Source organism: Mycobacterium sp. KBS0706, from assembly GCF_005938675.2.
Classification (GTDB): Bacteria; Pseudomonadota; Alphaproteobacteria; order DSM-16000; family Inquilinaceae; genus Inquilinus.
In genome coordinates this window covers 1-56,185 of sequence record NZ_VCCH02000019.1, presented here as the reverse complement: position 1 = coordinate 56,185, position 56,185 = coordinate 1, and the positions used below count along the sequence as shown (strand labels likewise).

Below are 56,185 nucleotides of genomic sequence, written 5' to 3'. Positions count from 1 at the left end.
TCGGCTATCTCGGCTCTGGCACCTTCTTCGAGGAGCGGCGCGACGGCCAGATGGACCTCGCCCGCGCCGTGCGCTCGCCCGGCTCGGCGCTGAAGCCCTTCATCTACGGCATGGGGTTCGAGGACCGCATCATCCTGCCGGAGACGGTGGTGCTGGACCTGCCGATGCGCTTCGGCGACTACGCCCCGACCAATTTCGACCCCGGCTATTCCGGCGAGGTTTCGGTGCGCGAGGCGCTGCAGCGGTCGCTGAACATCCCGGCGGTGCAGATGCTGGACCATGTCGGCCCGGCCCGTTTCGCCGCCCGGCTGCGCCAGGCCGGCGCGCCGCTGCGCTTCGACGACCCGACGGTGCTGCCCAGCCTGGCCGTGGCGCTGGGCGGCGGCGGCACCACGCTGCTCGACCTCGTCCGCCTCTATGCCGGCATCGCCCGTGGCGGCGTCCTGCCCGATTTGGTCTGGCGCGCCGACGCCCCGCCCTCCGGCAATGACGGGCCGCATATCCTCGACCCCTCCGCGGCCTGGTACGTCACCGACATTCTCGCTTCGGCCCCGCCGCCGGTGGCCATGGCCGATCCAGGGCTGATGCGCGACGGCCGCCGCATCGCCTTCAAGACCGGCACCTCCTACGGCTTCCGCGACGCCTGGGCGATCGGCTTCGACGCCGAGCACACGATCGGCATCTGGGTCGGCCGGCCTGACGGGTCGCCCAGCCCCGACCGCTTCGGCCGCAACACCGCCGCGCCACTGCTGTTCCGCGCCTTCGCCCTGCTGCCGCCGCCGGCCCGCGACGTGGTCGGCCCGGCGCCGTCCGGCACCCCGGTGGTGCGGGCGGAAGACCTGCCGCCGCGGCTGAAGCGTCTGGCCGCCGGCCCGGTCACGCTGGCGCCGCTGCCGTCGCTGGCCGGAATCGAGCCGCTGTCGATCGCCTTCCCGGCCGACGGCGCGGCGGTGGAACGGCCGCGCGACGGCGACCGCTTCGCCTCGCTGTCCCTGGTCGCCATCGGCGGGCGCCGGCCGTTCCTGTGGATGGTCGACGGCAGGCCGATCCCGTCCTCGCCGCTGAAGCGCGATGCCGACTGGACCCCGCCCGGCCCGGGCGCCGCCCAGATCACCGTGATCGACGCCACCGGAGCGACGGCCACGGCGCGGGTGTGGCTGCGCTAGGCTCCGCGCCGCAGCAGCCACAGCAGGTATGGCCCGCCGATGAAGGCGGCCAGCAGCCCGGCCGGGACCTGCCAGGGGAAGATCAGGGTGCGGCCCAGCCAGTCGGCGAGCAGCAGGATCAGGGCGCCGGCCAGGGCCGAGGCCAGCAGCTGCGGCAAGGCCCGGCGGAAGCCGGCCAGCCGCGCCATGTGCGGCGCCATCAGCCCGACGAAGCTCAAGGGGCCGATCGCCAGGGTTGCCGCCGCCACTGGCACCGCCACCAGCGGCAGCAGCGCCAGCCGGGCCCGGGCCGGGTCCAGCCCCAAAGCGCGGGCTGGGGTAGCGCCCAGCGGCAGGATCTCCAGCCAGCGCGCGGTCAGCGGCGCCAGGGCCAGCATCGCCACGGCGGCCATGGCGGCGACCGCGGTCTCGGGCAGGCCGGCGTGGTAGGTCGAGCCGGACATCCAGGCCAGCAGCCGGTCGACCCGCGGGTCGTCGCCGGCCAGCACCACCGCGGCGAGGCCGGAGAACATGGTCGCCAGCGCCACCCCGGCCAGCAGCAGCCGCTCCGGCGCGGCCGACGGGCGGCGGGCGATCAGCAGCAGCACCGCCAGCGTCGCCAGCGCCCCGACCGCGGCGGCGGCCAGGGTGGCGAAGCGGTCGAAGCCGGGCACCGCCAGCAGCAGCAGGACCACGCCGGTCGAGGCGCCGGCCGAGATGCCCAGCATCTCCGGCGCCGCCATCGGATTGCCGGTCATGCGCTGCAGCAGCGTGCCGGCCATGCCCAGCACCGCCCCGGCGAAGAGCGCGGTGGCCGCGCGGGGTGCCCGCAGCGGCAGCAGGGCGGGCACGTCGGCGGCCCACCCCCATCCGTCGGCGTCGCGCCCGAACAGCAGCGCCGCCGCCGTGGCGATCACCAGCAGCGCCAGCCCGAGACCCAGCCACAAGGCAGGGCGGCCGGTCCGGTCGCGCGACGGGGCGGTCGGGGCGGTGCTCCCGGCCAGGCGCAGCCGCGGCAGCAGCGCCAGCAGCAGCGGCGCGCCGAGCAGCGCCGTGACCGTTCCGGCCGGGATCTCGTCGGCGAAAGGGGCATGCTGCGCAAGCTGGTCGGCCAGCCACAGCAGCAGCGCCCCGGCCAGCGGCGCCGCGGCCAGCCGCTGCCGCAGGGTGCGGGCACCGCACAGCCGCGCCATCGCCGGGGCGGCCAGGCCGACGAAGCCGATCACCCCGACCGCCGTGACCACCGCGGCGCTCAGCCCCACCGCGACCGCCAGCCCGGCCAGGCGGGTGCGGGCCGGCGACAGGCCCAGCCCGGCGGCGCCGGCATCCTCCAGCTCCAGCAGCGCCAGCGGCCGGGCCAGCAGTGCCGCCAGCACCGCCGCCGCCGCCAGCCGCGGCAGCAGCGCCAGCGCCGTGGCGTCGCCGGTCTGGACCAGCGACCCGCTCTGCCACATGAACAGCTCGGTCATGTACTCGCGGTGCAGCAGGACCAGCAGGGCGCCGGCCGACCCGCAGGTCAGGCTGACCACCAGCCCGGCCAGGATCAGCGTCATCGGCGCCAGGCGGCGCCCGGCCAGGCCGAACACGGCGAGGGTGGCCAGGGCGGCGCCGGCCAGGGCCACGCCCTCGCGGCCATGCGCCAGTAGCGCCGGGGCGTACAGGCCGGCGGCGGCCAGCGCCAGCCCGGCGCCGGCCGAGGTGCGAGCGTGGTCGGTTCGGCCAGCGGGTTGCGCAGCACCTGCTGGAAGATCGTGCCGGCCAGGCCCAGCGCCGCCCCGGCCAGCCAGGAGACGGCGAGCCGCGGCAGGAAGGCATGGCGGAACAGCAGCTGGCCGGGATCGGTCAGGTCGGGCGACCACGACGCCGCCAGCCACAGCCCGGGCGGCAGCAGCGCCGTCGCGCTCCACACCGTCAGGGCCACGGCGGCGATCACCAGCAGGGCCACCGGCCAGCCGCGCCGCGCCGGTGCCGGGAGCGCCACGGCGGTCATGCCAGCCGCTCGGCCAGCAGCCCGGCGAAGCGGGAGGCCGCGGCCAGGCCGCCGAACGGCCAGACGGTCGGGATCACCGCCATCGGGCCGCGCCGGACCGCCGGCAGATGGGCCCACAGCGTGCTTTCGGCCATCAGCCGGCGGGCATGCGGGGGGATCGGCTCCAGGCACACCAGCCGGGCCTCGCCGATCGTCGCCAGCTGCTCCAGCCCGACGGTGGCGATGCCCCAGTCGTTGACCGGGCCGGCCCAGGCGTTGCGTAGGCCCAGCCGGACCAGCACGTCCTGCAGCAGCCCGCCGCCATAGATCCGCAGATGCCGGTCGTCGAAGAAGGAGAAGGGGCAGACCGGCACGTCCGGGTCATGTCGCAGCCTGGCGCGGGCGGCGGCGATCTCGGCCTCGGTCCGCGCGATCAGCGCGTCGGCCTCGCCGGCGCGGCCGATGCGCTCGCCCAGCCGCCGCGTCTCCTCCTGCGCGCCCTGATAGGGGGCGCCGCTGTGGAACGGCACGTCGAACAGCGGCGCATAGGGGGCGAAGTCGGCCCGCTCGAAGCCGCTGTCGAACACCGCCAGGATCAGCTCCGGCTTCAGCGCCTGCAGCAGCTCCAGATTCGGCTCGCCGCGGGAGCCGAGGTCGATGGTGCCGGCCGGCGGCTCCGGCGCCAGCACCCAGTCGCGATAGCCCTTGGTGTCGCAGACCGCCATCGGCGCGACGCCGAGCGACAGCAGCATCTCGGCCGAGGTCCATTCCAGGCAGGCCAGCCGCATCGGCGCCGCCGCGCGGGCCGGGCGCAGCGCCAGGCCCGCGGCCGTGGCCAGCAGGGCGCGCCGGGTCGGCATCGCTACCAGCGGTAGCGGACCGTGCCGACCACCTTGCGGCCTTCGCCGTAGAAGCAGCCGAAGCCGGCATCGTAGCAGGAGGCGACATAGGTGCGGTCGAACAGGTTGCTGGCATTGACCTGGAAGCGCAGCTCGCGCCAGTCGTAATGGATCGCGGCGTCGAACAGGGTGGCGTCCGGCACGTCGAAGGTGTTGGCGTCGTCGCCCTCGCTGCCGCCGATATAGCGGATGCCGCCGCCGAAGCCGATGCCGTTCCAGCTGCCGCCATGGATGGTGTAGTCGGCCCAGACCGAGGCGCGGTGCTGCGGCACGCCGAACGGCGTGTTGCCCTTGTTGCCCTCGCCGTCGTCGGTGATCTCGGCGTCGGTGTAGGTGTAGGCGGCGGTGACGTCGAGGCCGAAATCGAAGCTGGCCACCGCCTCCAGCTCGACCCCGCGCACCCGCACCTCGCCGGTCTGGATGGTGTCGAGGCCGACATAGCGGACCAGGTTCTGCTTGGTCAGCTCATAGGCCGACACGGTGATGAAGGCGTTGGCGCCGGGCGGCTGGTATTTCAGGCCGATCTCGTATTGCCGGCCGGTCTCCGGCTTGAACACCTGGCCGTCGCTGCCGATGCCGATGCTGGGCTGGAAGGATTCGGAATAGCTGAAATAGGGCGCCAGGCCGATATCGGAGAGATAGACCAGCCCGGCGCGCCAGGTGAAGGCGCTGTCCTCCTGGTAGTTCCGCTCATCGGTCAGGCGCTCGACCGAATCCGTATAGGTCCAATCGTGCCGGCCGCCCAGGATCAGCCGCCAGTTCTGCCAGGCGATCTGGTCCTGCAGGTAGACACCGGTTTGCCCGACGCTGACATCCTTGTCGGTGTAGGGCGTCAGCGGCCCGATCGGCGCCCCGTATTTCGGATCGAAGATGTCGATCGGGTCGACCTCGCCGCTGGAGGCGTAGTCGTTGTAGCTGGCGCTCTGATAATCGAGGCCGGCCAGCACGGTGTGGCCGACCGCGCCGGTGTCGAATTTGGCCTGGACCTGGTTGTCGACGGCGAAGCCGTCGAACCGGGCGCCGCCGGCATCGGCGTAGCGGTCATAGGTGCGGCCGTCCTCCTGCAGCCCGCCGCCGAACACGCCCTTCTCGTCGTGGTCGAGGTAGCTGTAGCGGGCGTTCTGGCGGACGGTCCAGGTGTCGTCGAAGCGGTGCTCGAACAGCCATCCGGCCGAGGCTGTCGTGGTGTTGTAGTCGTCGAAGCCCGGCTCGCCGACGAAGCGGCTGGCCGGCATCCGGCCGAAGGGACTGCGGAACACGGTGCCGGAGGCCGGCAGGTACTGCATGCCCCATTCGGTGCGGTCGCGCTGGTAATGCCCCAGCAGGGTCAGGCTGGTGTCGTCGTTCGGCCGGAAGGTCAGGGCAGGGGCGATGAAGATGCGGTCGTCGTCGACGAAGTCGGTCTGGGTGCCGCCCTCCCGCACCAGCCCGGTGGCGCGGCCCAGCCAGGTGCCGTCCTCGGTCAGCGCCCCGTTCAGGTCGAACTGGCCCTGGTAACGACCGAAGCTGCCGGCGCCGAACTCGATCTCGCGGAACGGGTCCTCGCCCGGCCGCTTGCTGACATAGTTGATCAGGCCGCCCGGACTGTTCTGCCCGTACAGGACGGAGGTCGGGCCGCGCAGCACCTCGATCCGCTCGGCGCCATAGGGGTCGAGCGCGTTGAACAGGCCGTAGTCGCTGCCGCGCATGCGCAACCCGTTCAGGTAGAAGGCGTCGTTGCCGACGGTGAAGCCGCGCATCTGCAGGCCGAAGCTGCGGACGTCGTTGCCGTACAGCTCGCCGGCCACGCCGGGGGTGTAGCGCAGCGCCTGGGCCAGGCTCTCCACCCCCTGCGCCGTCATCTCATCGCGGGTGATGACCGAGATCGATTGCGGCGTCTCGATCAGCGGCGTGTCGGTCTTGCTGCCGGCGGTGCTGTCCTCGGCGACGTAGCCCTGCACCGGCCCCCAGGGCCCGGCGCCAGCGCCCTGCACGATGATCGGATCGAGGGCGAGGCCGCCGTCGCCGGACTGGCCGGCTGGCGCCAGCGGCACGATGGTGGCGCTGCGGTCGCCCGTGACCCGCAGGGCGAAGCCGGTGCCGTTGAGAAGCCGACGCAGCGCCTGCTCGGTGGTGAAGCGACCGGACAAGGGGGCGGTGGTGATGTCGTAGGACCGGTCGTCGGCGAACACGATGCTCCAGCCGCCGACGGCGCCGACATCGGTGATCGCCTGGCCCAGCGGCTTGGCCGGGACGCTGAACTGATGCACCTCGTCGGCCGCCTGCGCCAGCTGCACGGCCGGTCGATCGGCCGCTGCCCAGGCCACTCCCTGCGCCGCCGCCAGCATCGTCGACCCCAGCAGCCACCGCATCGCGCGGCCGCGCTTTCCCCCGGTCCCCATCGCCGAATCCACCCCTCCGCAAATGAGAGTGCGGCGCACTCTCATCCGGCAAAACGAATGGCGCCGGTGAACCCGCACATGTCGGACGAGAAAATCACGATCCGGTGTCGTCGCGGCGCAGGATCCGCACCCAGGGGGTGACCTCGGTCAGGCCGAGGCCGAGTGAGCTGGACAGCGCCGCCAGAGCACCATCGGGGTCGCCGGCCGGGAAGGTGCCGGAAACGCGCATCCCAGCCAGCCGGTCGCCGGACAGCAAGATGTGGCCGGGGGCCTGGCGCTGCAGCGCTGCGACCACGCGGTCCAGCGGCCGCAGGTGGAACACCAGCCGGCCCTGCATCCAGGCCGCTGCGTCGGCCGGGTCGACCGTGCCGATGGCGGAGAGGGTGCCGTTCTCGGCCGAGACCTGCTGCCCCGCCGTCAGCCGCACCGAGGCCGGCCCCGCCGTCACCTCGACCACGCCCTCCGTCACCGTCACCTCGGCGTCGTCGCCGAAGCGGCCGACATTGAAGCGGGTGCCGACCACCCGGATCCGGGCATCGCCGGCCGAAACGGTGAAGGGTGCCGGCAGGCCGGGCCGGACCTCGAAGAAGGCCTCGCCGCGGCGCAGCTCGACCTGCCGCAGGCCTTCGCCGAACTCCAGCCCCACCGCGCTGTCCGCCGCCAGGTGCAGCACCGACCCGTCCGGCAGCGCCAGGTCGCGGATCTCGCCGCGTGCCGTCACCGCATCGGCACCGAGATCGGCGACGGCGGAGGGTGCGAACACCCAGAGGGCGAGGGCGGCGCAGGCGGCCGCGCCCAGGGCGGGCAGGGCCACGAGTGGGCGCAGCAGGGTGGCCAGCCAGCTCCGTTGCTTCTGCCGCCGGACGTCGGCCGCGAAGCGGTCCGCTAGCCGGCGGCCCGGCTCCTCCAGCTGCTGCCACAGCACCTCGGCCTCGCCGAGGGCTTCGGCATGGCGTGGATCGGCCGCGATCCAGGACCGGAACGCCGCCTCGTCGGCGGGCGGCAGTGGGCCGTCCTGGCGGCGCACCAGCCAGGTCGCCGCCGCGTCGCGCTGCGCCTCGGTCATCGGTTCGCTCATCGCCGTTGCCCGGCCCTCGGCTCGCTCCGCCGGTTGATCCCGCCCTCACCCAGATAGACGTTCCGGACGGCGAAACCCGCACCCCGGATCATCGCGGATCCTCCGCCCGATGCGCGGCCAGCCGGGACTGGCAGTGCCGCAGCGCCCGGACCAGGTGCTTCTCCACGGCGCTGAGCGAGATGCCCAGCCGCCGCGCCGCCTCGGCCTGCGGCACGCCCTGGACCCGGCAGAGGATGAAGATCTCCTTGCTGCGGTCGCTCAACTCCTCCAGCGCCGCGTCCAGGGCCCGCAGCGCGTCGCGGCCGGCCAGATCCTGCTCGGCCCCCGGCGCCGGGGCCGACAGCTGCTCCGGCAACACCGACTCGAGTGCCCGGGCGCGTCGGGTCTGGGTCAGCCGGTGGTCGATCGCCGCGTTGCGGGCGACGGCGTAGAGGATGCGGGTGTCGGCCTCGGCCGAGCCGGCGCTGTCCGACCTCAGCATCCGGGCGAAGGCCTCCTGCACCAGGTCCGGCGCCGCGCCGCGGTCGCCCGACCGGCGGGTGACGACGGCTTCCAGCCGCGCCCGATGCGCGGTGAAGAGGGCGGCGAGCGTGTCCGTCCAGGAGGCCAAGAGGCGTCTGAATAGGCGCAATTGATAATAATTCGCAACGAATATCGCCGACTCCGCACGCGGCAGGATTACGGTCCTGTCCCGCGATTCCCGCCGGCCTGCCCTGCGCCCAGCCCATGGTTTCCGGCTTTGCCGGAATCGGTCAGCTTCCATATAGTAAGTCACCTTACAGTCAGGTCGCTTAGCCCCATGAGCGAGATCAAGCCTCTCGTCAGCCTCTACACCCTGATCAAGGATCTCGATCAGCTGCTGCGCCGCCGCTTCGACGAGCGGGTGCGCGCCGCAGGGATCGACCTGACCCGGCCGCAGTATCGGGTGCTGATCATGCTCGACCGCAATCCCGGCATCGCCCAGGCGCGCTTGGCGGAACTGCTCGATGTCGAGAAGATGACCGTCACCGGCCTGATCGACCGGATGGAGACCCGGGGCTGGGTCGAGCGCCGGCGGGACCCGACCGACCGGCGCGCCCATTCGCTGCATCTGTTGCCGCCCGCCCGGCCGATCGTCGACCAGCTCGAGGCCCTGATCGCGCAGTGGCAGGACGACTACAGCGCCCGGCTTCCGGCCGAGGTCATGGCCCGGCTGATCGGCGACCTGCAGATCCTCAAGACCAAGCTGACCTGTGATCCCGATGAACCGGCGGCCGATGCCGCCAGGCGGTGCTGAGATGCCGGACGGAAGCAACGACACGGTCTTGAAGCCTTCGCCGCAGCAGGCCAGCGGCACCCCGGCGCCGATCGCGCCGCCCGCCAGGCCCCGCCGGCGCGGCCTGCGCCTGGTGCTGCTGGCCGGGGTACCGCTGGTGGTCGCGGCGGTCGGGCTGGTGCTCTACGCCATGGGCGGCCGCTACGCCGGCACCGACAACGCCTATGTCCATGCCGACACCGTGTCGGTCGCGCCCGAGATCTCGGGCCGGCTGGTCAGCATCGACGTGGCGACCAACCAGCCGGTCAAGGCCGGGCAGGTGCTGTTCCACATCGACGACCGGGCGCCGCGCTATGCGCTGGAGCGCGCGGAGGCTGCGATGCGCAGCGCCACCTACGACTACCAGGGCATCAAGGCCAGCCTGGGCCAGGCGCGGTCGCTGATGCAGGTCTCCGCCGCCGGCGCGGCCTATGAGAAGCGGGAGCTCGACCGCACCTCCGCCCTGGCCAAGAGCGACAACGCCTCGCAATCGGCGCTCGACCAGGCCAGCATCCTGTTCACCGCGGCGTCGATCTTCGTCCAGGTGGCGCAGAGCCAGATCGACGTCACCCTGGCCAAGCTGGGCGGCGACGAGACGCTGCCGCTGGAGAAGTACCCGCCCTACGCCCAGGCCGTGGCGGACCGGGACCAGGCCCAGCTGGACCTCGACCACACCCAGGTCAAGGCGCCTTTCGACGGCATCGCCGCCAAGGCCGATGCGGTGCTGCCCGGGGCCATGGTCGCGGCCGGGACGCCGGTGCTGGCCGTGGTGCGCTCCGACAAGCTGTGGATCGACGCCAACCTGAACGAGACCGACCTGACCAACGTCAAGGTCGGCCAGCCGGTGGCGGTGACGGTCGACACCTATCCGGGTGTCACCTGGGCTGGCCGCGTCGCCAGCCTCAGCCCGGCCAGCGGCGCCGAGTTCTCGCTGCTGCCGCCGCAGAACTCCAGCGGCAACTGGGTCAAGGTCACCCAGCGCATCCCGGTCCGCGTCCTCGTCGACACCGCCGGCAAGCCGCAGCTGCGCGCGGGCATGAGCGCCGAGGTCGCGATCGACACCGGCCATGCCCGCGGCCTGCCTTTCCTCGGAGGCACGGCGTTCGGAGCGCAATGAGATGGCGGCCCCGGGCGAAACCATCCCCCATCGCGGGATGATCACAGTCTGCGTGATGCTGGCCACCATCATGCAGGCGCTGGACACTACCATCGCCAACATCGCCCTGCCCTACATGCAGGGCAATCTCGGCGCCAACCAGGACCAGATCAACTGGGTCCTGACCTCCTACATCGTCGCCGCGGCGATCATGACGCCGCTCACCGGCGCCCTGGTCAGCCGCATCGGCCGCAAGAACCTCTTCATCGTCTCGGTGATCGGCTTCGTCGTGGCCTCGGTGCTGTGCGGCCTGGCCCAGAACGTCACCGAGATCGTCGGCTTCCGGCTGCTGCAGGGCGTGTTCGGCGCGCCCCTTGTGCCGCTGTCCCAGGCCACGGTGATTGACATCAACCCGCCGGAGCGGCGCGGCCAGGCCATGGCGATCTGGGGCGTCGGCGTCATGGTCGGGCCGATCCTGGGCCCTGTGCTCGGCGGCTGGCTGACCGACCATTATTCCTGGCGCTGGGTGTTCTACATCAACGTGCCGATCGGCGCCCTGGCGCTGGCCGGGGTGATGATCTTCATGTCGGACACCGGCAAGCAGGCGGCCAAGCGCTTCGACTGGCTCGGCTTCGCCTTCCTCAGCCTCGGCATCGGCGCGCTGCAGATGATGCTCGACCGCGGCCAGGACCAGGACTGGTTCAATTCGCTCGAGATCATCATCGAGCTGGTGCTGGCGGCGCTCGGCTTCTACCTCTTCGTCGTCCATCTGCTGACGGCGGAGGCGCCCTTCGTCCGGCCGGCGCTGTTCACCGACCGCAACTTCGTGGTGGCCATGGTGGTGATGGCGATCGTCGGGTCGATCTACTATTCGATCATGGCCCTGGCGACGCCGTTCCTGCAGACCATGCTGGGCTATCCGGTGGTCACGGCCGGGCTGGTGATGGGCCCGCGCGGCATCGGCACCATGGCTGCGATGCTGGTGGTCGGCCGGCTGATCGGGAAGGTCGACACCCGCCTCCTGCTGCTGCTGGGCCTGGGCATGATCATCGGCTCGCTGTGGCGGATGAGCGGCTACAACCTCGACATCTCCTCGACCGAGTTCATGATCGACGGGCTGGTGCAGGGCGCCGGGCTGGGCCTGGTCTTCGTGCCACTGTCGACGATGGCCTTCTCGACCTTGCCGCGGCTGTTTCTGGACGAAGGCGCCGGCATCTACAGCGTGTCGCGCAACCTCGGTAGCTCGATCGGCATCTCGGTCGTCACCGCGCTGCTGACCCGCAACATCCAGACCAACCACCAGCTGCTGGGCGAGCATGTCAACGCCTTCAGCCCGGCGGTGCAGCAGCTGCCGGACATGATGGCGCCTGGCACGGCGACCGGCCGGGCCATGATCGACCAGCTGGTCAACCAACAGTCCTCGCTGATCGCCTATATCGACGACTTCAAGCTGCTGATGGTGCTGGCGATCGCCGCCATCCCGCTCCTGTTCCTGCTGCGCAAGCCCAAGGGCGGCGGCGCCGCGCCGGCGGTGCAGGTGCACGCGGACTGACGGCGGGTCGTCTCGGCAGGACTGGCCTCCCATCGCCGCGCCGGACCGTGTACGGTCGATCGGCATATCGACAGGAGCGACCGATGGGACCTGGAACGCCGAACCCCTACTGGATCCGCACGACCACACGGAAAGAGGAAGAAGCGGTCGTCATCAGCGTCGAGGATCTCGCCCGGACGCTGCTCGATACCGACAAGTTCCTGGAGGCCGGTACGTGGGGGGCGCTCGACGTGCCGGGGATCATTCCCCTGCTGCGAGACACCAGGTCGGGTGCTGAGCTGTTGCGGGAACTGGGGCTGAAAGGGGGGTACTTCACGAAGGAGATCAACGGCCGGACCTACGTGATCCTGCGGGGTTATGCGGGGCTGCGCAAGGTACTCAGCGCCAGCCGATACCTGCCGACGAATCCGAAGGTGATCGCGTATGGCCTGACCCCGGCAGCACAGGCAACAGGGGCGGCGGTGAGCGTCATCATCACCATCGTCGCCCTGGTGCCGCTGGAGATCATGCGTTACGTGATGGATGAGCAGACGCTCAGCCAGACCTTCGGCGAGATCCTATCCGGCATCATGGTCTCGGCCCTGGCGAGTGCAGTCACCTTCGGCATTGTGTCCCTCACGGCTTTGACAACTGCTCCCGCTTGGATGGCTGTCGGCGGCGTTATTGTTGTCGGAATGGCTGTCAATGTCGTGCTGCACTTGTTGGGCGTCAAACCCGCCATTTCGGCATTTGTTTCCATGGCGCTCGACCGAGCCGCTCAACACTTGGCTGAAGAGGAGGCGCGGAAAGCTCGCAGTCAGCGCATTTTGGGACAATTTGACCACTCCAATCCGGGGTTGAGATACGGTCCGTGGCGCGGCCTGATTGGGCCACGATAGTGACGGATAGTGGTCTCCTGGCACGCTTCGCAGCTCTGCACGTCCGGCCAGGCATAAGGCCCCGTTGGTGGGTGGTCCCTGCATGGCTGTTCTATGATGCATTGGGTCTTTTCGTATTCACCTGGATTATCATCGAACCCCAAAAAGTCGCCGCTCAACTGGCGGCGCATACCGACGTGGTGAAGATTGCGTTGCCAGCAGCCTTCTTCTCATTGTCCGGCATATTCCTGCCGATGATGCATATCGTCACTCTGCTTGCCCACTGGACGAAACGCCGCCGAAAGCCGGCTCTTGGGTTGAGAGAGAAGCAATGGTGGTCGGTTTTGGGAGTCATTTTCGTTGCTTTGATCTTGCTCTCGTTGATTGCCAACTGGACGATCGGTGTTCCCCTCCGCGAACGAGCGGCGGCTGCCGGCTACATCGAATGCGGGAGCCTGTTCGACCGGGAGGATCGCCAACGGGTTAGGGCGACCTATGCACTGTCCGCTGATCTCTGCCGCCAGGCCGGATTCAAGCGCAGCCGGATCGAGCCGGATTTCGACACCCCGCGGTCGCCGGGTTGAGGGCGTTATGACGAACGGCGACGGCATTCTTGCGCGCCTTGTGTCCTGGCACACGTATCCTGGAACCAAGGCGCCATGGTGGGGTATCCCCGCACTGGTGCTGTACGACGCTTTCGGCTTCCTCAGCCTCGGCTGGGTCGTCTTCGACCTGCAGAAAGCCGATGCCGGATTGGCGGTGCACGCCGACATCGTGAAGATCATGCCGGCTGCCGGCATCGTCATTCTGTCGCTGCCCGCCTTGTTTCCTGTGACCCATGTCATCGCCGTGATCGTCAATATTGGACGACGGCGCCCACGGCGGCGGCCGGTGTTCGGACTGAAGGAAAACCAATGGTGGCGGATCATGGCGATCCTGGCCGCGGCCTGGTTTCTCATCGCCGTAGCCGCCGCCTGGATGATCGGCGGCCCCCTGCACGGAAGGGCCCTGGCGTCCGGCTATATCGATTGCGAGAGTATTTTCGAGCCGGCGAATCCGGGCGGCCGGGGCGGACCTCCCCCCACCTACGTCCTTTCGGCAGATCTATGCCTCAAGGCCGGATTCCGGCGTAGTCGGAACCGGACCGGATCCTGACACGCCGCGGCCGCAATCCGGTTCGTGATCGACCTGTGGTCTGAGGGACTCCTGTCCGGCGGTCAGTACTGCAGCCGGGTCGGGCGGTCGGTGTACAGAAGCTGATGGCGCTCGCTGGCCTCCGCCCAGCTCTTCGGCATCCGAAAGCCGTCGAGGAGGACCTCGTCGACCGCCGCCCGCATCTGCCGGGCGCAGATCTCGGCCGGGACGCGGCCGACGCCGGTTCCCATGCCGGGGAAGGCGATGGCGCGCAGGCGGTCCGACAGGCGTTCCCCGATGGGCAAGGTGCCGTGCCTCGCCAGCAGCAGCACGGCGCGGGTCGCGAGATAGGGATTGATCGTCTCCGGCCCCAGCACCATCGGCACCCGCATGGTCGGCGCGGCGATCAGGTACGGCTGCGCCGGGTCGCCGGTCTCGACCGCCTCGGCGCCGTCGACCAGCAGTTCGCCATGATGCCGGTCCAGGATCAGGCGGCGGAGCCGGGTCTGGACCTCGACCCCGAACCGGTCGAGATACAGCGCGTCGATGCCGCCATCCATGAAACCGTAGCTGTTCGCCGGGCTGACCACGGCGTCGCAGGCGACATCGAAGATCGAGCCGCGATGGACGCTGACGTCGCCGAGACCGGCGAAGGCCTTCTCCCAGGCGTCGGCGAGCCGGTTCTCGGTCGCGGCCAGGACTATCTTCATCTTGGGCCCTTTCCAGAACGCCAACGGCTGACAGCAAGTCGTCTGGTGGCACTGCTTGGACCTCGACGAGGGCGAGGCGGCGATCCGAGCGCTTCTGACTTTGAAGCGCACCCAACCACTTTGAGCAATAACCGAACCAAAATCTGTCATGCCCGGGCTTGACCCGGGCATCCAGAGAGCGTCGACATCTTCTGGATTGCCGGGTCAAGCCCGGCAATGACAGTAAAAATGGAACTCCCTGTTGGGAAACTTCTTGAAGCCCCTACCCGTTAAACACCAGCCGGTACTTCGCAAATCCGTCGCCGGCGTCGCCGGCGGGCTCGATGGTCAGGCCGGGCGGCACCGCCTGGGCGGCGGCCGGGGCGCCGGGGAAGGTGACGACCACGGTCTTCGGCAGCGGCGCGAAGCTCCAGTTGCCGTCGGCGGTCGGGTTGATCCGGCCCTGCTCGTGGATGAAACGCACCAGCACGTCGCGGTTGGTGTCCGGCGCCTCGAGCACGATGTTCTCGCCGTCGAGCCCGGGAAAGCTGCCGCCACCCCCGGCGCGGTAGTTGTTGGTGACGACCACGAAGTCCTGCTTCTCGTCGATCGGCTTGCCCTGGAACTGAAGATCGACGATGCGGTGCGCGTCCGGCGCCACCAGCTTGCCGTCGCCGTCGTAGCGCGAGGGCTTCGTCAGGTCGATGCGGTAGGTGACGCCGTCGATCACGTCGAAATTGTAGGATGGGAAGCCGGGGTCGATCAGCGGCTGCTCCCCGGTTGTCGCCGGGTCGATCCGGTTGAAGATGCCGGCCGACCGCTCCAGCCATTCCCGCACGACGGCGCCGGAGACGCGCACTGCCCGCACCGTGTTCGGATAGAGATACAGATCGGCGACGTTCTTGATCGCGATCGGCCCGGCCGGGACGCTGGTGTAGTAGTCCGGCCCGCCGCGCCCGCCGGCCTTGAACGGCGCGGCGGCGGAGAGCAGCGGCAGACCCGCCGCCGGGGTGCCGGCCAGGAGCGGCGCGACATACCAGAGCTGGGCCTGGCTGACGATCTGGACCGACGGGTCGTCCGCCACCAGGGCGAAGTAGCTGGTGATCGGGGCCGAGATCTCGCCCACCGGCTGGCGCACATAGGCCAGGGTGGCGTCGTGCTCCGGCTGCGCCGCGGCGAGGATCTCCGGCCGCGATTCGACCAGCGGCGTCACCTTGCGGTCCTTGCGCTGGTAGATCGGCCGGGCCTCGGATTTGAAGGCGGCGACCTTCCAGGCGGCACCGTCGCGCTCCAGCTCCAGGTCGATGATGCCGAGATGGCTGCCCCAGAACCCGGCCATCACCGCCGGGATGCCGTGCAGCGTGCCGCGCTCGGCGTCGACGCCGTCGATATCGGCGAAGTCCGGGCCGGGGAAGACCAGGTGCTGATGGCCGGTCAGGATCACGTCGATGCCCGGCACCTCGGCCAGGAACAGGGCCGCATTCTCCTCGCCGCCCTCGCGCGGGCCGCCGGCGATGCCGGAATGGCACAGCGCCACCACCAGCTCGGCGCCCGCCTGGCGCAGCTCCGGCACGTACTGCTTCGCCGCGTCGACGATGTCGGTGGTGGTGACATGGCCGGCGAGATGGCTCTGGTCCCACTGCATGATCTGCGGCGGCACGAAGCCGATGACGCCGATCTTCACCGGCACGGCGGCGCCGGTGTCGTCCTTCAGGCTGCGTTCCAGGATCTTGTAGGGCGGCAGATAGGGGCTGCCGTCGGTCTTCAGCAGGTTGGCGCAGACCAGCGGGAAGTTCGCCCCCTGCATCATCGCCTTGCCGAGATAGTCGAGGCCGTAATTGAACTCATGGTTGCCCATGGTGCCGCAGTCATAGGCCAGCAGGTTCATGGCCTTGACGATCGGGTGCACCGCGCCGCCGTCCAGGCCGCGCTGATAGGCCATGTAGTCGCCCATCGGGTTGCCCTGGATCACGTCGCCATTGTCGAACAGCAGGACATTGCCGGCCTCGGCCCGGGCGGCGGCCAGCACCGCGGCGGTGCGGGCCAGGCCCATCGTGTCGTCGCCCTTGTCGCGGTAGTAGTCATAGGGGAAGACGGCGACATGCAGGTCCGTCGTCTCCAGGATCCGCAACGTCAGCTTTGACGTCGCGGCCCGCAGCGCGGCGGGGGCCAGGCCGATCGCGGCGGCGGCGACGCCCGCCTTCAGGGTGGTGCGGCGGGTGAGGTCGGGCATGCGGCGCTCCTGCGGCTGGGACGCCGCAGTCTAGAGCGAAGCAGGTCGCGGTTCCTAGAGCACCGCGAGGTCCAGCCGAAGCAGCCGCTCCGGGTCGGCGATCGCCTCGATCGCGGTGATTCGGTCTTCCTCGATGGTGAAGCGGAGCGCCAGGAACAGCCGACCCTGCGGGGCCACGACCGCGCCCACCGCACCTTCGATCAGCGCCGGCCTGGCACCGGTGGCGCGGCCCAGGAAGAAGCGGGCGACGGCATCGGCGCCGCGGATCTCGCCTGGCCCGCCCGCCCGCACCGCGGCGGCGTCGGGGCGGACCACGATGCCGGGGTCGAGCACCGCCAGGAGATCCTCGAACCGGCCGCCACGCGAGGCCGCCAGGAAGGCATCGACGACCTGGCGCCGGCGCGCGAGGTCCGCGTCGGGTGTCCGTGGCGCGCCCTGCACCCTGCGCCGCGCCCGGCTGGCCAGCTGCCGGGTCGTGGCCGGGGTGCGGCCGAGGACCGGCGCGATCTCGTCGAAAGGCAGGTCGAACATGTCGTGCAGCACGAAGGCGACGCGTTCGGCCGGGGCCAGGGTCTGCAGCACCACCAGCAGGGCCAGGCCGACCGAATCGGCCATCGCCGCCTCGTGCTCGGGATCAGCCTCCGGCCCGGAAAGCGGCTCGGGCCCGTCCGTCTCCAGCGGCTCCTCGCGCCGGGATCGGCGGCGGCGCAGATGGTCCAGGCACACCCGCGCCACCACCGTGGTCAGCCAGCCGCCGAGATTGGCTACATCTTCGAGCTCGGCGTGGCTCAGCTTCAACCAGCTCTCCTGCACCGCGTCCTCGGCCTCGCTGAGCGACCCCAGCATGCGGTAGGCGACCGCGCGCAGATGGGCCCGGTTGGCCTCGAACTGCCGCGCCAGAAATTTCGTCTCGTCCATCGGTCACACTCTCCGCTGCCGGATCCGTCAGGACCATGACGACCGCAGCCCGCGCCGATGTGACAGGCCGGGCCGGCGCGGTCGAGACATGCAACCAAGGAGACGGATGATGCAGGCCCGAATGAAGAACCCGGCGCTGGTCCTGCCCGAAGCCCTGCAGGCGCTGACAGCCTTGTGGAAGGCGGTGGAGCAGGCCGGCCTGCCGCCGGCGACGATCGACCTGGTCAATCTGCGCACCAGCCAGATCAACGGCTGCAGCGTCTGCGTCGAGGCCGCCTTCACCATGAAGAAGGACAAGGCCGATCCGCGGCTCTACGCCGTCACCGCCTGGCGCGACATGCCGCATTTCAGCGACGCCGAGCGAGCCGCCCTGGCGTTGGCCGAGGCGGTGACGCGGGTCAGCGAGCGGGGCAACGGCGTTCCCGACGATGTCTGGGCCGAGGCTGCCCGGCACTATGACGAAAAAGCGCTGTCCGCACTGATCCTGCAGATCGCGCTGGAGAATGTCTGGAACCGGCTGAACACCGCGGTGCGGCAGCCGGCGGGGACGCCCTGGAGCTGACGTCGGGGCCGCACCGGGCGGGGCGTGGACCGCCCCGCCCGGTCGCCGCGGTCAGCCGGTGGTGGTATCCTCGGTCGGCGCCTCCGGGCCGTTCTTCTTGATCGACTCGATCGCGTTCTTGGCCGAGGCCTTGCTGGAATAGCCCTCGGTCGAGAAGATCGTCTCGGAGTTGTACTTGAACCGCACCCGGAACTCGCCGGCCTTGTCCTTGTAGATTTCGAACTTGTGCGCCATGGGTCGTCCCCTCCGGGATTGAGACATTCGCCCGGCAGTTTGATCGCGATATCCCAATATTCGCAAGCCGCTTTCTTGACGGCCGGCAAGGTTTCAGGCGGCCGGGGTGAACTGATAGGGCGTGGCGCCGCGCAGATTCTCGTCCACCGACAGCACATGGTTCAGCGGCGGGAAGGCGCGCTGGTCGCAATCCGGCCGCTCGCACAGCCGGCAATGCAGTCCGATCGGCGCCGCCGCCTCGTCGGAGGCGAGGTCGATGCCGTCGGCATAGACCAGCTGCGCCGCATGGGCGATCTCACAGCCCAGCGCCAGGGCGAAGCTCTGCCCCTGGGCGCGGAAGCCCGCGCCGGGCTTGGACACGGTGCGGGCGATGGTGAACCAGCGGCTGCCGTCCGGCAGCTCCGCCACCTGGATCTGGACCCGACCGGGCGAGCGGAAGGCGTCGGGCAGGATCCATAACGGGCAGGCGCCGCCCATGCGGGCGAAGGCGGAGTTGGTGGCGCCCAGGCGCTTCGACACGTTGCCGGCCTTGTCGCTGCGGATCAGGAAGAAGGGCACGCCCTTGGCGCCCTGGCGCTGCAGCGTGGTCAGGCGGACCGAGACCTGCTCGAACGACGCCTCGAAGCGGCTTTGCAGCACCTCGATGTCGTAGCGCAGCGCCGTCGCCGCCCGCCAGAACCGGTCATAGGGCATCATCACCGCCCCGGCCAGGTAGTTGGCCAGGACGATGCGGCCGAGGCGCGACGCCTCGGGGCCGGAGAAGCCGACCGGCGCCACCATCTCGTCCAGCAGCGCCCGGTACTTGATCAGCGCGATCTGCACCGCCAGGTGGAAGCTGCGGCTGGGCAAAGGCAGCATCTCGGACAGCAGGATGCGGCGGCCGTGCCGGTCGTAGCGCCGGCGCACCGGCCCCATCACCTCGACCGGCATCACCTTGACCCGCAGCGTCAGCTCTTCGTCCAGGTAGCGGATCAGCCCCGGGAACAGGGCGCCGGGCTCGATCGCGCCGGCCTGCCAGACCTCCTCCGCCGCCGTCTCCAGCTCCGGGAAATGGTGGCCATGCGCCTGCACCCAGTCGCGCACCTCGTCCAGCGGCGAAGCGCCCTCGGCGATGTCCGGCGCGGACTGCTTCTCGGCCAGCAGGCGCAGCGTCTCGCGCCCCTCGCGAAAGGCCTGGTACAGGGCCAGCACCGCCTCGGCCGCCGCCGGGGCCTGGGCCGCCAGGTCGATGATGTCCTGCCGCTTCAGCCCGGCGGTGCCTGGCCGCGGCGTGGCGAACAGCGGGTCGCCGAACACTTCGGACAGGCCGCCGACCAGCCGCTCGCCCTCATCCTCGGCGAAGCTGGCGAGGTCGAGGTCGAAGATCTGGCCCAGCTTCAGCAGGATCTCGACCGTCACCGGCCGCTGGTTGCTCTCGATCAGGTTGAGATAGGAGGCAGAGATGCCGAGCCGCTCGGCCAGCTGCGCCTGGTTGACCTCGCGGTCGCGCCGCAGCCGCCGGATCTTGTGCCCCAGCATCGCCTTGCGCGCCGCCATCCATCTTCTCCGATTTACAAAACTGTTATCAACAAACTTTACAACCTTTCCTTTTCACGCTCAACGCCACGTTGACGCTGCGTCGGGCCGCACCCAACATCACTCCCATCACCGCAGCGCAGCATCGCGCGCCGTCCGGACCGGAATGAAAAGGATTTACAGATATGGCTCCCCTCGACTCTCCGACCCCGATCCGAACCCAGGCCGGCCGGTTCGACGGCATCGTCCGGGACTACGCCCCGGCGGATGTCGACCGGCTGCGCGGGTCGGTGCGGATCGAGCACACGCTGGCCCGGCTCGGCGCCGAGCGGCTGTGGGAGCTGATGCACAAGCGCGACTTCGTCAATTCGCTGGGCGCCACCAACGGCACCCAGGCGATGCAGCAGGTCCGCGCCGGGCTGGAGGCGATCTACCTGTCCGGCTGGCAGGTCGCGGCCGACGCCAACACCGCCGGCCAGATGTATCCGGACCAGAGCCTCTACCCGGCGGATTCGGTGCCGGAGGCGGTGAAGAAGATCAACCGCACGCTGCAGCGCGCCGACCAGATCGAGCATGCCGAGGGCGGCGTCAAGCGCCACTGGTTCGCACCGATCGTGGCCGATGCCGAGGCCGGCTTCGGCGGCCCGCTGAACGCCTTCGAGCTGATGAAGGCGATGATCGAGGCCGGCGCCGCCGGCGTGCATTTCGAGGACCAGCTGGCGTCGGAGAAGAAGTGCGGCCATCTCGGCGGCAAGGTGTTGGTGCCGATGCGCAGCTTCATCCGCACCCTCAACGCCGCCCGCCTCGCCGCCGATGTGATGGACGTGCCGACCGTGCTGCTGGCCCGCACCGACGCCGAGAGCGCCAAGCTGATCACCAGCGACATCGACGAGCGCGACCATCCCTTCATCGACCGGACGACCCGCACCGAGGAAGGCTTCCATCCGATCAAGCCGGAGAACCGGATGGAGTACTGCATCGCCCGCGGCCTGGCCTTCGCGCCCTATGCCGATCTCTTGTGGATGGAGACGTCGAAGCCGGATCTCGGCCAGGCCAAGCGCTTCGCCGAGGGCATCCACCGGCAGTTCCCGGGCAAGCTTTTGTCCTACAACTGCTCGCCCAGCTTCAACTGGAAGGCCAATCTCGACGACGCCACCATCGCCAAGTTCCAGCGCGAGCTCGGGGCCATGGGCTACAAGTTCCAGTTCATCACCCTGGCCGGCTTCCACAGCCTGAACTTCGCCACCTTCGAGCTGGCGCGCGGCTACAAGGACCGGCAGATGGCGGCCTATTCCGAGCTGCAGCAGGCGGAGTTCGCGGCCGAGGCGAATGGCTACACCGCGACCAAGCACCAGCGCGAGGTCGGCACCGGCTATTTCGACGCCGTCAGCCTCGCCATCTCCGGCGGCAAGGCCTCGACCACCGCGCTCCGCGAATCGACCGAAGCCGCCCAGTTCCACTGACCATCCGCGCCCTTAGGAGGACACGACCATGACGCACCGCTTCTGGATCATCGGCGGCGAATATGCCGACACCCGCTTCGACCGGCTGATCGACGGCACCGAGAGCCTGCAGGGCCCGTTCGAGAATTACGACGAGGCGCTGCACGCCTGGCGGCAGCTGGCCTCGGCCACCACCAGCAACGCGCATCAGCGCTATACCATCGCGCATGAGGGCGCCCGCTAGGGTTCTCTGATCCGCGAGCGGGCCGGACGGCGCGGGCGCACCGTCCGGCCCATCCCCACGAAGCCGACCCTTCAGAAGACCCCGCTGGGGCCCGGCCGATCCGTTCGGCCGGGCCCGTTTCTCTATAGTCCTGGCCTCACTTGATATAGGTCCGGACATCCATCGGCACGGACTCGTTGATGGGAAGCTGGTCGCGCGGGATCTTGAGGTGCTTCGCCACTGCCCAGATGTCGTAATCGATGTCCCCATCGATGTTCTTTTTGCTGCTGTCCGTCCAGGTCTTCTCGGCCAGGATCTTGAGGGCGTTCGTCTGCTGGTCCTTGTTGCCGCCGGCGACCCTGTTGACATAGGCGTTGATGATCTGCTGCCGGCAGGGACCGTTGTCCTTCGTGTCGAAATTCTGTGGCAGCAGGTTCGACACGGCAGCGAGCGGATCCTTGGCGCCGTTGACGTAGTCGTTGATCCACCGGTTGCGCGTCTCCTGATCCGGCGCGGCCTGCAGGCTGGCTGCGAACTTCTCGGGCGACGAGGTGTCGGGCTTGGCAGCGGCGGCCGGGTCGCCCGGCTTGGCGTCCGTGCCTTCCGGCGGAACCGGCAGCATGACGAAGTCGGGCTTCAGATCCCCGTCATGATAGGTCTGGATCAGATCCGGATTGCCGATGTGCTCGTTCAGCGCGACGACGCTCGAATTGATGTCCTTGGGCGCGATGCCGGCCTCCGTGCCCATGCGCCACTGCGAATCGCCGGCTTCGGGCACCTGGACGGTGCCGTTCTTGAGCAGATCCTGGGCGTCCTTCAAGCCATGCTGCGTGGCCAGGCCGTTCAGCGTCTGCTGCCATTGCTGCTGCTGGGCCGGGGACACCTCATGGGTCTTCCCGTCCTTTCCCACCAGCGAGAACTTGTTGTCCTTATAGGTGACCGTCAGCGACATCGACACCTCCCCACACTGGGCGCCACGATAGGCAGGCTCTGGCCTGTTCGGCGTCGGCCGGGCGAGGGCCGCGCGCGATTCTCCGGCCAGGGCCAGGATTGAATTCCGGATTCTCCCCCAGAATACTCACAGCAACCCCGGCCGAAGGCAAATGTTCCGTAACGTTTATGGCGGTTCGGTGGCAGCAGGGTGCAATTTTCGTCCAGCAAGTCGTGGGTGTGTAGAGATTTCAGCTTGGTTCGATTTCGGTCCCAGATCCGCCGAACCTTGTTGCAGTCAGATCGCATAGTTTCTTAGGCGCGTTCTGGTCAACAACTGAATTCGACCGATTCCTGATGAAATTGAGAAGCCGAGATGACATGGAGACGTCGATGCAGATTGCCGACTGCATTCTGCCAATCAAGCCTCAGAACTGGCGAGACTGCGACCGATTGGCCGACAAACACTCTGTCTCTGGGATTGTCTGGTTGGACACGCTCATATCCGTTTGCCGGCAATTTCAATCAACCTTGAGAGAGAAAGCTCAATATCGGCTCAAAGTCATTTTATTGCGCATGATTACATAATATTATATATTGACGTTTTGAATCTCCTCGCCACCAGCGGCGGTGGGAGATCGAACGGAGGGAATCTCTATGCTCAAGCGAGTCCTTGCCGAGGCGTTGGGGACGTTCTGGCTCGTTCTCGGCGGCTGCGGCACTGCGGTCCTGGCCGGATCGCATGTCGGATTCGGCGGTGTCGCCGCGGCCTTCGGCCTCACCGTCCTGACCGGCGCCTATGCCCTCGGCCGGATTTCCGGTGGTCACTTCAATCCTGCGGTCACGGTCGGATTGTGGGCCGCGGGCAAGACCAGTTCGGGCAACGTCGTGCCCTATCTCGTGGCCCAGGTGGCCGGCGCGATCGTCGCGGCCTGGGTGATCTTCGTCATCGCCTCCGGCAATCCCGCCTTCGACATCACCAAGGGCTTCGCCCTGAACGGCTACGGCGCCGGATCGCCTGATGGCTACGGCCTGACGGCGGCCCTGGTCTGCGAGATCGTGCTGACCGCGGTCTTCCTCGTCGTCATCGTCGGTGTCGTCAGCAGCCCGGCGACCGCGCCCTTCGCGCCGATCGCGATCGGCCTGGCGCTGACGCTGATCCACCTGATCTCGATCCCGGTCACCAACACCTCGGTCAACCCGGCGCGCAGCACCGGCGTGGCGGTGATCGCCCAAGGCTTGGCGCTGCACCAGCTCTGGTTGTTCTGGGTCGCACCGATCATCGGCGGCTTCATCGGCGGTCTTGTGGGCCGTTTCCTGGCCGAGCCGGAAGCCTCGATCAGCGCGGTCTCGACCCCTCCGGCAGCCCCGGCGGAGTGAGCTGAGGCTGGGCTGGCGCCCGGTCCCGCCGGGCGTCAGTCCAGCGTCTTCTCCATGAACAGGCTCAGCGGGTCGGGCCCGTAGCTGCCGAACGGGCCGCAGTCGCGATAGCCGAAGCGGCGATACAGGCCGATCGCCTCCGGCTGGTGGATGCCGGTCTCCAGCTGGATCAGCCGGACGCCGAGGCCGCGGGCCTCGTCCTCGATCCGGGCCAGCAGGTCGCGGCCGACCTTCAGGCCCCGGGTCGCCGGGTCGACGAACATCCGCTTCAGCTCGGCCTGGCCGGCGCTGCCGATCCGCAGCGCGCCGCAGCCGACCACCCGGCCATCGCGCCGGGCCACGAAGAAGCGCATCTCCGGTTGCTCCAGCGAGGCGATGTCGAGCATGTGGTTGCTCTCGGCGGGGTACAGGCTCGCCATCAGGGCATCCGATTGGCGGATCAGGTCCAGCACCGCGTCCTGGCGCGGCGGTTCCGGGGCGATGAGGGTGGCTGTCACGATACGGAACCTCGGTCGTTTCCATCCGACTATAGCCGCGGATGGCGGTGGGCGAAGGGCTTTCCTCTTGCCCAGTCGCGGGCAGCTATGTTCTCGTATCGTTCATGGTCGACTCCGCCCCCTTCACCATCGCCAACGCCGACGCCCGGCGCCTGTTCCTGGATCTGCACGCCCTGTCCGACCCGCCGCTCGGCCGGCTGACGGCGGAAGGCTGCCAGGCGCTGGTGGACCGCATCGGCTTCGTCCAGGTCGACAGCATCAACACGGTCGAGCGGGCGCATCACATGATCCTGTTCGCCCGCCGCCACGGCTACGCCCAGACCCAGCTGCCGCGGCTGGTGGAGAAGACCCGCGGCCTGTTCGAGGGCTGGACCCACGACGCCTCGCTGATCCCGACCCGCTTCTTCCCCTACTGGTCGCGCCGCTTCGCCGATGTCCAAGCGCGCGCCGCCACCAGCCGCTGGTGGACCGAGGCCGGGCCGGACTTCCCGAAGGTGCTGCAGCAGGTGCGCGACCGGGTGGCGGCGGAAGGTCCGCTCCTGACCCGCAGCTTCGAGGAGGAGCGGCAGCGACCTTCCGGCGGCTGGTGGGACTGGACGCCGTCGAAGATGGCGCTGGAGTTCCTGTGGCGCACCGGGGTGCTGGCGGTGGCGCGGCGCGAGAATTTCCAGAAGGTCTACGACCTGACCGAGCGGGTGATCCCGAAGCCGCATCGCGGACCGGCGCCCGATCCCGAGGCGGTGGTCGACTGGGCCTGCCGCTCGGCGCTGGAGCGGCTGGGCGCCGCCCGGCCCGCCGAGATCGCCGGCTTCTGGGACCTGATCAGCCTCCGCGAGGCCGAGCAGTGGTGCGACCGGTCGACCCGGCGCGGCGAATTGTGCGTCGCGCATGTCCAGGGCGCGGACGGCAAGACCACCGCGGCCTTCGCCTTCGCCGACATCGAGGACCGGCTGGCCTCTGCGGCGCCGGCGCCGGACGTGCTGCGGGTGCTGTCGCCCTTCGACCCGGTGATCCGCAACCGCCAGCGGCTGGAGCGGCTGTTCGGCTTCGACTACCGCTTCGAGGCCTTCGTGCCCGAGGCGAAGCGTCGGTGGGGCTATTATGTCTTCCCGATCCTGGAAGGCGACCGCCTGGTCGGCCGGATCGACATGCGGGCCCGGCGCGACAGCGGCGACCTCGCCGTCGCCGGACTGTGGTGGGAGCCGAAGGTGCGGTCCAGCAAGGCGCGGCTGCGCCGGCTGGAGACCCAGCTCGACCGCATCCGCCGCTTCGCCGGGGTCGAGCGTGTGACCTGGCCGGACGCCAAATCGCCGCTGTCATCGGCGAGTCATCAAAGGGTCGCAAAGCTCGGGGCATAAGGGCGCCGCGCGAGGGCCGGCGTTGCGATGCGGGTTCTCGCGCCCATATAAGCCGCGGGGGATCACCCGCCGGGCCGATCGTGCGGAATTGGATGGAGAAGGATTGGGTATGGCGGGGGATCTGATCGTCGCCCATGCGCGGATCGTGACCGCGGAGGCCGTGCTGACCGGCAGCGTCGCCGTCGGCGGCGGGCAGATCACCGATCTGGACCGGGATGCGGCCTGCCCGTCCGGCGCGATCGATTTCGAGGGCGATTACCTGCTGCCCGGCCTGGTCGAGCTGCACACCGACCATCTCGAGCGCCACTACACGCCGCGGCCCGGCGTGCGCTGGCCGGCGGTGACCGCGGTGATGGCGCATGACGCCCAGGTCGCGGCGGCCGGCATCACCACGGTGTTCGATGCCCTGGCCCTGGTCGGCGGCCGCAACGGCGAGGACCGGTTGGAGACGCTGCGGCCGATGGTCGACGGCATCCGCAAGGCCCAGGCCGGCGGCATGCTGCGGGCGGAGCATTTCCTGCATCTGCGCTGCGAGGTCACCGAAGCGCATGTGCTCGAGCTGTTCGAGCCGTTCCGCGACGACCCGCTGGTACAGTTCATGTCGGTGATGGACCACGCGCCCGGCCATCGCCAGTTCTCCGACCTCGCCAAGTACCGCGAGATCTACAAGGGCATGCTCGGCATGACCGACGAGCAGATCGACGCCCAGACGGCGGAGCGGATCGCCGCCTCGCGCACCCATGGCGTGACCAACCGCGACGCCCTGGCCGCGATCGGCCGCGGCCGCGGCCTGCCGATTGCGAGCCATGACGACGAGACCGTCGCCCATGTCGAGGAGGCGGCGGCGCTGGGCATGGTGGTGTCGGAGTTCCCGACCACCCTGACCGCTGCCCGCGCCGCGCGCGAGCACGGGCTGCAGATCCTGATGGGCGCACCCAACCTGGTCCGCGGCGGCTCCCATTCCGGCAATGTCTCGGCCGGCGAGCTGGCGCGCGAGGGCCTGGTCGACATCCTGTCCTCCGACTACGTCCCGGTCAGCCTGCTGCACGGCGCCTTCACCCTGGCCGAAGGCGAGGCCGGCATCGGCCTGCCGCAGGCGCTGGCGACAGTGACGATCAACCCGGCCCGCGCCGCTGGCCTGGAGGATCGCGGCCGGATCGAGCCGGGACTGCGCGCCGACCTGCTGCGGGTCCGGCTGGTCGACGGGGTGCCGGTGATCCGCGCCGTCTGGCGTGCGGGCGAAAGGGTCGCATGATCCCGGAATGACAGGCTGGAGCGAAGGATCGGGTTATATGGGGCTTCAGTCGCCTGTTCGCGTTCCGGAGGCCAGCATGCGTCCGTTCCCGGTTCTCACGGCCTTGGGCCTGTTGCTCGCCCTCGGATCGGCCGCAGCGGCCCAGACCGCCGATCCCCCTGCGCCCGCTGCGGCGTCTTCCGATCCGGCCTCACCCGACCCAGCTTCTCCTGACCCGGTGGTGCGCGGCGCCTATGTCTTCGCCGCGGGAGGCTGCGCCGCCTGCCATACCGCGGCCGGTGACGCGGCCAAGCCTCTGGCCGGCGGCCGGCCCCTGAAGACCGCCTTCGGCACCTTCTACACGCCGAACATCACCCCGGACCCCGAGACCGGCATCGGCAAGTGGAGCGAGGAGGATTTCCGCCGGGCCCTGCGCGAGGGCGTGTCGCCGGCGGGCGAGGATTTCTATCCGGCTTTCCCCTACACCTCCTATACCGGCATCACCGACCGCGACCTCGCCGACCTCTGGGCCTATCTGCGCAGCGTCCCGCCGGTGCAGCAGCCGAACAAGCCGCATGAGCTGTCCTGGCCCTATTCCTGGCGCTCGCTGCTGCCGGGCTGGCGCCTGCTGAACTTCAGCGAGGGGCCGTTCCTGGTGGCGGCCGGCCAGTCCGCCGACTGGTATCGCGGCGCCTATCTGGTCCGCGTGCTCGGCCATTGCGGCGAATGCCACACGCCGCGCGACATGCTCGGCGGGCTGAACTGGTACAGCCCCTTCGCGGGCAATCCCCAGGCGCCGGAAGGGCAGGGCAAGATCCCGAACATCACCCCGGACCCGCAGCACGGCATCGGGGAATGGAGCGACAGGGACATCACCTATTACCTGGAGACCGGCGCCACCCCGGACGGCGATTTCGCCGGCGGCGCCATGGTCGAGGTGATCAAGAACGACACCAGCCGGCTGACCCCGGAAGACCGCCAGGCGATCGCCACCTATCTCAAGAGCCTGAAGCCGCTATCCGGGCCGTGACGGCCCACCGGAACGATGGTTTCGGTCCGGGGAATCACATATAGTGTCCCGGCTTCGCTAATTTTAGGAACATTTGGTTTGTATTGAGCGGCGTCCGTCCATTTCGTTTCGACGGCGCCTCCGACCCTTCAACCGCGAGATGCCGCCCGGGCAGCGAGCACGGCCGAGGCCGTCCCCGCTGCGCGCAAGCGCGTCACCCAGCATTCATCGGAGAGCCATAACGTGACCACCTATACCGGCACTGCCGACCCCGACTACATCTACGGCCTCGGCGATTCCGTCGTGGTGCCGCCCGGCGCCAACGGCGTGCAGCTCGACCTGTCGGGCGACGACACGCTGAGCGGGGTGGGCGGGGACGACTTCGTCCTGGCCGGCGCCGGCCATGATGTCGTCGATGGCGGCGACGGCGCCGACCAGCTGAACGGTGGCACCGGGGACGATTTGCTGACCGGTGGCCTCGGGCCCGATGTGCTGACCGGCGGCGACGGCATCGACACGGCCGACTACAGCAACAGCGTCAAATCGGTGACCGTCGATCTCCAATTCGGCACCGGCAGCGGCGGGGACGCCGAGGGCGACACCCTGGCGGAGATCGAGAACGTCACCGGCAGCGCCGGCGACGACACCCTCTACGGCGATACCGCCGACAACCTGCTGTCCGGGCTCGCCGGGGACGACCTGATGGTCGGGTATGAAGGCGCCGACACGCTGATCGGCGGCGACGGCAACGACTTCATCGCCGGGGACTACGAGCCGGGCTCCCTCGGTTGCGGCTGCGGCGACGGGCCCGACCTGCTGCAGGGCGGCGCGGGTGACGACACGCTCTTTGGCGGCGGCGATGCCGACCGGCTGGAAGGCGGCGCCGGCAACGATGTGATCGGCTACATGGACGGGGCGGAGTACGTCATCGGCGAGGTGATCGACGGCGGCGACGGTTACGACATCATTACCTTCAGCCCGGTGCCGGGCGCGGACACGCTGCTGGTGCTGCAGGGCGATACGCTGAGCGGCATCGAGGAGATCGACCTCGGCTTCCCGGGCGGGCCGGTCGGCCTGCCGGCGCATCTGATGCTGATCGGCGTGCTGTCCGACCTGCTGATCGTCGGCAGCGACGACCGCAACGTGGTCACCGCCGGCGATGGCAACGACACAGTCCGCGGCCTGGGCGGCGCCGACGTGCTGCTCGGCGGCCTCGGCGACGACCGCCTCGACGGCGGCGCCGCGGGCGACCAGCTCGACGGCGGGGCCGGCATCGACAGCGCCACCTATCAAGGCTCGGCTGCGGCGGTCGTGATCGACCTGCTGGCCGGCACCGCCTCGGGCGGCGACGCCCAGGGCGACAAGCTGACCAACATCGAGAACCTGTACGGGTCCGGCCTCGACGATCAGCTCACCGGCAACGCCGTGCGCAACGTTCTCGCCGGCGGGCTCGGTCACGACACGCTCACCGGCAATGGCGGCGACGATTCGCTCTCGGGCGAGGCCGGCAACGACGCGCTCTCCGGCGGCGACGGCGCGGACCGGCTGGTCGGGGGCGCCGGGATCGACATCATCCATGGCGGTAACGACAATGATTCGGTCGATGCCGGCAGCGAGAACGATCAGGTCTTCGGCGAGGCCGGGACCGACAATCTCTACGGCGGCACCGGCGACGACGCGCTCTCCGGCGGCGACGGCAACGACACGCTCGAAGGCGCGGCGGGGGCCGACGCGCTGACCGGCGGAGCCGGCATCGACACCGCCAGCTATGCCGGCTCGGCCGCCGGGGTGTCGGTCAACCTGGCCGCCGGGTCGGGATCGGGCGGCGACGCCGCGGGCGATACGCTCAGCGGCATCGAGCAGGTGCTGGGCTCGGTCCAGGCCGACACGCTGACCGGCGATGCCGCTGCCAACACCCTGTGGGGCATGGGGGGCGGCGACGTGCTCGTCGGCGGCGGCAACGGCGATGTGCTGAAGGGCGGCGTCGGCGATGACCGCTTCGTCTACAATGCCCTTTCCGACAGCACGGTCTCGGGCCTCGGCAAGGACACCATCGCCGATTTCTCGACCGGCGATAAGATCGACCTGTCCGGCATCGGCATCGCCTTCAGCTTCGGCACCGGCGGCTTCACCGGCCATGCGGGAGAGCTGCGCGTCGTCACCAGCGGGTCGATCCAGGTGGTCTATGCCGACAGCAACGGCGACAAGACGCCGGACTTCGCCATCAACGTCGTCTCCGACCACGCGCTGACCGCAGCGGACTTCGTGCTGTAGGGGGCGTGCGGACCGGCGCCGACTTCGTCTAGAGTGGGCTGCCGCCCGAAGGCGGCGGCCCCTCGGGGCGAAGAAACAGGGACGGCGATGGTGATCGAGCTGCAGACCAACGAGCCGGCGCCGGAGGCGACGCTCGCCAACTGGCGCCAGGCGCCCTACAGCCGCTGGGGCTTCCGCAATGTCCGCCGGCTGGTGCCGGTGGCCGAGATCCCGCGCGGCGAATTCGCCGCCTGCCTGAGGCCCGGGCCGGCGCTGGACCTGGACCGGGTCGCGATGCCGGAGCAGGGCGGGTCGGTCGCCCGGCTGATGGCCGAAAGCGACACCGATGGCCTCCTGGTGCTGCATCGCGGTGCGGTGGTGGCCGAGCATTACGCCCATGGGCTGGACCCGAAGGCCCAGCACATCGTTTTCTCGATCAGCAAGTCGATCACCGGCCTGATCGCCGGCATCCTGGTCGGCCGCGGCCAGCTCGACCCCGAGGCGCCGGTGACCGCCTATGTGCGGGAGGCGGCGGGGTCGGCCTATGACGGCGCCACGGTGCGGCATGTGCTGGACATGACGGTCGGCATCCGCTTCGCCGAGGATTATGTCGATCCCGCCGGCGACGTCGCCCGCTACCGCGTCGCCATGGGCTGGAACCCGCCCAGCGAGGTGGCCCGGGACAACGACCTGCGCGGCTTCATTGCCGCCCTGCGGCCCGACGGCAGCCGGCACGGCGAGACCTTCCACTATGTCTCGCCCAACTCCGACATGCTGGGCTGGATCTGTGAGCGCGCCTCCGGCATGCGCTTCGGCGCGCTGATGTCCGAGCTGCTGTGGCGGCCGATGTGGACGGAGGCGGATGCGTCGATCACGCTCGACCGGCTGGGCGCGCCGCGCACCGCCGGCGGCATCAGCATGACCTTGCGCGACCTCGCCCGAATCGGCGAGCTGATGCGGCGGGACGGCCGCGTCGGCGGGATCCAGGTGGTGCCGCAGGCCTGGGTCGACGACATCCTCGACAATGGCGACGCCCGGGCCTGGGCGCAGGGCGACCTGGCGCAGCTGGCGCCGCAGGGGCGCTATCGCAGCCAATGGTACGTGCCGGGGCCCGGCCGGGACGTGGTCTGCGGCATCGGCATCCACGGCCAGTGGATCTATGTCGATCGCGCGGCGGAGCTGGTCATCGCCAAGATGTCGTCGCAACCCGCGGCGGTCGACGACGCGCTCGACCACCGGCTGCTGGCCGGCTTCCGGGCCATCGCTCAGGCTTTGGGTTAGGCAGAGAAAACCCGAGGCCGGAGGCCTCGGGTCGTGTGCGGTGTGTGACCGTCAGCTCTTCTTCACCCGATAGGTCTCATGGCACGCGCCGCAGGCTTGGCCGACAGCGGGGAAGGCGGCCTTCACCTTGGCGGCGTTGCCTTCCTGCGCGGCGGTGTCCAGCGCCGCGATGGCGTCCTGGGCGCCCTTCACTTTGGCCTGGAAATCGGCCCAGTTGGTCCAGATTTCCGGCTTGGCCGCGCTCTTGCCGACGCCGACCGCGGTGCCTTCCGGGAACAGGGTCAGCAGGTTGGCGCTGACGCCCGCCATCTTGCCGGTCGCCGCCTTGACGTCGTCGATCGTGCCCTGGTTGTCGCGCACGAAGCCGGTCAGGGTCTTGGCGCTGGCGCCGAAGGTCTTCATCGCATCCTCGCGCTGGGTCACGACCTCCTCGGGCGTGGCGGCCCAGGCGATGGCGGCGCCGCAACTGACGATGGCGGCGGTGATGACGGCGAACTTCAACGAACGCATGGTGCCTCCCCCTGGGGTGGGTGCCGGTCCGGCGATGATGGGCGCGAGTATGCTGGAGGAATTGTTGCAATCTCCAGCCCGTTCGCGCTCCGCGGCTCCGTTCGCTGCCGCGTGCCGCAGGGTTACGCCTGAAATCGATACGCGCGTGGTTGACAGGATGCGGGGCCGCCACTATGGTCCGCGCCTCTAATTCCGGCCCGCGAGCTCCTGCTCCCGGCGGCGCCGGCGCTGCCGCATGGGATATGGATTATGAAAGTCGCGAACTCGCTGAAGACCCTGAAGACCCGCCACCGCGCTTGCCGTGTCGTCCGCCGCAAGGGCCGTGTCTATGTCATCAACAAGGAGAATCCGCGCTTCAAGGCGCGCCAGGGCTGATTTCAGCCGCTCCTTGAATCGGTCGAAGGCCGCGTCCCCGGACGCGGCCTTTTGATTTTGCGGCCTTTGGACTTGGTAGCCGAGCTTGCCGGATCGGTCCGGCCTTCCTATCGTCCGCGGCGGAGGTCCCGCCGATGAAGATGCCAGCCCCCGATGCCGCCATCCTGGCGCGCCGCGAGGAGATCGCCGCGGCGCTGCGCGCCATCGTGCCGGGCGAGGGCGTGATCACGGCGGAGAGCGAGCGCCGGGCCTACGAATCGGACGGGCTGACCGCCTACCGCACCCTGCCGATGATCGTGGTGCTGCCCTCGACCACCGCGCAGGTCTCGGCGGTGCTGCGCAAATGCCACGAGCTGGGGGTGAAGGTGGTGCCGCGCGGGTCCGGCACCTCGCTGTCCGGCGGCGCCCTGCCGCTCGAGGACGGCGTGCTGCTCGGCCTCGGCAAGTTCAACAAGGTGCTCGAGATCGACTTCGACAACCGCTGCGCCCGGGTGCAGCCGGGGGTCACCAATCTCGGCATCACCAACGCCGTCGCCCATGCCGGCTTCTATTACGCGCCCGACCCGTCCAGCCAGATCGCCTGCTCGATCGGCGGCAATGTCGCCGAGAATTCCGGCGGGGTGCACTGCCTGAAATACGGGCTGACCACCAACAATGTGCTGGGGCTGGAGGTGGTGCTGATCGACGGCACCGTGCTGCGCCTCGGCGGCAAGCATCTCGATTCGCCGGGCTACGACCTGCTCGGCGTGCTCACCGGCTCGGAAGGGCTGCTGGCGGTGGTCACCGAGGTGACGGTACGGCTGCTGCGCCGCCCGGCGACCCAGCGCGCAGTGCTGATGGGCTTCCCGTCGTCGGAGGCCGGCGGCGACTGCGTCGCCCGCATCATCGGCGCCGGCATCATCCCGGGCGGGCTGGAGATGATGGACAAGCCCGCCATCCATGCCGCCGAGGCCTTCGTCAAGGCCGGCTACCCGCTGGATGTCGAGGCGCTGCTGATCTGCGAGCTGGACGGGCCGGAGGCCGAGGTCGACCACCTGATCGGCCGGGTCGAAGCGATCGGCCGCGACTGCGGCGCAAGCGTCTGCGTGGTCAGCGCCAGCGAGGAAGAGCGGCTGCGCTTCTGGGCCGGGCGCAAGGCCGCCTTCCCGGCGGTCGGCCGGATCAGCCCCGACTATTACTGCATGGACGGCACTATCCCGCGGAAGCGCCTGCCCGAGGTGCTGGCCCGGATGCAGGAGATGTCGCGCCGCCACGGGCTGCGCGTCGCCAATGTCTTCCATGCCGGCGACGGCAATTTGCACCCGCTGATCCTGTACGACGCCAATGTCCCGGGCGAGCTGGAGAAGGCCGAGGAGTTCGGGTCGGACATCCTGCGGCTGTGCGTCGAGGTCGGCGGCGTGCTGACCGGCGAGCATGGCGTCGGGGTCGAGAAGCGCGACCTGATGGAGGTGCAGTTCGGGCCGGAGGACCTGGCGCAGCAGCAGCGGCTGAAATGTGCCTTCGACCCGGACGGGCTCCTGAACCCCGGCAAGGTGTTCCCGACCCTGCACCGCTGCGCCGAGCTCGGCCGGGTGCACATCCACCACGGCGCCACGCGCTTCCCCGACCTGCCCCGCTTCTGAACCGATGACCGAGACCCTGAAACCCGATACCGACGACCAGGTGCTCGAGATCGTCCGCTGGGCGCTGGCCGGCGATGTGCCGCTGGAGCTGGTCGGCCGCGGCAGCAAGCGCGGCTTCGGCCGGCCGGTGCAGGCGGCGCATGCGCTCGACCTCTCCGGCCTCGCCGGGATCGAGGTCTACGAGCCGGAAGAGCTGGTGCTGACCGCCCGTCCCGGAACGGGAATGGCCGAGATCGAGGCGGCGCTGGCCGCCCGCGGCCAGGCCCTGGCCTTCGAGCCGCCGGATCTCGGCCCGCTCTATGGCGGCCCGGCCGATGCGGGCACGCTGGGCGGTGCCGTCGGCTGCAACCTGGCGGGGCCGCGGCGGCTGAAGGCCGGGGCCGCGCGGGACCATGTGCTGGGGATCGAGGCGGTGTCCGGCCACGGCCAGTCCTTCAAGTCGGGCGGCCGGGTGGTCAAGAACGTCACCGGCTACGACCTGCCGAAGCTGCTGACCGGCGCCTTCGGCACGCTGGCCGCCATGACCCGGATCACGGTCAAGGTACTGCCGGCGCCGGAGACGGTGCGCACCCTCGCCGTGGCCGGGCTGGACGACACGGCCGGCGTCGCCGTGCTGACCCGGGCGCTGACCAGCCCCTACGAGGTCTCGGGCGCCGCCCATCTGCCGGCCGGCATCCTCGGCGATGCCGCGCGCAGCCTGGTGCGGATCGAGGGCTTCGGCCCTTCGGTCGACAGCCGGGTCGCGGCGCTGTCACAGCTGCTCGGTGACGCCGGGCCGATCGCCGTGCTCGACCCCGGCGAATCGGTCGACCTCTGGCGCCGGATCCGCGATGTCGCCTCCTTCGCCGGAGACGCCTTGGACAGTGATGGGCGCGCCGTGTGGCGGGTGTCGGTGGCGCCGACCATGGGGCCGCGAATCGCCGCCGCCGCCGGCGGGGCGCATTACTTCGACTGGGGCGGGGGACTGGTCTGGATCGCCGTGCCGCCGGACGGCGATGCCGGGGCCGCCGCAATCCGGGCCGCGGTCGCGGCTTCTGGCGGCGGACATGCGACGCTGATTCGGGCGCCGGCCGGGCTGCGTGCGGCGCTGCCGGTGTTCGAGCCGCAGCCGTCGGCGCTGGAGGTACTCAGCCACCGGGTTCGCGAGGCCTTCGATCCGAAGGGGATTCTGTCGCCGGGGCGGATGATCATTTGAGACAGGATCGGAAACCTCGGGCACGATCACGCGTTATGAACACGCGCAGCTCTTGAACAGGGGACGTTCTATGGAATTCCTGTGGATGCTGATCATCGGCTTCGTGGTCGGCCTGGTCGCGAAGTTCCTGATGCCGGGCCGGGACCCCGGCGGCTTCATCATCACGATCCTCCTGGGTATTGCCGGCTCCTTCGTCGGCGGCTGGCTGGGCCGCCAGCTCGGGATCGTGCCCGAGACCGGCTTCGGACAATTCGTCCTCGCCGTCATCGGCGCGATCGTGCTTCTGATCATCTATCGGATCGTCGCCGGCCGCCGGGCGGCCTGACATCGGTGCGGCCCAAGGCCCGGCCACAGGCCGCACCGTTTCTCGTTATCGGATCGACTTCGCCAGATGCGCGTAGGGCTCGCCGCGGTGCGGCTGCAGCGCCTGTGCCGCATCGCTGTCGGCATGCGTGACCCGCAGCGCCGTCGGGACTCCGTCGGCCGCCAGCTCCACCGTCGCGAACACCAGTTCGCCGCAGGCCCCGGGCCAGCCGATCGGCCGCAGCCCCGCCACCGTGGCGGCGGCATAGGGCGAGCAGTCCGAGGCGACGTCGACGCTCGCCGCCGCCGGCTTGCCGCCGACGAAGCGCCACACCGCGACCTGTTTGCCCGTCTGGTCGAACACCGCCGCCGGCTCGCCGAACCGGGCCTTCAGTGGCGCCAGCGCGTCCGCGGCGCTGCGCGGTCCGCCGGCGTCGAAGCGCACGGTCTCGGCCACCGAATACAGCCGGTTGCCCTGGGCCGGCGGGGTGAACTGCAGCAGCAGCGTGCCGTCGCCCGGCCGCGCCGCGGCGACCAGGCCGGTCCAGGGCGTTTCGCCCGGCGCGGCGAAGGTCACGGCCTGCCCTGTGAAAGCGGCCGCGTCCTGCGGCGTCTGGCCCAACGCGATGTCCTGAACCACCGGCCCTCCGGCCCATGCCGTGCCGGACAGGCCCAGCAGGGCCACGAGCAGGGCGCGGCGTCTCCGAACCATCGTCATCTCGGCCTCCCCGGTGTTTGCGGCCAGCGTACTAACCCCTATGCCGGTTGACAACGCTGCCGGCCGCATCGGCCGGGTTCCCTTGGCGCCGGGCCGCGGGCTAGTGTCGGGCGCAACGACGGGAGAGTGCGGGTGCAGACTCATTTCTCGCTGGCGCAGTTGGCCGATCCCGACAATGCGGTGTCGGAGCAGATCCTGCGCAGCTGCGTGCATTGCGGCTTCTGCCTCGCCACCTGCCCGACCTACACGGTGCTGGGCGACGAGCTCGACAGCCCGCGCGGCCGCATCTACCAGATCAAGTCAATGCTGGAGGGCGGCGGCCCGGCACCGGCCAGCGTCGCCAAGCATCTCGACCGCTGCCTGTCCTGCCTGTCCTGCATGACCACCTGCCCGTCCGGCGTGCATTACATGCATCTGGTCGACCATGGCCGCGCGGTGGTGGAGAAGACCTATCGCCGGCCGCTGCAGGACCGGGCGATCCGGGCGCTGCTGGCGGCGGTGCTGCCGCGGCCGCGGCTGTTCCGCCTGGCGCTGATGGGGGCGATCGCGGCCCGGCCGGTGGCGGGCCTCCTGCCCAAGCGCCTGCGCGCCATGCTGGCCCTGGCGCCGCGCCGGCTGCCGCCGCCCAGCCCGGTCGACCGGCCGCAGGTCTTCGCCGCCGAGGGGCCGCGCAAGCGGCGGGTGGCGCTGCTCTCGGGCTGCGCCCAGACGGTGCTGGACCCGGCGATCAACGAATCGACGGTTCGCCTGCTGACCCGCCACGGGGTCGAGGTGGTGGTGGCGCCAGGCGCCGGCTGCTGCGGGTCGCTGACCCACCATATGGGGCGGGAGGAGGCGGCGCTGGCCTCGTCCCGGACGAATATCGAGGCCTGGGGCCGGGTCGTGGCGGAGGGCGGCCTCGACGCCATCGTCGTCAACACCTCGGGCTGCGGCACCACGGTGAAGGATTACGGCCACATGTTCCGCGCCGACCCGGCCTGGGCGGAGCGTGCCGCAGAGATCTCGGCGCTGGCCAAGGACATCACCGAGCTGATGGACGAGGTCGGGCTGAACCCGCCGGCGCGGCCGACCGGCCAGGCGGTGGCCTATCACTCCGCCTGCTCGATGCAGCATGGCCAGCGCATCACGGCACCGCCGCGCCGCCTGCTGGCCGCGGCGGGGTTCGAGCTGCGCGAGGTGCCGGACGGGCATCTCTGCTGCGGCTCGGCCGGCACCTACAACCTGCTGCAGCCGGAGATCGCGGACGAGCTGCGGGCGCGCAAGGTGCGGGCGGTGGAAAGCACCGGGGCGACGATCGTCGCCGCCGGCAATATCGGCTGCATCACCCAGATCGGTCTCGGCACCGCCCTGCCGGTGGTGCACACCGTCGAGTTGCTGGACTGGGCCACCGGCGGCCCGAAACCGGCCGCGCTGTCGGACGCAGCCTGACGCCTAGTACAATCCGCCGGTGCCGGTCAGCGCATCCTGGCTGGTCTCGCCGAAGGTGTCGGCGACCGGCGCCGGGCCGGGCTCGGTGCCGGGGCGGAACGCCTCCATGATCACATCCGACCCGCCCGGCTCCGCCGAATAGCCGCTGCGGCGGTCGACATAGGCGAAGCTGACCCCTGGCGGCACGGCGAAGGCGCCGGGGTCTTCCCCGGCCAGCGCGTCCTTGATGAAGTCGCTGAAGATCGGCACCGCGATCGACCCGCCGGTAGCGCCGGCGCCCAGGCTGCGCGGCTTGTCGTAGCCGACGAAGATGCCGACGGCCAGCCGCGGCGAGAAGCCGACGAACCAGACGTCGTTCGAATCATTGGTGGTGCCGGTCTTGCCGGCCAGCGGCAGGCCCAGCCCCGCGAGGCGGGCGGCGGTGCCGCGCTGGGTGACGCCCTGCAGGATCGAGATCATCTGGTAGTTGGCGATCGGGTCGTCCAGCTCCTGCCCGCGTGGCCGCTGGGGCGCCGGCTGGCCGGACCAGGCGGGGGCGGCGCAGGGGATGCAGTCGGCCCGGTCCGGTCCGACGACGCCCTGCTGCCGCAGGCTGCGGCCGTCGCGGTCCTGCACCCGCTCGATCAGATAGGGGCTGATCTGGTAGCCGCCATTGGCGATGGTGGCGTAGGCCGTGGTCAGCTTCAGCGGCGTGGTCTCGCCGGCGCCCAGGCCCATCGCCGGATACAGCGGCATGTTCTGGTAGATGCCGAAGGTCTCCGCCGTGTCCTTGACCGGCTGCAGCCCCATCTCGACCAGCAGGCGCACGGTCATGACGTTGCGCGACCGCTCGACGCCGGAGCGCAGCGTGGCCAGGCCGATGAAGCCGCCGCCGTAGTTGCGCGGGCGGTAGCGACCGCCGCCCTGGCCCTGATCGACCGAGATCGGCGTGTCGTAGATCAGGCTGGACGGGGTGTAGCCGTGCTGCAGCGCCGACAGGTAGACGAAAGGCTTGAAGGCCGAGCCCGGCTGGCGCTGCGCCTGGGTGGCGCGGTTGAACTCGCTGAGCGAGAAGTCGAAGCCGCCCGACATCGCCAGCACCTTGCCGGTGAACGGGTCGACGGCGACCAGCGCGCCCGACACCTCCGGCACCTGGCGCAGCGAATAGGCGGCGATCTGCGGCTCCGAGGTCTTGGCCGCCGGCTGCACCCAGATCACGTCGCCCTTGGCCAGCACGTCGTCGGCGCCGCCGACCTGCCTTCCGACCCGGCCGTTGACGACCCGGCGTGCCCAGGTCATGTCGGCGCGATCGATGCGGCCCTGGCTGCCGTCATCGAGACCGATGGTGGCGGCCTGGCGGTCGACCTCCAGCACCACGGCCAGGGTCCAGCCGTCGATCTGGGCCGGCCGGTCGATGCCGGTCAGGAAGCGCTGCCACACCGGCCGCTCATCCTTCGGCGCGGCGGTCGGGGCGACCGCCGGGGCGGCCTGCTGCTGCTCCGGCAGGCGCACGCCCATCGCCGACAGCGCGCCGAGCAGCCGGCCCTGCTGCGCCGGGGACTGGGCGGCCGGCTGGGCCGGCGCCTGGGCGGCCTCGGCCTGCGCCACTGCCTCAGCCGAAGCCGGCAGGTCCAGCATCGCCGAGATGTTGGTGATCGGCCCGCGCCAGCCGCGGTTGCGGTCGAAGCGCTCGAGGCCGGCGCGCAACGAGCGGTCGGCGAAGAGCTGCAACCGCGGGTCGAGCGTGGTGCGCACCGCCAGCCCGCCGCGATAGAGCTGGTCGTTGCCGAAGGATTTGCGCAGCGAGCGGCGGACCTCCTCGGCGAAATAGGGGGCGTAGACGGTCTCCAGCGGCGCCTGGGCGCGCACCGCCAGCGGCTCGGCCTTGGCGACGGCCGCCTGCTCGGGGGTGATGGCGCCGTCCTGGGCCATGCGGTCGAGCACGTAGTCGCGGCGGGTGCGCGCGGCCTCGGGCCGGGTGACCGGGTTGTAGTTGTTCGGCGCCTTCGGCAGCGCCGCCAGGAACGCCGCCTCGGACAGCGACAGCTCGGCCGGCGGCTTGCCGAAATAGCGGGCCGAGGCCGCGCCGACGCCATAGGCGCCGCGGCCGAGATAGATCTCGTTGAGGTACATCTCCAGGATCTGGTCCTTGGAGAAGTCGTGCTCGATCTCGAAGGCGAGGACCAGCTCGCGGATCTTGCGCAGGGCGCTGACCTCGTTGGTCAGCAGCAGGTTCTTCGCCACCTGCTGGGTGATGGTCGAGCCGCCTTCGAGCCGCCGGCCGTGCCGCAGATTCTTGATGTTGGCGACCATGGCGCGGGCCAGGCCGGACGGGTCGACGCCGTGATGGCGCCGGAAGTTCTGGTCCTCTGCCGAGATGAAGGCCTGCACCATGTAGGGCGGCAGGGCCGACAGCGGCACCACCACCCGATTCTCGACATAGTATTCCCGCAGCAGCGACCCGTCGGCGGCGTAGATGCGGGTGGTCTCGGGCGGCTGATAGGCGGCGAGCTGGCCGGCGTCAGGCAGATGCAGCTCGGGTCCGGCGGTGGTGACCAGGAGCTTCAGCAGGACGGCGACGACGGAAAAGCTGGCGGACATGCGGGCGGTTCATTGGTCCCAGGGCGTCTCTTACTAAACGTTCGGCCAGCGAATCGGAAACGCCTTCTTCTGGACGAAGCCATGCGGGAGCATGTGAGTATTCAGATAGCTCGAAACGGCCCGCCTGCCATGCCCCCTTTCATCCGCTGCGCCGGGCATGGGATCATGGCGGCATGAAACCGATGGTTCTGCTGTTGTCGATCGGCCTGCTGGGCTGGTGGTACGTCGTGGTGCCGCTGCAGGTGATCGTCGCGGCCGTGGCCCTTGCCCGCGGCCGCTGGCGGCTGGCCGTGTTCAGCCTGACCGCGCTGGCCGTCGCGATCGCCCTGGTCCAGGCCGCGCGGGCGGTGGTCGAACGGCATCCGGAGCGATTCGGCGACATCGGCCTGGTGCTGCCCAGCGGCCATTCGGCCCTGGTCGTGGTCACGGTGACGACGATGGCGACGCTGGTCTGGCCGCGCTGGTCGCGCCGGCGCCTCGCAGCAGCGGCCGTGCTGATCCTGGCCGTCGCCGGCGTCATGATGACCCTGGGCGGCCACACGGTCGGGGACGTGCTGGTCGGGCTGGCGCTGGGCGGCATTGCCATCCTCGTCGCCGGGGTCGCGGCGCGGTTCCGCCGGTCTCGCCGGGCGGCGCCGGCGTGACCGTCAGCGATTCGGCCACAGGCCCGGCGTGGCCAGCTCGATGACGTGGCCGTCCGGGTCTGAGAAGTACAGGCTGGCGCCGCCGCGCGGCCAGGCCATCTCGCCGGTCAGGGCCACGCCGGCCTCGGCCAGCCGGGCGCGCCAGGCCTCGAGATCCCCGGCCGGCACGGCGAAGGCCATGTGCAGCCGCCCCGTGCCCTCATGCCCCGGGATGGTTCCGGAGGAGTCGACCACATCTTCCGAGGTGGCGCCGGCCAGGAACAGCAGCAGCACGCCCTGGCGGCCGGCGTCCAGCGCCACCAGGCGCGGGCTGCGCAGCATCACGCCCAGGCCCAGCACCTGCTCGTAGAAGGCGGCGGACCGGTCCAGGTCGGCGACATAGAGCGAGGTCTCGAGCAGCCCGTCGATGCGTGGCGCGGCGGTCATGGCGCCGTCAGGCGTCGTCCGTGAGGCGGATCACCACGTCCACCCGGGCGATGCGGGTGCCGGCTGGCGCCTCGGGCAGGGCCGAGACCACCACCGCCTCGCCATGGACGTCGCGCAGCACGCCGGTCGACTCGTGGTAGAAGTGATGGTGGTCGCGGATGTTGGTGTCGAAATAGGACCGCCCGGCCTCGATCACCACCTCGCGCAGCAGCCCGGCCTCGGTGAACTGGTGCAGGGTGTTGTAGACGGTCGCCAGCGCCATAGCCTGGCCGGCCGCCGTCGCCTCGCCATGCAGCGCCTCGGCGGTGACGTGACGGTCGCCGCCGTCGAACAGCAGCCGGGCCAGCGCCACCCGCTGACGGGTGGGCCGCAGCCCGGCCTCGATCAGCCGGTCGACAGGGGCGGTGGTCTCGGCGTCCGTCATTCTGGTCCTGCAATGATCCCCTTCGCACAGTAATCTGTGCGGCTCCCGGGAACAACACCCCGGCGTCGGGGATCGATCCGCATCTCACATCATCTGGTAGTTCGGACCGCCGCCGCCCTCGGGGACGGTCCAGACGATGTTCTGCTTCGGATCCTTGATGTCGCAGGTCTTGCAGTGCACGCAGTTCTGCGCGTTGATCACGAAGCGCGGGTCGCTGCCGTCCTCGTTGCGCACCACCTCATACACCCCGGCCGGGCAATAGCGCTGCGCCGGCTCGTCGAACACCCGCAGGGTGTAGGCGATCGGGACCGACGGGTCCTTCAGCTTCAGATGCGACGGCTGATTCTCCTCGTGGTTGGTGTTCGACAGATACACCGAGGAGAGGCGGTCGAAGGTGATCACCCCGTCCGGCTTGGGATAGTCGATCTTCTTCGACTGCGCGGCCGGGCGCAGCGTTTCGTTGTCGGCATGCTTGTGGCGCAGGGTCCAGGGCAGCTTGCCGCGGGTCCACAGCTCGATGCCGGAATACAGCGTGCCCAGGATCGTGCCCCAGCGGAAGGCCGGGCGGCAGTTGCGCACCACCGTCAGCTCCTGCCAGACCCAGCTGGCCTTCAGCCGCTCCGGATAGGCCGTCACCTCGTCATGGCCCTCGCGGCCCTCTGCCAGCGCGTCGAACACCGCCTCGGCGCAGACCATGCCGCTCTTCATCGCGGTGTGGTTGCCCTTGATCCGCGGCACGTTGACGAAGCCGGCGGAGCAGCCGATCAGGCAGCCGCCCGGGAAGGTCAGCTTCGGGATCGACTGCAGACCGCCCTCGTTGATGGCGCGGCCGCCATAGGCCAGGCGCTTGCCGCCCTCCAGCACCGGGCGGACCAGCGGGTGGGTCTTGAAGCGCTGGAACTCCTCGAACGGCGACAGGTACGGGTTCTTGTAGTCGAGCGCGACGACGTAGCCGATCGAGACCAGGTTCTCGCCGAAATGGTACATCCAGCTGCCGCCATAGGTCTCGTTGTCCAGCGGCCAGCCGAAGCCGTGCTGCACCAGGCCGCGCCGGTGGTGCTCCGGCTTCACCTCCCACAGCTCCTTGACCCCCAGGCCGAAGGTCTGCGGGTCACAATCGGCGCGCAGGGTGAAGCGCTCCATCAGGATCTTGGCCAGCGACCCGCGCACGCCCTCGCCGATCAGCGTGTATTTGGCGTGCAGCTCCATGCCCGGGGTGTAGTTGCCGGTGTGCTCGCCGTCCTTGCCGATGCCCATGTCGCCGGTGGCCACGCCCTTGACCGACCCGTCCTCGTGGTACAGCACCTCGGCCGCGGCGAAACCGGGATAGATCTCGACCCCCAGCGCCTCGGCCTGCTGCGCCAGCCAGCGCGTCACCAGCCCCATGCTGACGATGTAGTTGCCGTGGTTGTGCAGCTCCTTCGGCAGGCCGAAGTTCGGCAGGCGGAAGCTGCTGACGCCCGTGAAGTAGTGGAACTCATCCTGCGTTACCGCGGTGTCCAGCGGCGCGCCCTTGTCCTTCCAGTCGGGGATCAGCTCGTTCAAGGCCCGCGGGTCCAGCACCGCGCCCGACAGGATGTGGGCGCCGACCTCCGACCCCTTCTCCAGCACGCAGACGCTGACCTCGCGCCCCGTCTCCGCCGCCTTCTGCTTCAGCCGGATCGCCGCCGCGAGGCCCGCCGGCCCCGCGCCCACGATCACGACGTCGTATTCCATCGATTCGCGTTCCATCGCGCGTTCCTGTCGTTTGGTTGGCGGCATGCTACAGAAATGCATCCCGGGAATCGAATGGCCGATCATGTCGCGCCGGCTTTGGCTCCGGTTGCGACGCGCCAGACCTCGCCGACGCTGCGGCAGGTGTTGACAGGCCGGATGGTGCGGCGGCTTCTAGCGCATGGACAGGATCAGCGAATCAGCCGTGCAGCCCGCCGAGATCATCGCCCTGCTGAGATGGTACCAGGACGCCGGCGTCGACGAGGCGATCGGCGACGATCCGGGCGCGCTAGGCCGGCCTCGCACGGCCGCGATGCCGGCGGCACCGGTCCAACTGGCGGCCCCGGCGCCGCAGCCGGTCCAGCCCGCCCCGGCCCCGGCGGTCCGCACGGCCGGCCCCGCCGCGGTGCTGCCGGGCAGCGACGCCGCCACCGGCGACGCCCGCCGCGTCGCCGCCGGGTGCAACACGCTGGAGGAGCTGGCGGCCGCGCTGACCGCCTTCGACGGCTGCGGGCTGAAGGCTACCGCCACCCAGATGGTGTTTGCCGACGGCAACCCCGAGTCCGACATCATGATCGTCGGCGAGGCGCCGGGGGCGGAGGAGGACCGGCTGGGCAAGCCCTTCGTCGGCCAGTCCGGCAAGCTGCTGGACCGCATGCTGGCGGCGATCGGGCTCGACCGCACCACGGTCTACATCTCCAACATCGTCAACTGGCGCCCGCCCGGCAACCGCCAGCCGAACGCGGCGGAGATCGCGATCTCGCTGCCCTTCATCGAGCGCCACATCGCGCTGATGCAGCCGAAGATCCTGCTCTGCGCCGGCGGCACCTCGGCCGCGGCGCTGCTGGCGACTCGGGAAGGCATCACCCGGATCCATGGCCGCTGGTACGACCGGTCCTTCCCGGACCTGGCCGCGCCGGTGCCGACCATGCCGATCTACCACCCGGCCTTCATCCTGCGGCAGCCGGGCATGAAGCGCGACGTCTGGCGCGACCTGCTGGTGCTGAAGCACCGGATGAAGGAGCTGGGCTGCGGCGTCGCGTCCGCCGGCTGATCACCGTTTCACTTTTCCCGGCGCATTCCGTCGGCTAGCTTGGCCGCTTCGTTCGACCACCGCATTGGGGGGACGCATGCCGGGCCGGATCGACGAGTCACGTCCGTTCATCGCCGTCAACATCGCGCTGCTGACCGTGTCCGACACGCGCAGTGCCGCCGACGACAAGTCCGGCGACACGCTGGCCGAGCGCATCGCCGCGGCCGGCCATGCGGTGCGCGACCGGCGCATCGTCAAGGACGACCGGGCGGCGATCGAGGCGCAGCTGAAGGCCTGGATCGCCGATCCCGAGATCGACACGGTGATCGCCACCGGCGGCACCGGCGTCACCGGCCGCGATGTCACGCCGGAGGCGTTCCACGCGGTCTATGAGAAGCACATCCCCGGCTTCGGCGAGCTGTTCCGCTGGCTGTCCTACGACAAGATCGGCACCTCGACGATCCAGAGCCGGGCGACCGCGGGCGTGGCCGGCGGCACCTATCTGTTCGCGCTGCCGGGCTCACCCTCCGCCTGCCGCGATGCCTGGGACCTGATCCTGAAGGACCAGCTCGACAACCGGTTCCGGCCCTGCAATTTCGTCGAGCTGATGCCGCGCCTCCGCGAGAAATGACCACGATGACTTCGCTTCTTCGCGCCGGCCGGCTGGCCGCCTTCGCCTGTCTTCTCGTCGTCGCCGCCTGCGTGGCGCCGGGCAACGGCTCCCGCCCCGCGACGCCGGGCGCCAACCTGGCCCAGCTGCAGCCGCTTCCGACCAGCGGCTGCAGCCTTCCCGCCGCCGAAGGAAGGCAGACGCTGAAGTTCCAGGGCGCATCCTGGCGCTACATCGTCGACCTGCCGAACGGCTACGACAAATCGGTGCCGACCCGGCTGATCCTGGCCTTCCACGGCCGCACCGGCACGGCCGAGAAGGTGCGCACCTATTTCGAGCTGGAAGGCCCGGCGGCGAGGCCGGCGATCGTGGTCTATCCGCAGGCGCAGGGCGGCTGGGGCGGCAAGGCCGACCGCGACATGGCCTATGTCGACACCCTGCTGGCGCGGCTGAAGGCGACGCTGTGCGTCGATCAGACTCAGATCTTCGCCGCCGGCCATTCGATGGGCGGCAGCTTCGTCAACGACCTGTCCTGCGGCCGCGCCGGGGTGTTCCGTGCCACCGCCGTGGTGGCCGGCGGCATCGGCAGCGTGCGGCCCTGTCAGGGCCAGGTGGCGGCGATCCTGCTGCACAATCCGAAGGACAATATGGTGCCCTACAGCCAGGGCATCGCCGAGCGCGACAAGCGCATCGCCCAGAACCGGCTGGCCGCCACCCCGGTCGATGCCAGCGCCGCCTTCCGTTGCAAGCGCTGGGGCAAGGGCGACATCGCCGACCCGGTGGTGTTCTGCGACCTGCCGTCGACCTTCGACCGCAAGCGGCCCTATTCGCATGGCTGGCCGGACGGCACCGGGCCGGCCATCACCGGCTTCTTCGACCGCGTCACCGACCAGCGGATTCAGTTGACAGAGCGGCCCGACGCCCCTTAGGTGGGAGCATGATGATCCGGCTAAGCACGCTTCGACTTATCTGATCGGCGCCCCGAGGGGCGTCGAAGCCGAAGCCGTTGCGACCCCTTTCCGGATCCTCACCATGCCCGCAGAACGATCGCCCCGACAGGTTTTCGCCCGCCCCAACCGGGACCTGCTGCGACTTATCACCGGCCGCTGAGCGGCGCATCGCGCGCCCCGCGGCCCCTTGGCGCGTCCATGTCATGCGCCCGTCGTCATTTCGCCCTATCCTTTTGGTCCGGCCGAGGCCGGCCGGTGCGAGAGAGAAATCCGATGTCCGTGATGCAACCCAAATCCGGAATGCCGATCGACAAGTACCGTCCGGTGCAGACCGTGGCGCTGACCGACCGGCACTGGCCGAACCGCGTCATCGACCGTGCCCCGATCTGGTGCTCGGTCGACCTCCGCGACGGCAACCAGGCCCTGATCGAGCCGATGGGGACCGACCGCAAGCAGCGCATGTGGGACCTGCTGGTCGGCATGGGCTTCAAGGAGATCGAAGTCGGCTTCCCTGCCGCCTCGCAGACCGATTTCGACTTCGTCCGCCAGCTGATCGACAACAACTTGATCCCCGATGGCGTCACCATCCAGGTGCTGACCCAGTCGCGCGAGGAGCTGATCCGCCGCACTTTTGATGCCATTCGCGGGGCGAAGCGGGCGATCGTCCATCTCTACAACTCGACCTCGACGCTGCAGCGCCGGGTGGTGTTCGGCCTGGACCGCGACGGCATCACCGAGATCGCGGTGCGGGGGACGAAGCTGATCAAGGAGCTGGTACCGACGGTGCCGGAGACCGAGATCGTGTTTCAGTACTCGCCGGAGAGCTTCACCGGCACCGAGCTGGACTATGCCCGCGACATCTGTGGCGCCGTGCTCGACGCCTGGCAGCCGACGCCCGATCGGAAGGCGATCCTGAACCTGCCGGCGACGGTGGAGATGGCGACGCCGAACGTCTATGCCGACCAGATCGAATGGTGCCACCGCAACTTCGCCCGGCGCGACAGCTTCGTGCTGTCGGTGCATCCGCACAACGACCGCGGCACCGGCATCGCCGCGACCGAGCTGGCGCTGATGGCCGGCGCCGACCGGGTCGAGGGCACCCTGTTCGGCAACGGCGAGCGCACCGGCAATGTCGACATCGTCACGCTGGGCCTGAACATGTTCACCCAGGGCGTCGACCCCGGGCTCGACCTGCACGATGTCGGCGAGATCGTCCGCACCGTCGAATATTGCAACCAGCTGCCGGTGCATCCGCGCCACCCCTATGGCGGCGAGCTGGTGTTCACTGCCTTCTCCGGCTCGCACCAGGACGCGATCAAGAAGGGCTTCGCGGCCATGGAGAAGAGCAACAGCGGGCTGTGGGAGGTGCCGTACCTGCCGATCGACCCGCAGGACATCGGCTGCAGCTACGAGGCGGTGATCCGGGTCAACAGCCAGTCCGGCAAGGGCGGCGTCGCCTATCTGCTGCTGACCGACCATGGCCTCGACCTGCCGCGCAAGCTGCAGGTGGAGTTCAGCCAGGTGATCCAGAAGCTGGCCGACGAGACCGGCAAGGAGATCTCGTCCAAGGTGATCTGGCACGAGTTCGAGCAGGAGTACCTGACCCCTGGCCGGGTCGAGGTGACCGGCCACACCACGCTGCCGACTGGCCGCGGCGAGCGCCACATCGAGGCGCAGGTCAAGATCGACGGGGTCGAGAAGACCATCCGCGGCGAGGGCAACGGGCCGCTCAACGCCTTCATCGACGCGCTCCGCCGCGAGACCGGGGTCGATGTCGACATCGCCGACTACCGCGAGCACGCGCTGCGCAGCGGCTCCGATTCCGCCGCCGCGACCTATGTCGAGGCGCGGATCGGCGGCAAGACGCTGTTCGGCGTCGGCATCGACAGCAACATCGTCATGGCCTCACTCAAGGCGGTGGCCAGCGCGGTCAATCGCGGCGTCCGCAAGGGAGCCGCCTGACCGCGGGGATGCATCCAGGCGCGGCGGCTTGCCGCCGCGCCGTGATCTGAGGAGGGGACCATGCCGCAGCTTCGACCCGAGGACCTTTCGGCCGATGAGCGCGATGCCCTGGGGCGCATCCATCGCCATGAGGCCGTCGCCGATCATCTGCGCCTCGGCCTGCAGGCCCGCGGCCTGATCGAAGAGCGGCAGGGCAACTGGGTGCTGACCAATGACGGCAGCGTCCTCTTGGCCACGCTGGGGCTGGCCAAGCTCGACGAATAGCAGGTCGGCTACCCCGGCCAGCCGAGATAGCCGAAGACGGCGCGGGCCACCCGCCGCTCCAGCGGTCGCGGGTCGGTCTCGCCGCGCTCGCCGGCGTCGTCGACCATGCCGCGGATGATGGCCAGCACGTCGGGCACCGCGGTGACCGCGTCCGGCCGAGATCCGAGAACCTGGGCGAGCGCGGCGCAGATCCGGTCGGCGACCCGGCCGTTGCTGGCCTGCATCGGCAGGCGCCGCTCCTCGAAATCCAACAGGCGCGCCAGTGCCGGCCGGCGCATCTGGTGCGCCACCCCCGCCGCGATCATCCGGGTCAGCGCCGCCCGACCGTCCGGTTCCTCCCGCGCCGCGGCGATGTCCGACAGCAGCACCGCGGTCTCGCGCTCGATCAGCGCCGCGGTCAGCGCGTCCTTGCCGGGGAAGTACTGGTACAGCGACCCGATGCTGACCCCTGCCCGCGCCGCCACCGCATTGGTGGTGTAGCCGCCCAGTCCCCGCTCCTCGAGAATGCGAGCCGCCGCCTCCAGGATCACCGCCACGGTCTCGGTCGAGCGCGCCTGCCCCGGGCGTTTCCTGGGCTCGATCCGGTCGGTGGAGGCCATGGCGGAACGCGAGTTTGCGATGTGAGCGATTGCTCGCATTCTTCGCCCCGTTCGATCCACAACGCAAACGGGACTTTCAACCATGTCCACCGAAACCACCGCCGCCGAGGCCCCGGCCGTGATGCCCGAGGTCGTGATGACCGTCTTCATGCTGGTCAAGACCACGCCGGAATGGCTGGGCATCGAAGTCGACGAGCGCTTCCGCCTGATGCGCGAGCATGTCGAGCCGATCCTGCGCCGGCACAGCCCGCAGGTGCGGTTCCGCTTCTACGACGTCGAGTTCTACACCGCCCGGGCGACCGATATCTGGGTGTGGGACGTCGCCGACACCCAGGCCTATGAGCTGGTGATCGAGGCGCTGCGCGAGACTCCGTTCTGGGATCGCTGGTTCCAGATCCTGGAGATCCTGCCCGGCGTCGAGAACGCCTATGCCAAGAACTACGGTCGGCCGGCGCTGGCGGCGTGAGAGTTCTCTCCGGCCGGGCCGGAAAGATTCTCAACCCGCACGCAACGAAACGCTATCCCTGCGAAAGATTTTAAGGTGAAATCAGGGCAGGGAGGAGACGCCTGAACGCAGACGACATGCGGAGGCGGCTCGTGGCCGACATCGTGCTGATCAACCCGCGCTTCGAGACCTCGTATTGGGGTCTCGAGCACGCCATTCGTTTTCTCGACGCCAAGGCCCTGCTGCCGCCGGCGAGCCTGCCGCTGCTCGCGGCGCTGACGCCGTCCGGGCACCGGATCACCATCATCGACGAGAATGTCGAGGAGATCGATTTCGACCGCTGCGCCAGGGCGGACATCGTCGGCCTGACCGGCATGAACGTGCAGCGGCTGCGCATGCGGTCGATCCTGGCGGAGCTGAAGCGGCGCGGCGTCTTCACCGTGGTCGGCGGCGCCTGGGCGACCGTGCAGGAGGATGATTTCAAAGATCTCGCCGATGTGACCTTCGTCGGCGAGGCCGAGGAAACCTGGCCGCGCTTTCTCGCCGAATGGGCAGAGGGCCGCCACCAGCGGCGCTACGAGCAGGCCGAGCGGACCGACATGGCGACGGTGCCGGCGCCGCGCCTGGACCTGCTGCCGATGAAAAAATACGCCCTGGGCAGCGTGCAGTTTTCGCGCGGCTGTCCCTTCGCCTGCGAATTCTGCGACATCATCGTCACCTTCGGCCGCCGGCCGCGGATCAAGACTTCGGCGCAGGTGATCGCCGAGCTGGAGGGCCTGCGGGCCGCCGGCAAGCTCACCGCCTTCATCGTCGATGACAACCTGATCGGCAACAAGAAGGCGGTGAAGGCGCTGCTGCGCGACCTGATCGCCTGGCAGCAGGCCAATCTCTATCCGATGACCTTCTCGACCGAGGCGTCGATCGACCTCGCCGAGGACCCGGAGCTGATGCAGCTGATGGCGGACGCCAATATTACCCAGGTGTTCGTCGGCATCGAGACCGTCAACGAGGAGGCGCTGCGCGAGACCAGGAAGATCCAGAACCTGCGGGATCGCGGGGGCACGATGCTGGAGAAGGTGCATCGCATCCAGGACGCCGGGATCGAGGTCTGGTGCGGCCTGATCGTCGGCTTCGACCACGACGACCCGGGCATCTTCGCCGCCCAGCGCCGCTTCGTGCAGGACGCCCGGATCGTCCACGCCATGGTCAACATGCTGGTCGCGATCCCCCGGACGCCGCTCTACAAGCGGCTCGAGGCGGAGGGACGGCTCGACCTGTCGGCCAATTTCGAGGGGATGGGGGAGCTCGGCACCAACATCCTGCCGCGCGGCTTCAGCCGAGACGCGCTGCGCCAGGGCTATGTCGCGCTGATGCAGGAGCTCTACGCCCCCGCGGCCTATTTCGACCGGGTCGATTCGCTCTATCTCGGCCTGGGGATGACGCCCGGGCGGGTCAAGGCCCGGGCCCGTTCCCGCCGGCCGAAGCTGTGGCTGAGGACTAACGCCCGGCTGCTGCTCGAGGCCGTCGCCATCCTCACCATGCTGATTCGGGGCGTCCCCGATCCGGAGCTGCGCCGGGAGTATCGCCGCCGCATGCTGCGCGTCCTCTGGCGCCGGCGCAGCCCGTCCGTGCTGCAGCAATATGCGATCAAATGCGCCATGCACTTCCATGTGCACACCATGGTGCAGCAGATGCTGGCGCAGCCGCGGGTCGAGATCGAGGCGGAAGCCGTGCCCGACGTGGCCGCCTGACGGCGGCTCACGCCCTCCGGACCAGCTCTCGCATCGGCGCCGCGTCGGCGCTGCCGGGGAAGATGACGCGGTCCAGCGCGTCCTGCGGCAGGCCGAGATGGTCGCGGAACACGCCCTTGACCACGGCGCGCAGATCCGTGGTCGGGGCCAGGTCGCGGCCCAGGTACAGCCTGTCGCCGGACAGTCCCGGCCAGTCGGCCAGCACCCTTCCGCCATGCACCGCGCCGCCGGCCAGGAAGGCGACCGAGCCGGTGCCGTGGTCGGTGCCGCCGGAGCCGTTGGCCGCGGCGGTGCGGCCGAACTCCGTCACCGTCAGGATCGCGGTCTGCTTCCAGGCCTCGCCCAGCCCGGCGCGCAGCGCCTGCAGCGTCGCGGCGTAGCTGGCGAGCAGCCGGTCCAGCCGCTTGACCTGCTGCACATGGGTGTCCCAGCCATACAGCTCCATCACGGCGATGCGCGAGCCGGTGGGATCGGCCAGGAACCGGCCGGCGGCCTCGGCGAGCTGCAGGTCGGCCCCGGCCGCGGGAGCCGCCATCGCGCCTTGGGCGGGCATGGCGGGGCCTGAGGCGGACGCGGTCTGCACCATGCCCTGGATCTGCCGGCCGAAGGCGGTGGTGTCGAGGCCGGAGGCATAGGCCGCGTGCAGCGCCGGGTCCTGGTCGTACAGCCGGGCGACCAGGTCGGGGAAGCCCGGCGGCAGGCCGGCCGGCTTGTCCGGCAGCCAGGAGGTCACCGGCGTGGTGCCGCGCAGCACCAGCGGGATCTCCTCGGCGAAGGCGATGCCGAAGCGGCGGTCGGTGGCGCCGATCAGGCCCAGCGTGCGGTTCAGCCAGCCGTCGCGGGTGCCGTCCAGCCGGGCGGCGCCGGTCTCCAGCAGATCCTGGCCGTCGAAATGCGACCGGTCGCGATAGGGCGAGGCCACGGCGTGCAGCGGCAGGAAGCTGCCTTCGGCATACCAGTCCTTCAGGGGCGCCAGGCCGGGATGCAGGGCGAAGCGCCCGTCCAGGTCGACCATGCCGCCGTCCTGGCCGGGGGCGGGCGGCACCAGGGCGCCGCGCAGCTCGGCTAGGTCCGGATCGGCATAGGGCGGCATCGCGGCCAGGCCGTCCAGCGCGCCGCGCAGGATGATCAGCACGAAACGCTGCTCGATCGGCGCCTTGGCCAGCAGCAGCCGGGCCGGCAGCACCGTCGCCGCGGCCGTGGCCGCGAAGCCGCCGAGAAGATGGCGTCGGGTCAGATCCATCCTCTCACCTCCTCTGGAATTCCGGGCTCAGCAGCGCCAGGGCCATGCCCTCGCGCTGGCTCGGCGCGCCGCGCAGCACGCCCTTGGTCTGCTCCGACAGGGTCGGGCCCAGCAGCGCCTCGACGAAGGGCAGGGGCGACTGGTCGGCGACGAGGCGCGGGATCACCTGATAGCTCCATTCCATCCGCTCCATCACCAGCTCCGGCGCCAGCCAGTCCGATTCGCGGTCCGGCCAGCCCTGCGGCGACGGCGCGTTGTAGATCTGCTGCCCCAGCCGGCGGGTCCAGTTCACCGCGGCCGGCCCGACGTCGCCGAGATCGAAGCCGCGCGCAGTCGAAACCACAAAGTCCAGCGGCGACTTGAACTTCCGCCGCACCGGCCACCAGGCCTCGGGGCTGTCGATCAGCGCCTCGGACACCGCGGCCAGGTCGCCGCCGGTGTCCAGGAAGGTCTTCGCCAGCCGGTCGACCGCGGGTTTCGGCGGATCGTCGGCGATGAAGTGGCGGACCAGCCGGGTGGCGATGTGCCGGGCGGTCGACGGATGCGCCGCCAGGACGTCCAGCGCCACCTCGCCCTCGGCCTGGCCGGAGTCGCGGTAGGTCCGGCCCAGGAAGGTCTTCGGCCCGGGCTCGTGACCGCCCGGTCGGAAGGCGAAGACGGTGCCGGGCGGGTCCTTGGCGCGGCCGGGCGTCCAGCCGGTCAGGATCATCGCCAGGGCCCGCACATCGGCCTGGGTGTAGCCGCCGTCGACGCCCAGCGTGTGCAGCTCCATCAGCTCCCGCCCCAGATTCTCGTTCAGGCCCAGCCCGGCCTGCTTGCCGCCCTTCGAGTTCGGCCCGACCGAGCGGGCATTGTCGAGATAGAACAGCATCGCCGGGTGCTTCACCACCGCCCCCAGCAGGTCGCGGAACCGGCCGGTGGCGTAAGGGCGGATCGCCTCGTTCTCATAGGCGCCGCCGAACGGCACGACATAGCTCTGGGCGTAGGAGACGGTGAAGTGGTTGGTCCAGAACTTGACCAGCCGCTCGCGGAACGGCGTGTCGCTGGCCACCGCCGACTGGACATGCGCCACACGGTCGCGGTCGCGCAGCGCCCGGGCCTCCTCCTGGTGCGGCTTGCGGCTCTCCTCGTCCGGCGCCTTCTGCACCGCGATCAGGATGTCCAGCCCGGCCCTGGTCAGCGGCAGGTCGCCGGCGGGCGCCGCCGGCTGGCGGATCTGCGCCCTGAGCCAGTCCCAGGGGTTGTCGGCGAGGGTGTCCAGCTGTCCCGGCCGGGCGCCGAAACCGAAGCGATTCACGGCAATCGCCGCCTCGACGAGAGACATGGTTCTCCGTCTCCGCTCTCGAACGACCCCTCCGGCCCCTGCACGGCAGGGCGGCGGGATTCCGTCGGGCGGCGTCGTTCCGGTGGGAGCGCGCCGCCGTTGCGTCCGGTTCACTGACGTGCTCCTTAAGGTAGGGTCCAATCCGCAGCAGGGCGAGGGTGTCGGGCGATGGGGACGGTTGGTCGCAGGGTGCGTGACACGCGCATCGAGGCGGACGGCGCGACGGCAGCGGATCGGCTGCGCCTGCTCAAGGCGCTGGAGAAGAAGATCCTCTGGCTCTCCGCCTGGACGATCCACAACGCCAACCACCTGCGGCCCAGCCCGGACGGGCTGAAGGTCGGCGGCCACCAGGCCTCCTCCGCCTCGCTGGTCACGGTGATGACCGCGCTGTATCTCGACGTGCTGCGGCCGCGCGACCGGGTGGCGGTGAAGCCCCATGCCAGCCCGGTGTTCCACGCCATCCAGTACCTGCTGGGCCAGCAGACCCGCGAGAACCTGGAGAATTTCCGCTCGCTCGGCGGGGCCCAGTCCTACCCGTCGCGGACCAAGGACGCCGACGACGTCGACTTCTCGACCGGCTCGGTCGGGCTCGGCGTCGCCATGACGCTGTTCGCCTCGATCGCCCAGGACTATGTCGCACTCAAGGGCTGGGGCGGCGAGGCCAGGGCCGGCGGCCGCATGGTGGCGCTGATGGGCGACGCCGAGCTGGACGAGGGCAACATCTACGAGGCCCTGCTGGAGGGCTGGAAGCACGACGTCCGCAACGTCTGGTGGGTGATCGACTACAACCGCCAGAGCCTGGATTCGATCGTCACCGAGCGGCTGTTCGCCCGCATCGACAAGCTGTTCGAGAACATGGGCTGGCGGGTGGTGACGCTGAAATATGGCGGGCTGCTGGAGGCTGCGTTCCAGCGGCCCGGCGGCGCCGCGCTGCGGCGCTGGATCGACGAATGCCCGAACCCGCTCTACTCGGCGCTGGTCTATCAGGGCGGGGCGTCCTGGCGGCGCCAGCTGCTGGCCGATATCGGTGGCGAGGCCGGGATCCCCGAGCTGCTGGCCGACCATGACGATGCGGCGCTGGCCGATCTCATGACCAACCTGGCCGGCCACGACCTGGAGACGGTGCTGGCGGCGTTCCGCGGCATCGCCGACGACGTGCCGACGGTGTTCATCGCCTACACCATCAAGGGCTTCGGCCTGCCCTTCGCCGGCCACAAGGACAACCATGCCGGGCTGATGAACCCGGAGCAGATGGCCGCCTTCCAGGCCAGCCAGGGCGTGCCCGAGGGCCGGGAGTGGGAGCCCTTCGCCGGCATCGACGACCTGGCCGACGCGCTGCGCGCCCTCCTGGCCGACGTGCCCTTCGCCGCCGAAGGGCGCCGGCGCTACACCGCCGCCCATATCCCGGTGCCCGCCGCGCTGGACGTCGCCTTGGCCGAGACCATGTCGACCCAGGAGGGCTTCGGCCGGATCATGGGCGAGCTGGCCAAGCGCGAGGACATGCTGGCCGAGCGCGTGGTCACCACCTCGCCCGACGTCACCGTCTCGACCAATCTCGGCGGCTGGGTGAACCGCCGCGGCATCTTCGACCGGCATGTCCGCGCCGACGTGTTCAAGGAGCAGAAGGTGGTCTCGGCCCAGCGCTGGGGCATGTCGCCGGACGGCCAGCATGTCGAGCTCGGCATCGCCGAGAACAACCTGTTCATCAACCTCGCCGCGCTGGGCCTGACCCACTCGCTGTTCGGCGAAAGGCTGCTGCCGGTCGGCACCCTGTACGACCCGTTCATCGCCCGCGGCCTCGATGCGCTGAACTATGCCTGCTACCAGGATGCCCGCTTCATGCTGGTGGCGACGCCGTCCGGCCTGACCCTGGCGCCGGAGGGCGGGGCGCACCAGTCGATCAGCTCGCCCCTGATCGGCATGGCCCAGGACGGCCTGGCCAGCTTCGAGCCGGCCTATGTCGACGAGCTGGCGGCGGTGATGGCCTGGGGCTTCGACTACATGCAGCGGGACGGCTCGGATCCGGCGGGCGGCGACTGGGTGCGCGACCATGACGGCGGGTCGGTCTATCTCCGCCTGTCGACCCGGCCGCTGGAGCAGCCCAAGCGGGAGATGACCGAGGACCTGCGCCAGGCGATCATCGCCGGCGGCTACTGGCTGCGCGAGCCGGCGCCGGGCGCGTCGCTGGCCATCGTCTACACCGGCGCGGTGGCGCCGGAGGCGATCGCCGCCTTCGACCAGCTGCTGGAGGACATCCCCGGCGCCGGCCTCTTGGCCGTGACCTCGGCCGACCGGCTCAATGCCGGCTGGCATGCCGAGCTGGCGGCGGTGCGTGCCGGCCATGCGGTCGAGCCCTGCCTCGCCCGCCGGCTGCTGGCGCCGCTGGCGCCGGACGCGGCGCTGGTCACGGTGCTGGACGGGCATCCGGCGACGCTGTCCTGGCTCGGCGGCGTGCACGGCCACCGGGTCAAGCCGCTCGGCGTCGAGCATTTCGGCCAGTCCGGCACCATCCCGCAGCTGTACCGGAAATACGGCCTGGACGCCGACGCCATCCTCGACGCCTGCGCCGCGGCCCTGCTGGGGCGGTGACGGCGTCCCTCTCCTGTCCGTCATTTCCGCGAGAGCGGAAATCTCTCTCTCCGGTCGAGCGTAACGAGATCCCCGCTTTCGCGGGGATGACAGGGTTTTTATAGGACAGCGGGCGCGGACGCGGGCAGGCCCCTCCCCCACTCCCCGCAGGGGGAGTGTGGAAGGTTGCGTTCGCGTGAAGGTTGAAAGTGGTGGATGGGGTGAGTGCGCCGGCGGTTCACCCCGTGTCAGGGGGCTTGGGCTTGCGCCGGCCGCGGGTGGCCGGGCGGGGCTTGGGCTTGTCCTCGGGCGAATCGTCCTCGCCATCCTCCGAC

52 protein-coding genes (1 of these 52 cut by a window edge) are annotated in these 56,185 nt (G+C 70.0%); 30 read left to right on the top strand and 22 right to left on the bottom strand.

Features of this window, described 5'->3' with window-relative positions; genetic code table 11:
• Positions 1-1,166, top strand: partial view of a penicillin-binding protein 1C gene (gene pbpC, locus FFK22_RS12870; RefSeq protein WP_138891255.1) — the 3' portion only. 958 nt of this gene lie to the left of the window's left edge; only the last 1,166 of its 2,124 coding nucleotides appear in the window; its start codon lies beyond the left edge, outside the window; its stop codon occupies positions 1,164-1,166.
• Here the strand turns inward: pbpC and fhuB are convergent.
• From fhuB to FFK22_RS12845, 6 genes are all read right to left on the bottom strand, one after another.
• The gene (gene fhuB / locus FFK22_RS12865; RefSeq protein WP_306770106.1) at positions 1,163-2,788 is read right to left on the bottom strand and encodes a Fe(3+)-hydroxamate ABC transporter permease FhuB; all 1,626 of its coding nucleotides are present in this window, start codon (positions 2,786-2,788) and stop codon (positions 1,163-1,165) included. The genes pbpC and fhuB overlap by 4 nt on opposite strands.
• Positions 2,695-3,135, bottom strand: a complete 441-nt coding sequence (locus FFK22_RS43825; protein ID WP_221938562.1) for an iron chelate uptake ABC transporter family permease subunit — start codon at positions 3,133-3,135, stop codon at positions 2,695-2,697. Before FFK22_RS43825 ends, fhuB begins: the two co-directional genes overlap by 94 nt.
• Positions 3,132-3,974 (bottom strand): ABC transporter substrate-binding protein, encoded by an 843-nt coding sequence (locus FFK22_RS12860; protein WP_138891254.1) that lies wholly within the window; start codon positions 3,972-3,974, stop codon positions 3,132-3,134. Before FFK22_RS12860 ends, FFK22_RS43825 begins: the two co-directional genes overlap by 4 nt.
• Positions 3,975-3,976: 2 nt before the next feature.
• Positions 3,977-6,394 (bottom strand): TonB-dependent siderophore receptor, encoded by a 2,418-nt coding sequence (locus tag FFK22_RS12855; protein ID WP_221938561.1) that lies wholly within the window; start codon positions 6,392-6,394, stop codon positions 3,977-3,979.
• A 94-nt stretch (positions 6,395-6,488) separates the two neighbouring features.
• Positions 6,489-7,472: a FecR domain-containing protein gene (locus tag FFK22_RS12850; protein ID WP_138891253.1), complete on the bottom strand. Its 984-nt coding sequence runs from the start codon at positions 7,470-7,472 to the stop codon at positions 6,489-6,491.
• 88 nt (positions 7,473-7,560) lie between these two features.
• Entirely contained in the window at positions 7,561-8,082 is a 522-nt protein-coding gene (locus tag FFK22_RS12845; RefSeq protein ID WP_138891252.1) for an RNA polymerase sigma factor, read from the bottom strand.
• 189 nt (positions 8,083-8,271) lie between these two features.
• Here FFK22_RS12845 and FFK22_RS12840 point away from each other — a divergent pair, with 189 nt between their 5' ends.
• The 6 genes from FFK22_RS12840 to FFK22_RS12815 all read left to right on the top strand — a co-directional run bounded on the left by FFK22_RS12840 (position 8,272) and on the right by FFK22_RS12815 (position 13,426).
• Positions 8,272-8,748 (top strand): MarR family winged helix-turn-helix transcriptional regulator, encoded by a 477-nt coding sequence (locus FFK22_RS12840; RefSeq protein ID WP_138891251.1) that lies wholly within the window; start codon positions 8,272-8,274, stop codon positions 8,746-8,748.
• 1 nt (position 8,749) lies between these two features.
• Positions 8,750-9,883, top strand: a complete 1,134-nt coding sequence (locus FFK22_RS12835; RefSeq protein WP_138891250.1) for an HlyD family secretion protein — start codon at positions 8,750-8,752, stop codon at positions 9,881-9,883.
• A gap of 1 nt (position 9,884) precedes the next feature.
• Positions 9,885-11,414: a DHA2 family efflux MFS transporter permease subunit gene (locus FFK22_RS12830; RefSeq protein WP_138891249.1), complete on the top strand. Its 1,530-nt coding sequence runs from the start codon at positions 9,885-9,887 to the stop codon at positions 11,412-11,414.
• 83 nt (positions 11,415-11,497) lie between these two features.
• On the top strand, positions 11,498-12,292 hold the full coding sequence (locus FFK22_RS12825; RefSeq protein ID WP_138891248.1) for a hypothetical protein: 795 nt from the start codon (positions 11,498-11,500) through the stop codon (positions 12,290-12,292).
• Positions 12,293-12,363: 71 nt separating this feature from the next.
• Complete coding sequence (locus FFK22_RS12820) at positions 12,364-12,855, top strand: hypothetical protein (RefSeq protein WP_143956815.1); 492 nt, start codon at positions 12,364-12,366, stop codon at positions 12,853-12,855.
• 7 nt (positions 12,856-12,862) lie between these two features.
• Entirely contained in the window at positions 12,863-13,426 is a 564-nt protein-coding gene (locus tag FFK22_RS12815; protein ID WP_138891246.1) for a hypothetical protein, read from the top strand.
• 62 nt (positions 13,427-13,488) lie between these two features.
• Here FFK22_RS12815 and FFK22_RS12810 read toward each other — a convergent pair whose 3' ends face one another.
• The 3 genes from FFK22_RS12810 to FFK22_RS12800 all read right to left on the bottom strand — a co-directional run bounded on the left by FFK22_RS12810 (position 13,489) and on the right by FFK22_RS12800 (position 17,245).
• Positions 13,489-14,115 (bottom strand): macro domain-containing protein, encoded by a 627-nt coding sequence (locus FFK22_RS12810; RefSeq protein ID WP_138891245.1) that lies wholly within the window; start codon positions 14,113-14,115, stop codon positions 13,489-13,491.
• A 262-nt stretch (positions 14,116-14,377) separates the two neighbouring features.
• Complete coding sequence (locus FFK22_RS12805) at positions 14,378-16,327, bottom strand: bifunctional 2',3'-cyclic-nucleotide 2'-phosphodiesterase/3'-nucleotidase (protein ID WP_138891244.1); 1,950 nt, start codon at positions 16,325-16,327, stop codon at positions 14,378-14,380.
• A 54-nt stretch (positions 16,328-16,381) separates the two neighbouring features.
• Positions 16,382-17,245, bottom strand: a complete 864-nt coding sequence (locus FFK22_RS12800; protein WP_138891243.1) for a sigma-70 family RNA polymerase sigma factor — start codon at positions 17,243-17,245, stop codon at positions 16,382-16,384.
• Positions 17,246-17,354: 109 nt separating this feature from the next.
• On the opposite strand from FFK22_RS12800, the gene FFK22_RS12795 reads away from it, so the two are divergent.
• Positions 17,355-17,807, top strand: coding sequence for a carboxymuconolactone decarboxylase family protein (locus FFK22_RS12795; RefSeq protein WP_138891272.1), 453 nt, complete (start codon positions 17,355-17,357; stop codon positions 17,805-17,807).
• Positions 17,808-17,858: 51 nt separating this feature from the next.
• Here the strand turns inward: FFK22_RS12795 and FFK22_RS12790 are convergent, their stop codons facing one another.
• Positions 17,859-18,041 (bottom strand): YegP family protein, encoded by a 183-nt coding sequence (locus tag FFK22_RS12790; RefSeq protein WP_138891242.1) that lies wholly within the window; start codon positions 18,039-18,041, stop codon positions 17,859-17,861.
• Positions 18,042-18,134: 93 nt separating this feature from the next.
• Positions 18,135-19,577 (bottom strand): short-chain fatty acyl-CoA regulator family protein, encoded by a 1,443-nt coding sequence (locus FFK22_RS12785; RefSeq protein WP_138891241.1) that lies wholly within the window; start codon positions 19,575-19,577, stop codon positions 18,135-18,137.
• Positions 19,578-19,741: 164 nt separating this feature from the next.
• On the opposite strand from FFK22_RS12785, the gene aceA reads away from it, so the two are divergent.
• Both aceA and FFK22_RS12775 read left to right on the top strand, forming a co-directional pair.
• The gene (aceA, locus tag FFK22_RS12780) at positions 19,742-21,019 is read left to right on the top strand and encodes an isocitrate lyase (RefSeq protein WP_138891240.1); all 1,278 of its coding nucleotides are present in this window, start codon (positions 19,742-19,744) and stop codon (positions 21,017-21,019) included.
• A 28-nt stretch (positions 21,020-21,047) separates the two neighbouring features.
• Positions 21,048-21,242 (top strand): DUF4170 domain-containing protein, encoded by a 195-nt coding sequence (locus tag FFK22_RS12775; RefSeq protein WP_138891239.1) that lies wholly within the window; start codon positions 21,048-21,050, stop codon positions 21,240-21,242.
• Positions 21,243-21,378: 136 nt separating this feature from the next.
• On the opposite strand, the gene FFK22_RS12770 is transcribed toward FFK22_RS12775, so the two are convergent.
• A complete protein-coding gene (locus tag FFK22_RS12770; protein ID WP_138891238.1) occupies positions 21,379-22,173 on the bottom strand; it encodes a hypothetical protein in 795 nt (264 codons plus the stop codon).
• Between the two features lie 635 nt (positions 22,174-22,808).
• On the opposite strand from FFK22_RS12770, the gene aqpZ reads away from it, so the two are divergent.
• Positions 22,809-23,531, top strand: coding sequence for an aquaporin Z (gene aqpZ, locus FFK22_RS12765; RefSeq protein WP_138891237.1), 723 nt, complete (start codon positions 22,809-22,811; stop codon positions 23,529-23,531).
• A 35-nt stretch (positions 23,532-23,566) separates the two neighbouring features.
• Here the strand turns inward: aqpZ and FFK22_RS12760 are convergent, their stop codons facing one another.
• Positions 23,567-24,028: a GNAT family N-acetyltransferase gene (locus FFK22_RS12760; protein ID WP_138891236.1), complete on the bottom strand. Its 462-nt coding sequence runs from the start codon at positions 24,026-24,028 to the stop codon at positions 23,567-23,569.
• Between the two features lie 104 nt (positions 24,029-24,132).
• On the opposite strand from FFK22_RS12760, the gene FFK22_RS12755 reads away from it, so the two are divergent.
• The 5 genes from FFK22_RS12755 (at position 24,133) to FFK22_RS12735 (ending at position 31,163) form a co-directional block, all read left to right on the top strand.
• Positions 24,133-25,386, top strand: a complete 1,254-nt coding sequence (locus FFK22_RS12755; protein WP_138891235.1) for a winged helix-turn-helix domain-containing protein — start codon at positions 24,133-24,135, stop codon at positions 25,384-25,386.
• A 109-nt stretch (positions 25,387-25,495) separates the two neighbouring features.
• Complete coding sequence (locus FFK22_RS12750; protein WP_138891234.1) at positions 25,496-26,641, top strand: alpha-D-ribose 1-methylphosphonate 5-triphosphate diphosphatase; 1,146 nt, start codon at positions 25,496-25,498, stop codon at positions 26,639-26,641.
• Between the two features lie 76 nt (positions 26,642-26,717).
• The gene (locus FFK22_RS12745) at positions 26,718-27,650 is read left to right on the top strand and encodes a cytochrome c (RefSeq protein WP_138891233.1); all 933 of its coding nucleotides are present in this window, start codon (positions 26,718-26,720) and stop codon (positions 27,648-27,650) included.
• A gap of 222 nt (positions 27,651-27,872) precedes the next feature.
• Positions 27,873-29,903, top strand: coding sequence for a calcium-binding protein (locus FFK22_RS12740; protein WP_138891232.1), 2,031 nt, complete (start codon positions 27,873-27,875; stop codon positions 29,901-29,903).
• 87 nt (positions 29,904-29,990) lie between these two features.
• Positions 29,991-31,163, top strand: coding sequence for a serine hydrolase (locus FFK22_RS12735; RefSeq protein ID WP_138891231.1), 1,173 nt, complete (start codon positions 29,991-29,993; stop codon positions 31,161-31,163).
• 51 nt (positions 31,164-31,214) lie between these two features.
• On the opposite strand, the gene FFK22_RS12730 is transcribed toward FFK22_RS12735, so the two are convergent.
• The gene (locus FFK22_RS12730) at positions 31,215-31,673 is read right to left on the bottom strand and encodes a cytochrome c (RefSeq protein ID WP_143956814.1); all 459 of its coding nucleotides are present in this window, start codon (positions 31,671-31,673) and stop codon (positions 31,215-31,217) included.
• 249 nt (positions 31,674-31,922) lie between these two features.
• On the opposite strand from FFK22_RS12730, the gene ykgO reads away from it, so the two are divergent.
• From ykgO to FFK22_RS12710, 4 genes are all read left to right on the top strand, one after another.
• On the top strand, positions 31,923-32,048 hold the full coding sequence (gene ykgO / locus FFK22_RS12725; protein ID WP_138893229.1) for a type B 50S ribosomal protein L36: 126 nt from the start codon (positions 31,923-31,925) through the stop codon (positions 32,046-32,048).
• Between the two features lie 134 nt (positions 32,049-32,182).
• Complete coding sequence (locus FFK22_RS12720) at positions 32,183-33,670, top strand: FAD-linked oxidase C-terminal domain-containing protein (protein WP_138893230.1); 1,488 nt, start codon at positions 32,183-32,185, stop codon at positions 33,668-33,670.
• A gap of 4 nt (positions 33,671-33,674) precedes the next feature.
• Positions 33,675-34,865 carry an FAD-binding protein gene (locus FFK22_RS12715; protein ID WP_138893231.1) on the top strand — a complete coding sequence of 397 codons (1,191 nt, stop codon included), beginning with the start codon at positions 33,675-33,677 and terminating at the stop codon, positions 34,863-34,865.
• Positions 34,866-34,935: 70 nt separating this feature from the next.
• On the top strand, positions 34,936-35,190 hold the full coding sequence (locus tag FFK22_RS12710; protein ID WP_138893232.1) for a GlsB/YeaQ/YmgE family stress response membrane protein: 255 nt from the start codon (positions 34,936-34,938) through the stop codon (positions 35,188-35,190).
• A 45-nt stretch (positions 35,191-35,235) separates the two neighbouring features.
• On the opposite strand, the gene FFK22_RS12705 is transcribed toward FFK22_RS12710, so the two are convergent.
• The gene (locus FFK22_RS12705; RefSeq protein ID WP_143956813.1) at positions 35,236-35,886 is read right to left on the bottom strand and encodes a hypothetical protein; all 651 of its coding nucleotides are present in this window, start codon (positions 35,884-35,886) and stop codon (positions 35,236-35,238) included.
• Positions 35,887-36,018: 132 nt separating this feature from the next.
• Between FFK22_RS12705 and glcF the strand changes: the two genes are divergently transcribed.
• Positions 36,019-37,314 carry a glycolate oxidase subunit GlcF gene (glcF, locus tag FFK22_RS12700; RefSeq protein ID WP_138893234.1) on the top strand — a complete coding sequence of 432 codons (1,296 nt, stop codon included), beginning with the start codon at positions 36,019-36,021 and terminating at the stop codon, positions 37,312-37,314.
• Positions 37,315-37,317: 3 nt separating this feature from the next.
• Here the strand turns inward: glcF and FFK22_RS12695 are convergent, their stop codons facing one another.
• A complete protein-coding gene (locus tag FFK22_RS12695; RefSeq protein WP_138893235.1) occupies positions 37,318-39,894 on the bottom strand; it encodes a penicillin-binding protein 1A in 2,577 nt (858 codons plus the stop codon).
• A 173-nt stretch (positions 39,895-40,067) separates the two neighbouring features.
• On the opposite strand from FFK22_RS12695, the gene FFK22_RS12690 reads away from it, so the two are divergent.
• Positions 40,068-40,538 carry a phosphatase PAP2 family protein gene (locus FFK22_RS12690; RefSeq protein ID WP_138893236.1) on the top strand — a complete coding sequence of 157 codons (471 nt, stop codon included), beginning with the start codon at positions 40,068-40,070 and terminating at the stop codon, positions 40,536-40,538.
• Between the two features lie 3 nt (positions 40,539-40,541).
• Here the strand turns inward: FFK22_RS12690 and FFK22_RS12685 are convergent, their stop codons facing one another.
• The 3 genes from FFK22_RS12685 to FFK22_RS12675 all read right to left on the bottom strand — a co-directional run bounded on the left by FFK22_RS12685 (position 40,542) and on the right by FFK22_RS12675 (position 43,119).
• The gene (locus FFK22_RS12685) at positions 40,542-40,964 is read right to left on the bottom strand and encodes a VOC family protein (protein WP_138893237.1); all 423 of its coding nucleotides are present in this window, start codon (positions 40,962-40,964) and stop codon (positions 40,542-40,544) included.
• 7 nt (positions 40,965-40,971) lie between these two features.
• Entirely contained in the window at positions 40,972-41,388 is a 417-nt protein-coding gene (gene irrA, locus FFK22_RS12680; protein ID WP_138893238.1) for an iron response transcriptional regulator IrrA, read from the bottom strand.
• Between the two features lie 84 nt (positions 41,389-41,472).
• Positions 41,473-43,119 (bottom strand): electron transfer flavoprotein-ubiquinone oxidoreductase, encoded by a 1,647-nt coding sequence (locus FFK22_RS12675; protein ID WP_138893239.1) that lies wholly within the window; start codon positions 43,117-43,119, stop codon positions 41,473-41,475.
• A gap of 163 nt (positions 43,120-43,282) precedes the next feature.
• Here FFK22_RS12675 and FFK22_RS12670 point away from each other — a divergent pair, with 163 nt between their 5' ends.
• From FFK22_RS12670 to FFK22_RS12650, 5 genes are all read left to right on the top strand, one after another.
• Positions 43,283-44,155, top strand: a complete 873-nt coding sequence (locus FFK22_RS12670; RefSeq protein ID WP_143956812.1) for a uracil-DNA glycosylase family protein — start codon at positions 43,283-43,285, stop codon at positions 44,153-44,155.
• A 76-nt stretch (positions 44,156-44,231) separates the two neighbouring features.
• On the top strand, positions 44,232-44,765 hold the full coding sequence (gene moaB, locus FFK22_RS12665; protein WP_138893200.1) for a molybdenum cofactor biosynthesis protein B: 534 nt from the start codon (positions 44,232-44,234) through the stop codon (positions 44,763-44,765).
• 5 nt (positions 44,766-44,770) lie between these two features.
• Complete coding sequence (locus tag FFK22_RS12660; RefSeq protein WP_138893199.1) at positions 44,771-45,673, top strand: PHB depolymerase family esterase; 903 nt, start codon at positions 44,771-44,773, stop codon at positions 45,671-45,673.
• Between the two features lie 219 nt (positions 45,674-45,892).
• Complete coding sequence (leuA, locus tag FFK22_RS12655) at positions 45,893-47,656, top strand: 2-isopropylmalate synthase (protein WP_221938560.1); 1,764 nt, start codon at positions 45,893-45,895, stop codon at positions 47,654-47,656.
• 60 nt (positions 47,657-47,716) lie between these two features.
• Positions 47,717-47,920 carry a hypothetical protein gene (locus FFK22_RS12650; RefSeq protein WP_138893198.1) on the top strand — a complete coding sequence of 68 codons (204 nt, stop codon included), beginning with the start codon at positions 47,717-47,719 and terminating at the stop codon, positions 47,918-47,920.
• 8 nt (positions 47,921-47,928) lie between these two features.
• Here the strand turns inward: FFK22_RS12650 and FFK22_RS12645 are convergent, their stop codons facing one another.
• Positions 47,929-48,519, bottom strand: a complete 591-nt coding sequence (locus tag FFK22_RS12645; RefSeq protein WP_138893197.1) for a TetR/AcrR family transcriptional regulator — start codon at positions 48,517-48,519, stop codon at positions 47,929-47,931.
• Positions 48,520-48,601: 82 nt separating this feature from the next.
• On the opposite strand from FFK22_RS12645, the gene FFK22_RS12640 reads away from it, so the two are divergent.
• Positions 48,602-48,985 carry a darcynin family protein gene (locus tag FFK22_RS12640; RefSeq protein ID WP_306770102.1) on the top strand — a complete coding sequence of 128 codons (384 nt, stop codon included), beginning with the start codon at positions 48,602-48,604 and terminating at the stop codon, positions 48,983-48,985.
• Between the two features lie 131 nt (positions 48,986-49,116).
• On the top strand, positions 49,117-50,715 hold the full coding sequence (locus FFK22_RS12635; protein ID WP_138893196.1) for a DUF4070 domain-containing protein: 1,599 nt from the start codon (positions 49,117-49,119) through the stop codon (positions 50,713-50,715).
• Positions 50,716-50,722: 7 nt separating this feature from the next.
• On the opposite strand, the gene FFK22_RS12630 is transcribed toward FFK22_RS12635, so the two are convergent.
• Positions 50,723-51,958, bottom strand: coding sequence for a DUF1501 domain-containing protein (locus tag FFK22_RS12630; protein WP_138893195.1), 1,236 nt, complete (start codon positions 51,956-51,958; stop codon positions 50,723-50,725).
• 4 nt (positions 51,959-51,962) lie between these two features.
• Entirely contained in the window at positions 51,963-53,282 is a 1,320-nt protein-coding gene (locus tag FFK22_RS12625; RefSeq protein ID WP_138893194.1) for a DUF1800 family protein, read from the bottom strand.
• Positions 53,283-53,471: 189 nt separating this feature from the next.
• On the opposite strand from FFK22_RS12625, the gene FFK22_RS12620 reads away from it, so the two are divergent.
• Positions 53,472-55,871: a pyruvate dehydrogenase gene (locus FFK22_RS12620; RefSeq protein ID WP_221938559.1), complete on the top strand. Its 2,400-nt coding sequence runs from the start codon at positions 53,472-53,474 to the stop codon at positions 55,869-55,871.
• The last annotated feature ends 314 nt before the right edge of the window (positions 55,872-56,185 follow it).

Bases quoted from the DNA above. Each gene is read 5' to 3' on its own strand.
- FFK22_RS12625 (WP_138893194.1), bottom strand. From the start codon at position 53,282: ATGTCTCTCGTCGAGGCGGCGATTGCCGTGAATCGCTTCGGTTTCGGC.
- FFK22_RS12825 (WP_138891248.1), top strand. From the start codon at position 11,498: ATGGGACCTGGAACGCCGAACCCCTACTGGATCCGCACGACCACACGG.
- irrA (WP_138893238.1), bottom strand. From the start codon at position 41,388: ATGACGGACGCCGAGACCACCGCCCCTGTCGACCGGCTGATCGAGGCC.
- FFK22_RS12775 (WP_138891239.1), top strand. From the start codon at position 21,048: ATGACGCACCGCTTCTGGATCATCGGCGGCGAATATGCCGACACCCGC.
- FFK22_RS12685 (WP_138893237.1), bottom strand. From the start codon at position 40,964: ATGACCGCCGCGCCACGCATCGACGGGCTGCTCGAGACCTCGCTCTAT.
- FFK22_RS12785 (WP_138891241.1), bottom strand. From the start codon at position 19,577: ATGGCGGCGCGCAAGGCGATGCTGGGGCACAAGATCCGGCGGCTGCGG.
- FFK22_RS12735 (WP_138891231.1), top strand. From the start codon at position 29,991: ATGGTGATCGAGCTGCAGACCAACGAGCCGGCGCCGGAGGCGACGCTC.
- FFK22_RS12715 (WP_138893231.1), top strand. From the start codon at position 33,675: ATGACCGAGACCCTGAAACCCGATACCGACGACCAGGTGCTCGAGATC.
- FFK22_RS12745 (WP_138891233.1), top strand. From the start codon at position 26,718: ATGCGTCCGTTCCCGGTTCTCACGGCCTTGGGCCTGTTGCTCGCCCTC.
- aceA (WP_138891240.1), top strand. From the start codon at position 19,742: ATGGCTCCCCTCGACTCTCCGACCCCGATCCGAACCCAGGCCGGCCGG.
- FFK22_RS12805 (WP_138891244.1), bottom strand. From the start codon at position 16,327: ATGCCCGACCTCACCCGCCGCACCACCCTGAAGGCGGGCGTCGCCGCC.
- FFK22_RS12660 (WP_138893199.1), top strand. From the start codon at position 44,771: ATGACTTCGCTTCTTCGCGCCGGCCGGCTGGCCGCCTTCGCCTGTCTT.
- aqpZ (WP_138891237.1), top strand. From the start codon at position 22,809: ATGCTCAAGCGAGTCCTTGCCGAGGCGTTGGGGACGTTCTGGCTCGTT.
- FFK22_RS43825 (WP_221938562.1), bottom strand. From the start codon at position 3,135: ATGACCGCCGTGGCGCTCCCGGCACCGGCGCGGCGCGGCTGGCCGGTG.
- FFK22_RS12770 (WP_138891238.1), bottom strand. From the start codon at position 22,173: ATGTCGCTGACGGTCACCTATAAGGACAACAAGTTCTCGCTGGTGGGA.
- FFK22_RS12690 (WP_138893236.1), top strand. From the start codon at position 40,068: ATGAAACCGATGGTTCTGCTGTTGTCGATCGGCCTGCTGGGCTGGTGG.
- FFK22_RS12670 (WP_143956812.1), top strand. From the start codon at position 43,283: ATGGACAGGATCAGCGAATCAGCCGTGCAGCCCGCCGAGATCATCGCC.
- FFK22_RS12840 (WP_138891251.1), top strand. From the start codon at position 8,272: ATGAGCGAGATCAAGCCTCTCGTCAGCCTCTACACCCTGATCAAGGAT.
- FFK22_RS12645 (WP_138893197.1), bottom strand. From the start codon at position 48,519: ATGGCCTCCACCGACCGGATCGAGCCCAGGAAACGCCCGGGGCAGGCG.
- FFK22_RS12675 (WP_138893239.1), bottom strand. From the start codon at position 43,119: ATGGAACGCGAATCGATGGAATACGACGTCGTGATCGTGGGCGCGGGG.
- FFK22_RS12755 (WP_138891235.1), top strand. From the start codon at position 24,133: ATGGTCGACTCCGCCCCCTTCACCATCGCCAACGCCGACGCCCGGCGC.
- FFK22_RS12750 (WP_138891234.1), top strand. From the start codon at position 25,496: ATGGCGGGGGATCTGATCGTCGCCCATGCGCGGATCGTGACCGCGGAG.
- FFK22_RS12730 (WP_143956814.1), bottom strand. From the start codon at position 31,673: ATGCGTTCGTTGAAGTTCGCCGTCATCACCGCCGCCATCGTCAGTTGC.
- leuA (WP_221938560.1), top strand. From the start codon at position 45,893: ATGTCATGCGCCCGTCGTCATTTCGCCCTATCCTTTTGGTCCGGCCGA.
- FFK22_RS12630 (WP_138893195.1), bottom strand. From the start codon at position 51,958: ATGGATCTGACCCGACGCCATCTTCTCGGCGGCTTCGCGGCCACGGCC.
- FFK22_RS12650 (WP_138893198.1), top strand. From the start codon at position 47,717: ATGCCGCAGCTTCGACCCGAGGACCTTTCGGCCGATGAGCGCGATGCC.
- moaB (WP_138893200.1), top strand. From the start codon at position 44,232: ATGCCGGGCCGGATCGACGAGTCACGTCCGTTCATCGCCGTCAACATC.
- FFK22_RS12790 (WP_138891242.1), bottom strand. From the start codon at position 18,041: ATGGCGCACAAGTTCGAAATCTACAAGGACAAGGCCGGCGAGTTCCGG.
- FFK22_RS12810 (WP_138891245.1), bottom strand. From the start codon at position 14,115: ATGAAGATAGTCCTGGCCGCGACCGAGAACCGGCTCGCCGACGCCTGG.
- FFK22_RS12855 (WP_221938561.1), bottom strand. From the start codon at position 6,394: ATGGGGACCGGGGGAAAGCGCGGCCGCGCGATGCGGTGGCTGCTGGGG.
- FFK22_RS12695 (WP_138893235.1), bottom strand. From the start codon at position 39,894: ATGTCCGCCAGCTTTTCCGTCGTCGCCGTCCTGCTGAAGCTCCTGGTC.
- FFK22_RS12850 (WP_138891253.1), bottom strand. From the start codon at position 7,472: ATGAGCGAACCGATGACCGAGGCGCAGCGCGACGCGGCGGCGACCTGG.
- ykgO (WP_138893229.1), top strand. From the start codon at position 31,923: ATGAAAGTCGCGAACTCGCTGAAGACCCTGAAGACCCGCCACCGCGCT.
- FFK22_RS12705 (WP_143956813.1), bottom strand. From the start codon at position 35,886: ATGACGATGGTTCGGAGACGCCGCGCCCTGCTCGTGGCCCTGCTGGGC.
- FFK22_RS12640 (WP_306770102.1), top strand. From the start codon at position 48,602: ATGTCCACCGAAACCACCGCCGCCGAGGCCCCGGCCGTGATGCCCGAG.
- FFK22_RS12800 (WP_138891243.1), bottom strand. From the start codon at position 17,245: ATGGACGAGACGAAATTTCTGGCGCGGCAGTTCGAGGCCAACCGGGCC.
- FFK22_RS12710 (WP_138893232.1), top strand. From the start codon at position 34,936: ATGGAATTCCTGTGGATGCTGATCATCGGCTTCGTGGTCGGCCTGGTC.
- FFK22_RS12830 (WP_138891249.1), top strand. From the start codon at position 9,885: ATGGCGGCCCCGGGCGAAACCATCCCCCATCGCGGGATGATCACAGTC.
- FFK22_RS12795 (WP_138891272.1), top strand. From the start codon at position 17,355: ATGCAGGCCCGAATGAAGAACCCGGCGCTGGTCCTGCCCGAAGCCCTG.
- FFK22_RS12835 (WP_138891250.1), top strand. From the start codon at position 8,750: ATGCCGGACGGAAGCAACGACACGGTCTTGAAGCCTTCGCCGCAGCAG.
- FFK22_RS12860 (WP_138891254.1), bottom strand. From the start codon at position 3,974: ATGCCGACCCGGCGCGCCCTGCTGGCCACGGCCGCGGGCCTGGCGCTG.
- FFK22_RS12815 (WP_138891246.1), top strand. From the start codon at position 12,863: ATGACGAACGGCGACGGCATTCTTGCGCGCCTTGTGTCCTGGCACACG.
- FFK22_RS12720 (WP_138893230.1), top strand. From the start codon at position 32,183: ATGAAGATGCCAGCCCCCGATGCCGCCATCCTGGCGCGCCGCGAGGAG.